The sequence below is a fragment of the Faecalicatena sp. genome, from assembly GCF_058819085.1.
Window position 1 is genome coordinate 173,015 of the sequence record NZ_JBZUUL010000013.1, and the last position, 57,671, is coordinate 230,685.

Annotated in this window: 53 protein-coding genes and 1 pseudogene (2 of these 54 running past the window's edge); 6 read left to right on the plus strand and 48 right to left on the minus strand. The window is 46.7% G+C overall.

Features of this window, described 5'->3' with window-relative positions:
* The 8 genes and pseudogenes from AC4OGX_RS07020 to mtaB all read right to left on the minus strand — a co-directional run.
* A protein-coding gene (locus AC4OGX_RS07020; protein WP_493329395.1) for a peptidase U32 family protein crosses the window boundary here: on the minus strand, positions 1-834 show its 5' portion. The gene continues 393 nt to the left of window position 1, outside the view; 834 of the gene's 1,227 nt are visible here — the first part of the coding sequence; its start codon is at positions 832-834; its stop codon lies off the left edge, out of view.
* Positions 835-880: 46 nt separating this feature from the next.
* Positions 881-1,525: an O-methyltransferase gene (locus AC4OGX_RS07025; protein WP_493329397.1), complete on the minus strand. Its 645-nt coding sequence runs from the start codon at positions 1,523-1,525 to the stop codon at positions 881-883.
* 3 nt (positions 1,526-1,528) lie between these two features.
* Positions 1,529-3,199 (minus strand): ribonuclease J, encoded by a 1,671-nt coding sequence (locus tag AC4OGX_RS07030; RefSeq protein ID WP_493329398.1) that lies wholly within the window; start codon positions 3,197-3,199, stop codon positions 1,529-1,531.
* A gap of 98 nt (positions 3,200-3,297) precedes the next feature.
* The gene (locus AC4OGX_RS07035) at positions 3,298-3,759 is read right to left on the minus strand and encodes a Fur family transcriptional regulator (protein WP_493329399.1); all 462 of its coding nucleotides are present in this window, start codon (positions 3,757-3,759) and stop codon (positions 3,298-3,300) included.
* Between the two features lie 55 nt (positions 3,760-3,814).
* On the minus strand, positions 3,815-4,075 hold the full coding sequence (locus AC4OGX_RS07040; protein WP_493329401.1) for a DUF1292 domain-containing protein: 261 nt from the start codon (positions 4,073-4,075) through the stop codon (positions 3,815-3,817).
* 51 nt (positions 4,076-4,126) lie between these two features.
* Positions 4,127-4,579, minus strand: a complete 453-nt coding sequence (ruvX, locus tag AC4OGX_RS07045) for a Holliday junction resolvase RuvX (RefSeq protein WP_493329485.1) — start codon at positions 4,577-4,579, stop codon at positions 4,127-4,129.
* A 5-nt stretch (positions 4,580-4,584) separates the two neighbouring features.
* A pseudogene (locus AC4OGX_RS07050) lies at positions 4,585-4,836 on the minus strand (IreB family regulatory phosphoprotein); the annotation flags it as partial.
* A 106-nt stretch (positions 4,837-4,942) separates the two neighbouring features.
* On the minus strand, positions 4,943-6,334 hold the full coding sequence (mtaB, locus tag AC4OGX_RS07055; protein ID WP_493329403.1) for a tRNA (N(6)-L-threonylcarbamoyladenosine(37)-C(2))-methylthiotransferase MtaB: 1,392 nt from the start codon (positions 6,332-6,334) through the stop codon (positions 4,943-4,945).
* 119 nt (positions 6,335-6,453) lie between these two features.
* Between mtaB and AC4OGX_RS07060 the strand changes: the two genes are divergently transcribed.
* The gene (locus AC4OGX_RS07060; protein WP_493329405.1) at positions 6,454-6,690 is read left to right on the plus strand and encodes an HPr family phosphocarrier protein; all 237 of its coding nucleotides are present in this window, start codon (positions 6,454-6,456) and stop codon (positions 6,688-6,690) included.
* Between the two features lie 104 nt (positions 6,691-6,794).
* Here AC4OGX_RS07060 and thiI read toward each other — a convergent pair whose 3' ends face one another.
* The 13 genes from thiI to AC4OGX_RS07125 all read right to left on the minus strand — a co-directional run bounded on the left by thiI (position 6,795) and on the right by AC4OGX_RS07125 (position 20,479).
* Positions 6,795-7,979, minus strand: a complete 1,185-nt coding sequence (thiI, locus tag AC4OGX_RS07065; RefSeq protein ID WP_493329406.1) for a tRNA uracil 4-sulfurtransferase ThiI — start codon at positions 7,977-7,979, stop codon at positions 6,795-6,797.
* A gap of 138 nt (positions 7,980-8,117) precedes the next feature.
* Entirely contained in the window at positions 8,118-9,275 is a 1,158-nt protein-coding gene (locus AC4OGX_RS07070) for a cysteine desulfurase family protein (protein WP_493329408.1), read from the minus strand.
* Positions 9,276-9,315: 40 nt separating this feature from the next.
* On the minus strand, positions 9,316-10,053 hold the full coding sequence (locus tag AC4OGX_RS07075; protein ID WP_493329409.1) for a 16S rRNA (uracil(1498)-N(3))-methyltransferase: 738 nt from the start codon (positions 10,051-10,053) through the stop codon (positions 9,316-9,318).
* A gap of 11 nt (positions 10,054-10,064) precedes the next feature.
* Complete coding sequence (gene prmA / locus AC4OGX_RS07080; protein ID WP_493329410.1) at positions 10,065-11,018, minus strand: 50S ribosomal protein L11 methyltransferase; 954 nt, start codon at positions 11,016-11,018, stop codon at positions 10,065-10,067.
* Entirely contained in the window at positions 11,015-12,394 is a 1,380-nt protein-coding gene (locus AC4OGX_RS07085; RefSeq protein WP_493329412.1) for an MATE family efflux transporter, read from the minus strand. The genes prmA and AC4OGX_RS07085 overlap by 4 nt, the downstream gene beginning before the upstream one ends.
* A gap of 148 nt (positions 12,395-12,542) precedes the next feature.
* Entirely contained in the window at positions 12,543-13,445 is a 903-nt protein-coding gene (locus AC4OGX_RS07090) for a DMT family transporter (protein WP_493329414.1), read from the minus strand.
* Between the two features lie 365 nt (positions 13,446-13,810).
* Positions 13,811-14,335, minus strand: a complete 525-nt coding sequence (locus AC4OGX_RS07095) for a MogA/MoaB family molybdenum cofactor biosynthesis protein (RefSeq protein WP_493329416.1) — start codon at positions 14,333-14,335, stop codon at positions 13,811-13,813.
* The gene (moaC, locus tag AC4OGX_RS07100) at positions 14,295-14,801 is read right to left on the minus strand and encodes a cyclic pyranopterin monophosphate synthase MoaC (RefSeq protein WP_493329418.1); all 507 of its coding nucleotides are present in this window, start codon (positions 14,799-14,801) and stop codon (positions 14,295-14,297) included. The genes AC4OGX_RS07095 and moaC overlap by 41 nt, the downstream gene beginning before the upstream one ends.
* 207 nt (positions 14,802-15,008) lie before the next feature.
* Positions 15,009-16,343, minus strand: coding sequence for an alanine/glycine:cation symporter family protein (locus AC4OGX_RS07105; RefSeq protein ID WP_493329419.1), 1,335 nt, complete (start codon positions 16,341-16,343; stop codon positions 15,009-15,011).
* 52 nt (positions 16,344-16,395) lie between these two features.
* The gene (locus AC4OGX_RS07110) at positions 16,396-17,172 is read right to left on the minus strand and encodes an ABC transporter permease (RefSeq protein ID WP_493329421.1); all 777 of its coding nucleotides are present in this window, start codon (positions 17,170-17,172) and stop codon (positions 16,396-16,398) included.
* Positions 17,165-18,058 carry an ATP-binding cassette domain-containing protein gene (locus AC4OGX_RS07115; RefSeq protein ID WP_493329422.1) on the minus strand — a complete coding sequence of 298 codons (894 nt, stop codon included), beginning with the start codon at positions 18,056-18,058 and terminating at the stop codon, positions 17,165-17,167. The genes AC4OGX_RS07110 and AC4OGX_RS07115 overlap by 8 nt, the downstream gene beginning before the upstream one ends.
* A gap of 102 nt (positions 18,059-18,160) precedes the next feature.
* On the minus strand, positions 18,161-19,789 hold the full coding sequence (locus tag AC4OGX_RS07120) for a sensor histidine kinase (RefSeq protein WP_493329423.1): 1,629 nt from the start codon (positions 19,787-19,789) through the stop codon (positions 18,161-18,163).
* Between the two features lie 3 nt (positions 19,790-19,792).
* Positions 19,793-20,479, minus strand: a complete 687-nt coding sequence (locus AC4OGX_RS07125) for a response regulator transcription factor (protein ID WP_493329424.1) — start codon at positions 20,477-20,479, stop codon at positions 19,793-19,795.
* Between the two features lie 596 nt (positions 20,480-21,075).
* On the opposite strand from AC4OGX_RS07125, the gene AC4OGX_RS07130 reads away from it, so the two are divergent.
* The gene (locus AC4OGX_RS07130) at positions 21,076-21,732 is read left to right on the plus strand and encodes a phage head-tail adapter protein (RefSeq protein ID WP_493329425.1); all 657 of its coding nucleotides are present in this window, start codon (positions 21,076-21,078) and stop codon (positions 21,730-21,732) included.
* 288 nt (positions 21,733-22,020) lie between these two features.
* On the opposite strand, the gene tnpA is transcribed toward AC4OGX_RS07130, so the two are convergent.
* Positions 22,021-22,476, minus strand: a complete 456-nt coding sequence (gene tnpA, locus AC4OGX_RS07135) for an IS200/IS605 family transposase (protein ID WP_493329427.1) — start codon at positions 22,474-22,476, stop codon at positions 22,021-22,023.
* A gap of 130 nt (positions 22,477-22,606) precedes the next feature.
* Between tnpA and AC4OGX_RS07140 the strand changes: the two genes are divergently transcribed.
* Positions 22,607-22,948: a helix-turn-helix domain-containing protein gene (locus AC4OGX_RS07140; protein ID WP_493329430.1), complete on the plus strand. Its 342-nt coding sequence runs from the start codon at positions 22,607-22,609 to the stop codon at positions 22,946-22,948.
* Between the two features lie 91 nt (positions 22,949-23,039).
* On the opposite strand, the gene AC4OGX_RS07145 is transcribed toward AC4OGX_RS07140, so the two are convergent.
* The 4 genes from AC4OGX_RS07145 to AC4OGX_RS07160 form a co-directional block, all read right to left on the minus strand.
* Positions 23,040-23,846 (minus strand): DUF5060 domain-containing protein, encoded by an 807-nt coding sequence (locus tag AC4OGX_RS07145; protein WP_493329431.1) that lies wholly within the window; start codon positions 23,844-23,846, stop codon positions 23,040-23,042.
* Positions 23,847-24,084: 238 nt separating this feature from the next.
* On the minus strand, positions 24,085-25,935 hold the full coding sequence (locus AC4OGX_RS07150; protein ID WP_493329432.1) for an ABC transporter ATP-binding protein: 1,851 nt from the start codon (positions 25,933-25,935) through the stop codon (positions 24,085-24,087).
* Complete coding sequence (locus AC4OGX_RS07155) at positions 25,928-28,372, minus strand: ABC transporter ATP-binding protein (protein WP_493329434.1); 2,445 nt, start codon at positions 28,370-28,372, stop codon at positions 25,928-25,930. Before AC4OGX_RS07155 ends, AC4OGX_RS07150 begins: the two co-directional genes overlap by 8 nt.
* Positions 28,373-28,405: 33 nt before the next feature.
* Entirely contained in the window at positions 28,406-28,849 is a 444-nt protein-coding gene (locus AC4OGX_RS07160) for a MarR family winged helix-turn-helix transcriptional regulator (protein WP_493329436.1), read from the minus strand.
* 467 nt (positions 28,850-29,316) lie between these two features.
* Between AC4OGX_RS07160 and AC4OGX_RS07165 the strand changes: the two genes are divergently transcribed.
* Positions 29,317-30,333: a PD-(D/E)XK nuclease family transposase gene (locus AC4OGX_RS07165; protein WP_493329438.1), complete on the plus strand. Its 1,017-nt coding sequence runs from the start codon at positions 29,317-29,319 to the stop codon at positions 30,331-30,333.
* A 127-nt stretch (positions 30,334-30,460) separates the two neighbouring features.
* Here AC4OGX_RS07165 and deoD read toward each other — a convergent pair whose 3' ends face one another.
* The 8 genes from deoD to AC4OGX_RS07205 all read right to left on the minus strand — a co-directional run bounded on the left by deoD (position 30,461) and on the right by AC4OGX_RS07205 (position 38,493).
* On the minus strand, positions 30,461-31,186 hold the full coding sequence (gene deoD, locus AC4OGX_RS07170; RefSeq protein ID WP_493329439.1) for a purine-nucleoside phosphorylase: 726 nt from the start codon (positions 31,184-31,186) through the stop codon (positions 30,461-30,463).
* Positions 31,187-31,201: 15 nt separating this feature from the next.
* A complete protein-coding gene (gene mtnA, locus AC4OGX_RS07175) occupies positions 31,202-32,269 on the minus strand; it encodes an S-methyl-5-thioribose-1-phosphate isomerase (protein WP_493329440.1) in 1,068 nt (355 codons plus the stop codon).
* A 15-nt stretch (positions 32,270-32,284) separates the two neighbouring features.
* Entirely contained in the window at positions 32,285-32,920 is a 636-nt protein-coding gene (locus AC4OGX_RS07180; RefSeq protein WP_493329442.1) for a class II aldolase/adducin family protein, read from the minus strand.
* Between the two features lie 27 nt (positions 32,921-32,947).
* Positions 32,948-33,871, minus strand: coding sequence for an ABC transporter permease (locus AC4OGX_RS07185; RefSeq protein WP_493329443.1), 924 nt, complete (start codon positions 33,869-33,871; stop codon positions 32,948-32,950).
* Positions 33,872-33,896: 25 nt separating this feature from the next.
* Entirely contained in the window at positions 33,897-34,988 is a 1,092-nt protein-coding gene (locus AC4OGX_RS07190; RefSeq protein ID WP_493329444.1) for an ABC transporter permease, read from the minus strand.
* Positions 34,985-36,514 carry an ABC transporter ATP-binding protein gene (locus tag AC4OGX_RS07195; RefSeq protein ID WP_493329445.1) on the minus strand — a complete coding sequence of 510 codons (1,530 nt, stop codon included), beginning with the start codon at positions 36,512-36,514 and terminating at the stop codon, positions 34,985-34,987. Before AC4OGX_RS07195 ends, AC4OGX_RS07190 begins: the two co-directional genes overlap by 4 nt.
* A gap of 18 nt (positions 36,515-36,532) precedes the next feature.
* Positions 36,533-37,585: a BMP family ABC transporter substrate-binding protein gene (locus AC4OGX_RS07200; RefSeq protein ID WP_493329446.1), complete on the minus strand. Its 1,053-nt coding sequence runs from the start codon at positions 37,583-37,585 to the stop codon at positions 36,533-36,535.
* Between the two features lie 224 nt (positions 37,586-37,809).
* Complete coding sequence (locus tag AC4OGX_RS07205) at positions 37,810-38,493, minus strand: Crp/Fnr family transcriptional regulator (RefSeq protein WP_493329447.1); 684 nt, start codon at positions 38,491-38,493, stop codon at positions 37,810-37,812.
* A gap of 100 nt (positions 38,494-38,593) precedes the next feature.
* Here AC4OGX_RS07205 and AC4OGX_RS07210 point away from each other — a divergent pair, with 100 nt between their 5' ends.
* Positions 38,594-39,778: an adenosylhomocysteinase gene (locus tag AC4OGX_RS07210; protein WP_493329448.1), complete on the plus strand. Its 1,185-nt coding sequence runs from the start codon at positions 38,594-38,596 to the stop codon at positions 39,776-39,778.
* A 140-nt stretch (positions 39,779-39,918) separates the two neighbouring features.
* On the opposite strand, the gene AC4OGX_RS07215 is transcribed toward AC4OGX_RS07210, so the two are convergent.
* The 4 genes from AC4OGX_RS07215 to AC4OGX_RS07230 all read right to left on the minus strand — a co-directional run bounded on the left by AC4OGX_RS07215 (position 39,919) and on the right by AC4OGX_RS07230 (position 46,039).
* Entirely contained in the window at positions 39,919-41,106 is a 1,188-nt protein-coding gene (locus AC4OGX_RS07215; RefSeq protein ID WP_493329449.1) for an MFS transporter, read from the minus strand.
* 87 nt (positions 41,107-41,193) lie between these two features.
* Positions 41,194-42,567 (minus strand): MATE family efflux transporter, encoded by a 1,374-nt coding sequence (locus AC4OGX_RS07220; RefSeq protein ID WP_493329450.1) that lies wholly within the window; start codon positions 42,565-42,567, stop codon positions 41,194-41,196.
* Positions 42,568-42,843: 276 nt separating this feature from the next.
* Complete coding sequence (locus AC4OGX_RS07225) at positions 42,844-43,473, minus strand: cytidylate kinase-like family protein (RefSeq protein WP_493329451.1); 630 nt, start codon at positions 43,471-43,473, stop codon at positions 42,844-42,846.
* Positions 43,474-43,750: 277 nt separating this feature from the next.
* Positions 43,751-46,039: a glycoside hydrolase family 3 C-terminal domain-containing protein gene (locus AC4OGX_RS07230; RefSeq protein ID WP_493329452.1), complete on the minus strand. Its 2,289-nt coding sequence runs from the start codon at positions 46,037-46,039 to the stop codon at positions 43,751-43,753.
* A 196-nt stretch (positions 46,040-46,235) separates the two neighbouring features.
* On the opposite strand from AC4OGX_RS07230, the gene AC4OGX_RS07235 reads away from it, so the two are divergent.
* On the plus strand, positions 46,236-47,429 hold the full coding sequence (locus tag AC4OGX_RS07235) for a helix-turn-helix domain-containing protein (protein WP_493329453.1): 1,194 nt from the start codon (positions 46,236-46,238) through the stop codon (positions 47,427-47,429).
* Positions 47,430-47,469: 40 nt separating this feature from the next.
* Here AC4OGX_RS07235 and AC4OGX_RS07240 read toward each other — a convergent pair whose 3' ends face one another.
* The 10 genes from AC4OGX_RS07240 to AC4OGX_RS07285 form a co-directional block, all read right to left on the minus strand.
* Entirely contained in the window at positions 47,470-48,360 is an 891-nt protein-coding gene (locus AC4OGX_RS07240) for a sensor histidine kinase (RefSeq protein ID WP_493329454.1), read from the minus strand.
* Between the two features lie 67 nt (positions 48,361-48,427).
* Positions 48,428-49,234 (minus strand): ABC transporter permease, encoded by an 807-nt coding sequence (locus tag AC4OGX_RS07245; RefSeq protein WP_493329455.1) that lies wholly within the window; start codon positions 49,232-49,234, stop codon positions 48,428-48,430.
* Positions 49,227-50,147, minus strand: coding sequence for an ABC transporter ATP-binding protein (locus tag AC4OGX_RS07250; protein WP_493329456.1), 921 nt, complete (start codon positions 50,145-50,147; stop codon positions 49,227-49,229). Before AC4OGX_RS07250 ends, AC4OGX_RS07245 begins: the two co-directional genes overlap by 8 nt.
* 86 nt (positions 50,148-50,233) lie before the next feature.
* Positions 50,234-50,896, minus strand: coding sequence for a response regulator transcription factor (locus tag AC4OGX_RS07255; protein WP_493329458.1), 663 nt, complete (start codon positions 50,894-50,896; stop codon positions 50,234-50,236).
* A 91-nt stretch (positions 50,897-50,987) separates the two neighbouring features.
* A complete protein-coding gene (locus AC4OGX_RS07260) occupies positions 50,988-51,785 on the minus strand; it encodes an ABC transporter permease subunit (RefSeq protein ID WP_493329459.1) in 798 nt (265 codons plus the stop codon).
* On the minus strand, positions 51,785-52,681 hold the full coding sequence (locus tag AC4OGX_RS07265) for an ABC transporter ATP-binding protein (RefSeq protein ID WP_493329460.1): 897 nt from the start codon (positions 52,679-52,681) through the stop codon (positions 51,785-51,787). The genes AC4OGX_RS07260 and AC4OGX_RS07265 overlap by 1 nt, the downstream gene beginning before the upstream one ends.
* Positions 52,668-53,300, minus strand: coding sequence for a TetR/AcrR family transcriptional regulator (locus AC4OGX_RS07270; RefSeq protein WP_493329461.1), 633 nt, complete (start codon positions 53,298-53,300; stop codon positions 52,668-52,670). The genes AC4OGX_RS07265 and AC4OGX_RS07270 overlap by 14 nt, the downstream gene beginning before the upstream one ends.
* Positions 53,301-53,546: 246 nt before the next feature.
* Entirely contained in the window at positions 53,547-54,740 is a 1,194-nt protein-coding gene (locus AC4OGX_RS07275) for a MalY/PatB family protein (RefSeq protein WP_493329463.1), read from the minus strand.
* A gap of 148 nt (positions 54,741-54,888) precedes the next feature.
* Complete coding sequence (locus AC4OGX_RS07280) at positions 54,889-56,682, minus strand: aminopeptidase P family protein (protein WP_493329487.1); 1,794 nt, start codon at positions 56,680-56,682, stop codon at positions 54,889-54,891.
* A gap of 25 nt (positions 56,683-56,707) precedes the next feature.
* Positions 56,708-57,671: the 3' portion of an amidohydrolase family protein gene (locus AC4OGX_RS07285; protein ID WP_493329465.1), read on the minus strand. 239 nt of this gene lie beyond the right edge of the window; only the last 964 of its 1,203 coding nucleotides appear in the window; the start codon falls outside the window, past its right edge; the stop codon is at positions 56,708-56,710.

Consider the following 57,671-nt stretch of genomic DNA (forward strand, 5'->3'; position numbering starts at 1 on the left):
GTCCTTCTGGTAATCGTCTATTGCTTTTCTGTAGGTCCGGGCTACAGTGGCTACATAGAGGGCTGTTTTCATTCGTCCCTCGATCTTGAGGCTGTCGATTCCGGCCTCCAAAAGCTCTGGGATATGCTCGATCATGCAGAGGTCCTTGGAATTGAAGATGTAAGTCCCTCTTTCGTTTTCATAAACAGGCATATATTCTCCCGGCCTTGTTTCCTCCACCACAGCATATTTCCAGCGGCACGGGTGTGTGCAGGCTCCCTGATTTGCATCACGGCCTGTAAAGTAATTACTGAGCAGACAGCGGCCGGAATAGGAGATACACATGGCACCGTGGACAAAGGTCTCTATCTCTAAATCCTCCGGGATATTTGCACGGAGTTCTTTGAGTTCTTCCAGGGACAGCTCTCTTGCAGAAACGACACGGCTCGCCCCCTGCTTATACCAGAAATTATAGGTGCCGTAATTGGTATTGTTAGCCTGGGTGCTGATATGGCGCTCAATCTCAGGGCATACTTCCTTCGCGATCTCGAATACGCCGGGATCTGCTATGATCAACGCATCCGGCCTGATCTCTTTTAATTCTTTAAAATACTCGCGCACTCCCTCTAAGTCGCTGTTGTGGGCCAGGATGTTGGCCGTTACATAAACCTTGACATCGTGCTCATGGGCAAACGCGATTCCCTCACGCATGTCCTCCATGGAAAAATTCTTTGCTTTTGCACGCAGTCCAAAGGCTTCACCGCCGATGTATACTGCATCCGCGCCGAAGATGACTGCTGTCTTTAAAACCTCCAGGCTGCTTGCCGGGATTAATAACTCTGGGTGTCTTGCCATATTTTATCCTTTCTTTCTCTGATGTTGATGCTCAAAAAACATCCTTCTATCTTTTCTTCGTGCTGACCGCAGCTCCATCCCCTAAGGGCAGGATTGCTGTGATCAGCTCCTCATGATGCTTTAACTCATACAGATACTCCCGCATCCGGCTGTGGATCGTACGGTTGCGGCGTTCCACCGCAAAGCGCGATTCGATGATATCTCCATCCTGGAGCACATTGTCGGACACCAGGGTCCCTCCGGGCTCCAGTAATCTCATCACCTCCGGGAAATAGTGAATATACTGTCCCTTGGCAGCATCCATGAAGATAAAATCATAGCTGCCTTTCAGTGTCTTCATCACTTCCAGGGCATCCCCCTCGATGAGGGTGATCTGCTCTTCCTTCCCCGCCCGCTTAAAATTCTCACGGGCGATCGGAATCCTCTTTTCATAGTTTTCTATTGTTGTTATCCTGCACCCTTCCGGGGCACTTTCACTCATCAATAACGCAGAGAAACCTACGGCAGTCCCCACTTCGAGTATGCGCATAGGTTTTTGTATAGTTAAAAGCACCTTTAGAAAGCTTTGCATTTCTTTTCGGATAATTGGCACATACGAATCTAATGCTTCTCTTTCTATTGCTTCCAATATTTCACTATTCTCTGTCTCTAAGGAATTGATGAATGTAACGATACGTTCATCTACTATCATATCTTACACATCCACATCCATAATTATCGGAATGATCATCGGGCGTCTCTTTGTCTTCTTCCAGATATAATCATTCATGGTATCTCTGATCACAAGCTTGATCTTATTCCAGTCTGCGTGTCTGTTCTGCAGGCAGCGGTCCAGGGCATCTGAGACGACCTGTCTTGCTTCTTCCATTAAACCTTCTGACTCACGGACATATACGAATCCTCTGGAAACAATATCCGGCCCTGCAAGCAGGCGGTTGGTCCCCTTCTCCAGTGTCAGTACCACGATCAGGATTCCATCCTCTGCCAGATGCTGTCTGTCCCGAAGAACGATATTGCCCACATCTCCGACTCCAAGCCCGTCTACAAGGATGGCTCCGGTATGGACCTTATCTACCACTTTCGCTTCCTGCTCACTTAATTCAAGCACATCACCTGACTGTATGATAAATACATTCTCCTTTGGGATCCCCAGTGACGTTGCGATCGCCGCGTTTGCCTTTAAGTGGCGGTATTCGCCATGCACAGGGATCGCATATTTCGGCTTCACGAGGGAGTAGATCAGCTTTAACTCTTCCTGACAGGCATGTCCTGATACGTGCGCATCCTGGAAGATAACATCTGCCCCTTTTGCCGACAGTTCATTAATCACCTTGGAAACAGACTTTTCGTTTCCAGGGATCGGGTTGGAACTGAATATGATCGTATCATTCGGCTGGATGGTCACCTTTCGGTGCACATCTGCAGCCATACGTGACAGGGCGGCCATAGATTCTCCCTGGCTTCCTGTTGTGATCAGCACCATCTTCTCCGGCGGATAATTACGCATCTGATCGATCTCGATCAGCGTATTCTCCGGTACATTCAGATACCCAAGCTCTGACGCCGTAGAAATGATATTGACCATGCTGCGTCCCTCTACCACAACCTTACGCCCGTATTTGTCCGCAGAGTTAATGATCTGCTGCACACGGTCTACATTGGACGCAAAAGTCGCGATGATGATACGGGTATTTTGATGCTCTGCAAAAATATGGTCAAAGGTGATCCCCACTGTCTTCTCTGACTGTGTAAATCCTCTTCTCTCTGCATTCGTACTGTCTGACATCAGTGCCAGCACGCCCTTCTTTCCGATCTCCGCAAAACGCTGAAGGTCGATGGCATCCCCGAATACCGGAGTATAATCTACCTTAAAGTCCCCTGTATGCACGACGATCCCTGCCGGTGAATAGATGGCAAGGGCAGATGCATCCTGGATACTGTGGTTCGTCTTGATGAACTCGATCCTGAACTTTCCAAGGTTGATGGACTGTCCATGACGCACGACCTTACGCTTTGTGCTGCGCAGAAGGTTATGCTCCTTAAGCTTGTTCTCGATAATGCCCATGGTCAGTTTTGTAGTGTAGAGCGGAAGGTTCAGCTCCTTTAACACATACGGAAGAGCACCAATATGGTCCTCATGTCCATGGGTAATGACAAATCCTTTGACCTTGTCGATATTGTCTTTTAAATAAGTGACATCCGGGATAACCAGGTCGATCCCCAGCATGTCATCTGCCGGGAACGCAAGCCCGCAGTCTACTACAATAATACTGTCCTCGAATTCAAAGGCAGTAATATTCATTCCAATCTGTTCCAGGCCTCCCAACGGGATGATCCTGAGTTTTCCGTTATTTTCTTTTTTCAATAATTTTACACCTCCATGTGTTTTATGTACCTACTTTACACGCATGAAAAAAAGAGCAATCCTCCGCTGCATCCGGATAAAAGGACGGAAATGGCGGATCATTTGCTTTTACTTAAGCATTCTTTACACTGTCCGTAAAATTTAAGTTCATGGTCCAGCACATGGAATCCGGTATCCTCTTCAATGTGACGTTCCAGTTCTTCCAGAAGATCATCCTCGAAGGGCAGTACCTTTCCACATGTCCTGCATATCAGATGATGGTGGTTATGCTTGGTATCACCCTCAAATAAATGTCCGATCTCATATCTGACACACCCATCATCCAGGTTAATGCGGTCCACTAACTGCATCTCAAGAAGCAGCTGCAAAGTCCGATAGACAGTGGCCAGGCCGATATCCGGGTAGTCTTCCCTGATCAGTTCATAGATATCCTCGGCTGCCATATGACGGCCGCCGTTCTCTGCCAGTGTCTGCAGAACAAGCAGTCTCTGCCGTGTGACTTTTAATCCTTTTTCTCTTAATCTTTCCTTAAGCAGTTCCTGCACCTTTTCCTGTTTCATCGCTAAACTCCAATTCATTTGCGGTAAGTAAATCTATTGTAATGTCCTTTAGACTTTACATTTCAATGTCAACATCCTCAAGCAGCTCCTCAAATACCTTAGAAACTGCCAGAAGCTCTGTGTCGTCTTCCACGACCTCATATACACTTTCTTTGTCCTCTGCAAGGCTTGTATCCTTCAATATCAGGCATTCTGCGTCGTCGTCTTCCGAGTCTGTCACTAATATGTATACAGCCCCGTTGATCTTTGTCTGCTCTAAAATAAAAAATTCTACTGTCTCACACGTATCCTCAAAGGTAAACTTAATTTTTTCCATATAAATATCCCCTTATTCCTGCAGTCTTTTTATCCGCCCGCAGATGAGTCATCAATCCTCCATAATCGCAGGATTCTCCCTCTTCATATAGACAGAGTCAAGATATCCCTGCAGAATAAACACCGCAGCGATCTTATCGATATACTTCTTTCGGTTCTCCCGTCTTACATTACTTTCAATCAGAGTCCTCTCTGCTTCCACGGTCGTCAGTCTTTCGTCCCACATAATGACTTCCAGTCCTGTACGGCGCGTGAGCATATCCCTGAACTCTAAAGATTTCTCCGCACGTTCCCCAATATCGTTATTCATATGTTTCGGAAAACCAAGCACGATCTTCTCTACCTTGTATTCAGAAACCAGCTCCTCAATACGCGCCAGAGTGCGTCTTAACTTGTTCTCCTCTTTTCTCTGAATCGTCTCGATCCCCTGGGCCGTAAGTCCAAGTGCGTCACTGATCGCCACACCGACCGTCTTCGTCCCATAGTCCAGTCCCATAACCCGCATATTCATTATTCCCATGAATTATGCGCGATATACGCTTTTAATAATTCTTCTACTAATTCGTCTCTCTCTACCTTCATCACAAGGCTTCTTGCCCCGTTGTAACTCGTAATATAGGTAGGATCCCCTGACATAATATAACCGACGATCTGGTTCACCGGATTATATCCTTTCTCCTTCAGTGCCTTAAAAACGATCTCTAAGATATCCTTAGCGGAAATCTGCGGACCCGGCTCTACCTGAAAGAATTGGGTATTGCTTTAATCACTCATTTCTTTTCCTCCATTTTGTGTTTTTCATAATCTTGCGTTATTAGTATCATGCCAAATATCCTAGTTACAATTCTAATATAAACGTTGTCAAAATTCAATGTATAATTTGTAAATCATTTTCAATTTCAACTTTTACGATACAATTTTGTAGATTTTCCCTGCCCTCTAGTGCAATTTTCATATATTCCTTTGTATGTCCGACCTGCACTCTTCTTCCGTCCAATTCTGCCTCTTCTTCCACAAGTACTTCCACTTCTTTTCCCAAAAAGCTTTCCTCATACCTGCGGCGCTGTCTTTCATTCAGTGCAAGCAGCACATCACTTCTGGCTGCCTTCACCTGCTCCAAAACCTGGTCTTCCATCACTGCTGCTTTTGTCCCATGGCGTTTTGAATATTTGAAGATATGAGTCTCATAAAAGCCTACCTTTTCTACAAACGCGCGGGATTCCTCGAATTCCTCCTCTGTCTCTCCCGGGAAACCTGTGATCACATCCGTAGTCAGTGCAGGATTGTCAAAATATTTTCTGAGGAGCATGCATTTCTCATAGTATTCGGCGCTTGTATATCTGCGGTTCATTCTTTTTAAGGTCGCATCACATCCGCTCTGCAGGGACAGATGGAAATGAGGACACATCTTCGGCATGGAAGCAATTGCCTTTGCAAATTCCTCTGTGATGATCCTGGGCTCCAGAGAACCGAGACGGATCCTTTTGATCCCCTCCACCTCATGTACCGCTTTGATCAGAGACAAAAGAGTTTCCTCCTCTTCCTCAAAATCAATTCCATAAGAGCTTAAATGGATCCCGGTCAGGACCACCTCCTGATACCCGTTTTCTGCCAGGCGCCTCACCTCTGCCACAACATCATCCTTCCTGCGGCTTCTGACCCGCCCCCTTGCATAGGGAATGATGCAGTAGGAGCAGAACTGGTTGCATCCGTCCTGCACCTTGATGTACGCCCTTGTATGTTCTCCCGTCCTGGAGAGGTGGAGCTCTTCGTATTCCTTCGTATGGTTGATATCGATCAGCTCCATACAGGGCCCCTCATGGCTGTCCTTTTCTTCCCGGTCAGGTATTGTCAAAACAGAGCCGGTATTTGTTTCCGTCTTAGTACTCATCGTTTTCGAACCTGCTTCCTGGCGGGCATGCTCATACTCTTTCAGGATACTGACCAGATCCTGCTTCTTATTATTTCCTATAACGATGTCGATGCATGGATCCACCTCCTGCTTGTCCTCCTGGGCCTGCACATAGCAGCCCGCAGCAACGACAACGGCATCCGGATTCATCTTTCTTGCCCGGTGCAGCATCTGCCTGGATTTCCGGTCGGCGATATTGGTCACGGTACAGGTGTTGATAATGTAAATATCAGCCCCTTCCTTAAATGGTACGATCTCATACCCTGCTTTCTCCAGCATTTCCTGCATCGCTTCTGTTTCATATGCATTCACTTTACATCCTAAATTGTGCAGTGCAGCTTTCTTCATAAAATTTATTCTCCTATTTCCTTGTTTTTCCTCTTTGTTTCTTGACTTTTAAACTATCATCTCGTAGAATATACATGAGGCGAAAGCCTGACTAATGTATAAATAAGGAGGGATTACCGATGAAAACAGTACAGATTTCTTTAAACTCAATCGACAAAGTAAAATCATTTGTAAATGAAATTACAAAATTTGATAATGACTTTGATTTAGTATCCGGAAGATATGTGATAGATGCCAAATCAATCATGGGAATTTTCAGCCTTGACTTATCTAAGCCAATCGAGCTGAACATTCACGCAGAAGGGAACGTTACAGATGATATCCTGGGCGCTCTTGATCCATACATCATCAAATAATATTACATTTACGTGAAAGAGCTGTCTCAAAGGAGGCAGCCCTTTTTTTGACCTTTTTTGACTGGAATCAGCCACTTTCCCTGCGAGCAAAAGCAGGCTTTATGTTAAGGTTTTACCATGATCACTTCTGTCGTGTCGATCGCAGTCTTCACCAGTTCATCGATCTTGTCCTTGAGCTTCTCCTCTGACTTCTCGATCCGCTCCAGATTTGGCTTCGTCACAGGATGCTTGGCAACAAATATGGTACAGCAGTCTTCAAACGGCTGGATAGAGGTCTCATAAGTATCTATCTTCTCTGAGATCTCCACGATCTCGCGCTTATCAAATCCGATCAGCGGACGGTATACCGGCAGCGTACATACTGCATTCGTTGCTGCAAGACTCTGCATCGTCTGGCTTGCAACCTGTCCGATGCTTTCTCCTGTAATGAGTCCAAGACAGCCCTTCTCCTTTGCAAAATGCTCGGCGATCTTCATCATATACCGCCGCATGATGATCGTTAACTCTTCATGAGGACACTTCTCATAGATGTAGAGCTGTATATCTGTAAAATTGACCACATGCAGTTCTATTGGTCCTGCATATCTGGATACCAGCTTCGCCAGATCTACGACCTTTTCCTTCGCGCGCTCGCTTGTGTACGGAGGCGCATGGAAATAGGTGGCCTTAAGCCCTACTCCGCGCTTAGAGATCATATATCCTGCAACCGGGCTGTCGATTCCCCCTGATAACAGAAGCATGGCGTTCCCGTTGGTGCCTACCGGCATTCCTCCCGGTCCCGGGATGATCTCAGAATACAGATATATCTCTTCCCGAACCTCGACATTTAAGCGGATGTCCGGGTCGTGCACGTCCACCTTCATCTCAGGAAATGCGTCCAGGATCACACCGCCCAACTCACAGTTGATCTCCATGGAGGTCATAGGATACTGCTTTCTGCTTCTGCGGGCTTCCACCTTGAAGGTCTGGTTTCCTTCCGGGTACATCTCTTTCATATATGCAAGGACATCCTTGGCAAGCTGTTCAAAGCCCTGATCCATAACACGCACGACCGGACAGATCCCCACGATGCCGAATACTCTCTTTAACGCCTCGATCGTCTCTTCATAATCATAGTCGCCCTCGCAGTCTACATACACCCTGCCCTGCGCCTTGTGTACATAGAATTCACCGTCTGCCTCCCTTAACGCAAAGCGGATCTGGCGCACCAGTGCATCCTCAAACAGATATCTGTTCTTTCCTTTTATGCCGATTTCCCCGTATTTGATCAAAAATGAATGAAATCTCATATTTCTCTCCTTTGTCTGTATGTTCCGGGCATGAATGCCCGGAACTCTTTTAATATGCCATCTGCTGTCTTCGGCCTGCCGCCGCACACAGCTTTTTTCCATATCCAGTCAAGGCCCTGTGCCTCAACCGGCTGTTCACTAACGTCTTGTATATCTTCTAAGCATTGGAACACAATTATATAACGTATCAAGTGTATAGTCAATTTCTTCCTTCGTGGTAAACTCTGACATACTGAATCTGATCGTTGCATTGAGATACTCTGTCGGCACGCCGATGCCTTTGAGTACACCGCTGACCGCCGGATGGTTGGAGGAACATGCCGATCCCGAGGAAACATAGATCCCCTTGTCCTCCAGCGTATGAAGGAGCACTTCACTGCGGATTCCGGCAAATCCCACACTGATGATGTGTGGTGCACTGTTTTCATCCGTCAGCCCATGGACCGTGGTGTTCTCAATCCCCCAAAGTCCTTCCAAAAAGTATGCTTTCAATTCTCTCATTAAAGCTATTTTTACATTCAGATCCTGATAGATCATCTGTGCAGCCAGACCCAGCCCTGCGATACCGGGAACATTTTCCGTACCGGAGCGGACATTTTTCTGCTGCTCACCGCCGAACACGATCGGTTTCACCTTGGCTCTTTCATTGATATAAATAAATCCGATCCCCTTTGGCCCATGGATCTTATGCCCGCTGGCAGTCAATAGATCGATTCCCTGGCGCTTCGGAAAAATGTAGTATTTTCCAAATCCCTGCACCGCATCAGAATGGAACAGGATGGAGGGATTATACCTTTTTACGATCTGCACCGCTTCATTGATCGGCTGCACAGAGCCCACTTCGTTATTCACATACATGATAGATACCAAGATCGTCTCCGGACACAACGCCTCTTTCAGCGCTTCCAATTTTACTCTTCCGTTCACATCCACGGGAAGGTATGTGACCCGGAAGCCTTCTTCCTCTTCCAGATATCTCATCGTATTCAGAATAGCAGGGTGCTCGATCGCCGTTGTGATCAAATGGTTTCCCGCTCTTCTGTTCGCCCTTGCACATCCGATCAGTGCAAGATTATCGCTCTCTGTTCCGCCTGAGGTAAAAAAGATCTCTTTTTGGTTTACCTTTAAGATCCTTGCCAGCCTTTCCTTTGCCTCTTTGACATAATGTTCCGCATCCACACCCTTCCGGTGCATGGAGGACGGATTGCCGTAATCCTGACACATCACTCTATAAACCAAATCCCCGACTTCCGGATAACATCTGGTCGTTGCCGAATTGTCCAAATAAACTTCCATAATATTCTTCCTTTACTAATTCTTATTAATACAATATGCTTTATTGCTCAAGTTGGAACATTAATATGGAAAGTACGGCTAGTCCTGCCGTCTCTGTGCGCAGGATCCTTTTTCCCAGCGTGATCACCAGCGCACCCAGATCCGCCGCCTTTTCCACCTCTTCCTCATCAAAGCCGCCCTCCGGCCCGATAAAAACACCGATACTCGCTCCCGGTCTGATCCCGGAAATGATCTCTTTTGTCTTCTCCATCCCCTCTGCCATCTCATAAGGGATCAGAGAAATATCAAGTTCTTTCGCGTACTCCAGGGCTTCCCGGAAAGTCATGACAGGCTTTACCTCAGGAACAAGACTGCGTCCCGACTGCTTTGCCGCTCCCAATGCAATTAAATTCCACCTCTGAACCTTCTTTACAGCCTTCTTTTCATCTAACTTTACAACAGCACGCCTCGTTGCAACAGGCACGATCTCTCCCACACCCAGTTCTACCGCCTTCTGGATGATCAGTTCCATTTTATCCCCTTTGGGCAGTCCCTGGAACAGGATGATCCTGGAAGCCAGCTCCGAATAGCTCTTTTGTGAGGAAAGAATCTTAAGCACCGCAGTTCCCTCTTCAAAACGCTCCACTTCACATGTATAATCCGTTCCCTGTCCGTCACTGATTCCGACCTGTTCGCCCGGTTTCATGCGGAGAACATTCTTCATATGGTTGAAATCAGAACCTTCTATGAATATCTCATTCTCCCGGATCCGGGATGGCTCTGTAAAAAAATGATGCATAGCCGTCCTCCCTAATTCTTCCGTGCAGTCACAGAAACCCATTCACCCTGGCAGGTCACTTCCAGGACTTCAAGCCCGGCCTTCTCAACTGCTTTAACAACGGTCTGCTCTTTCTCATCGATGATCCCGCTTGTGATATAGATCCCGCCTTTTTTCAACTGGTTCACAATGACCGGAGTCAGGCCGACCAGAACATCTGCAAGAATGTTTGCCGCAACGATATCGTATTTCTCATATCCGACCTTGTCCTGGATCTCTTTCTCATCAATAATGTTTCCGATCATTACTTCATATTGGTCAGGACGGATGCCATTCACTTCCATGTTCTCATGAGTTGCCTCAATCGCACATGGATCAAGATCTGTCCCCACAGAATATTCCGCTCCGAATTTCAAGGCGAGCATTCCCAGTATCCCGCTTCCGCAGCCCACATCCAGGATCTTTGCCCCGGGAGATACATGCTTTCTAAGCTGTCGGATACAAAGCTGTGTCGTCTCATGCATCCCTGTCCCAAATGCCGTGCCCGGATCAATATGGATCACCATCTTGTCTTCATCCTCCGGCTTTACATCCTCCCAGGACGGGATGATCAGGATATCGTCCACATAAAATTGATGAAAATACTGCTTCCAGTTATTCACCCAGTCCACATCTTCTGTCTGGGACTCCTCGATCGTACATTCCCCCACATTCACATAAGAGGCCATGTCCTTTAACTCGGCCCTGACATTCTCAAGGAGCTGCTTCGTCTCATCCCCCTCATCCAAATAGAAGCTCAAATACGCCACTCCATCGTCCGGCTCTGCCGCCGGAAGGATATCCACGAACATCTGCTCCTTATCCGCCTGTGTCAAAGGAACCTTGTCCTCAATCTCTACCCCCTCGATTCCAAGATCCATCAGCATACTGCTGACAATGTCTTCCGCTTCTGTCGTCGTTTTTAATCTGAATTTATTCCATTTCATTCTTTTACACCCTCCTGAAATAATTTTTTTAACTTCTTCATTACATGAAAATATGCCGGTATCAAAAATAAATCTGCTGCGATCCATGCCAGGCCATTCCCCAGGCAGACCGCCTTGAATCCAAAAACAGGAACCAGCACGAATCCGACAAAGCTTCTTGCCGCCATCTCACATACCCCTGCCAGAATCGCAAAACCACTGAATCCCATCCCCTGGATCAAAAAGCGCACGATATTGACCAGTGCGAGCAGCATATAGCATACCACGGAACCAAGCAGGTACATATTAATCTGTCCAAGGAGCTCTGTCTCACCTTTACTGATAAAGAGAAATGCGATGTTTCTCCCCCATAAAAGCGTGATCCCCAAAGAAATTACAGAATATACGGCCCCGATCATCACACAGCTTTTCAGGCCTTTTCTGATACGTTCCAGCTTCTTCGCCCCCACATTCTGTCCGCCATAGGTCGCCATAGTTGATCCCATCGCATCAAACGGACATGCCAAAAGCATCTGGATCTTAGAGCCTGCCGTAACAGCCGCCACAGCCATAGAACCCAGTGAATTCACCGCAACCTGCAGTATAACACTTCCGATCGCAGTGATCGAATACTGCAGCCCCATCGGAATTCCAATCTTACAGAGAATGCTGACATAATTCTTCCTTAATACCCAGTCTTCCTTCTTCAGCCGAAGAATCGGGAAGTGCTTAAGCATATAGAAAAAGCACAAAATACCGGATACGCCCTGAGATACAACAGTTGCCCACGCAGCCCCGGCTACTCCCATATTAAAGACCACGATAAACAGGACATCCAGAACGATATTCAATAGGGAAGAGATCGTCAGGAAGATGACCGGAGTTCTGGCATCCCCCAGGGAGCGGATATACCCGGATAACAGGTTGTAAAGATATGTTGCAGGAATTCCTGCAAAAATAACTACTATATAATTGTACGCGCCGTCAATAATGTCCGCCGGTGTATTCATAAATTCCAGGATCGGCCTGCACAATATGACAGTAACGGCAGTCATGACTGCCGCAAACAGCACTGCCAAAAGCGCACTGTTCCCTACAAAGCCTCTCAGTCTGACCTCATCTCTGGCCCCGAACTTCTGTGCTACCGGAATTGCAAATCCATTGCAGACTCCCATACAGAAGCCGATGACACAAAAATTCACCGATCCTGTGGCCCCCACAGACGCAAGCGCATGCACCCCAAGAAACCTGCCAACGATCACCGTATCAGCCATATTATAAAACTGCTGGAACAAAAAACCAAAGATCATAGGCAGGGTAAACTCTAAAATCAATTTCATAGGACTGCCCTGCGTCATATCCTTCATCAACGACTTTTTCTCTGCTGTACGTTTCATCTTCATGCTCCTTATAACCTAAAAATCAAAATCTGGCTTTCCGTTCAGAAAAGCCACTCAAAAAAGCAATCCAATGTCAACTATATAACGTTTCTATACTACATGCAAGATTTTTTTCTTTCCTCTATCCTTACTCTATCCTTAGATTTTACCGCACTTTCTCCGGGATTGCCAGTATAAACAAAGTGGAAAGCACCAAGGCAAAGCCTAAGATATCCATCTTCATAAACTCTGTTCCCAGCGCTGCGGCTGCCACAGCAGTTGCAGCAACCGGTTCTACACTGGAAAACAGGCCTGCATACACCGATCCTGTGTATTTGACCGAGGTCAGATAAAAACAAAACGGAAGGATGGTTCCCACTGTAATAATCATCAAAAACGCCGCTGCCACCTGCCAGTCGATCACTGCCGGTATCCTCCACGGCCGGACTGCAGCCATTAATACAACACCGCCTGCGATCATCCCCCAGGCACTCACCGCCTCGGCAGAAAAACGCTTTAAAAGCGGTGCCGGCAGCACCCCGTAAAAGCAGGTTGTCACTGCCACCAGCATTCCTAAAAACAGACCTTTCGACGAGATCGTCAGCGTGGAGAAATCCCCATGTGTCGCAACGATCGCGATTCCCGCTGCCGCCGCGCAGACAGATAATACTTCCTTTTTACTGGGCAGGATCCTATGTACGATCGCGAAAAATACGATCAGGATCGCTGGGTTTAAATACTGGAATATGGTAGCCGTACCCGCATTCATTTCCTGAACCGCTGAAAAAAAGGTAAACTGCATCCCCATCATTCCGAGGATTCCAAACAAGACCAACCGTATCCCGTCATTTCGATCCTTCCACATACTGGTAATGTCATGCCCTTTCACCTTTGCATAAGCCAGCAGCAGTATGCCTGCTGAAATCAGCCTGTACGGCACCAGCCACTCGGACACGATTCCCTTCTCTTCAAATAAAAATTGAGCTGCCGGGCTGGTGACACCCCAAAGCACGCCCGCTAAAAAGGCATACATGCAGCCTTTCATCCTTAACTTCTTATCCTGTGTCATTTTAAAAAACCTCATATTTCTAAGGAGGCTGTTTCTGTCCTGATACAGTCAGGATACAGCCTCCCCAAGTTGTTATACTCATCTTCTTTTAAGATATTACTTATATAAACGTGATCGCTTAGTCACTATTTCGTTTCGTCAGATGTCATTTTATTTCTTTTAGATCTTATATGTTTTTTTAGAAACATTATTACATCTCCATTCTTTAATCGATCTTTTGTCATTTTTTTATTTCTTTATATTCATTTTTACGTCTGATAGCAACTATAATATTGCTTTTAAGTTTCATCCTTTATTTTAACTCTATGTTTATTTTTACAGAGCGCAGTCTGTTTTTTGAGAATTTTTCCTCTATCCTCTTCCTTTTACTTCTCTTCTGTATGACTTTTTCCTGCACTCCCGCATTCTCCGGTCAATCCTTTCATGATTTCCAGACCATGCGGAAGTGATGTAAGGATACATTCCAGATTCTCCTTCACGGCTTTGGGACTTCCCGGAAGATTTATGATTAAAGTCTCACCTCGTATCACTGAAGCTCCCCTGCTAAGCATCGCACGCGGTGTAATCTTAAGAGACTCATATCGCATGGCTTCGGCTATGCCGGGCGCATTCTTCTGTGCTACCGCCATAGTAGCCTCCGGGGTACAATCTCTTGGTGAAAATCCTGTCCCTCCTGTCGTCAGGATCAGATCCATCTTCTCCTCATCACACAGCTGGATCAGCTTCTCCTCGATCAGCTTCTGCTCATCAGGCAGTAAGACCATCTCTGCCACTTCATATCCCTGTTCTTCTACAATCTCCCGGATCAACGGTCCGCTTTTGTCCTCACGTTCCCCTGCATATCCTTTATCACTTAATGTTATAACTGCTGTTCTCCACTTTCTTTTCATGATGATATTCCCCACTCTTTCCGCCTGTTTTCCGGCATAAATAGATTTCTTTTATTTCCATGGACTTATCCAATGCTTTACACATATCATAAACCGTGAGAAGTGCCGTGCTGACTCCTGTCAGTGCCTCCATCTCCACTCCTGTCTTTCCCGTAACCTTCACAGTACAGTAACACCGTACTGCATATTCCTCCGGCAGCATCTCGAATGTCACTTTACAGTTGGTAATCGGCAGGATGTGGCACATCGGGATCAGCTCCGAAGTTCTCTTAGCACCCATGATCCCTGCGGTTGTGGCAACTCCAAGTACATCTCCTTTTCCCACAGTTCCTGCACAGATCGCTTCATATACCTCCCGGTTCACAACGATTTTTCCCGAGGCGGTAGCCTCACGGATAGTCTCACCTTTTTCCGTCACATCTACCATAAACGCTTTTCCATTTTCATCGAAATGTGTCAATCCCATTTTCCATGTTCCTCCCTGTCCTAATCCTTATCTTTTTATTCTAGCACACTAAAAATTACCTGTAAATCGAATTTAAGCGGAGCTTGGAGACGAACTTTTGGGAATGAGAGGGACGCCGGAAGGGAGGGGGATGTGAAATCGGTTGGTAAAACAAAATGCTGTGTAACTTTACATGCCGTGTATGTACCTGTAAGTTTTAATCAGAATTCACACCGTTCTATCTCCTTTTCGTGTCTCTCGTATGATCACTTTCCTCAGCATCCAGATACATAGGATGTTTGGGATCGCCATGAAGGAGTTGAACAGGTCGGAGACTGTCCATACGAAATCCAGGGACATGACTGCTCCGAGATATACGGCGGCGATATAGATGATCCGGTAAGACCGGATCTTTTGCGGGCCCCAGAGGTACTGTACCGCGCATTCGCCGTAGTAGCTCCAGCCGATGATCGTGGCAAACGCAAACAGGACCAGGGAGACGGATAACATAAAGCTGCCGTCTACGGGCAGGCCTGCAAAAGCAAGGAAGCAGAGCTGGTCATCTGCCGCTCCCTGATAGATGGAGGGATTTTTCAGCATGCTGCTGACGATGGCAATCCCGGTGACCGCACACATTACCACCGTATCCCAGAAGGGGCCTGTCATGGAGATGATCCCCTGCTTTACCGGTGAACTGGTCCGGGCCGATGCTGCGGCCATAGGAATGGAGCCCAGCCCGGCTTCGTTTGTAAAGAGTCCTTTGGAGATCCCGGTCCGCATTCCGATCATGACTGCTGTTCCGGCGATCCCTCCTGCCACCGGGCGGGAAGAAAAGGCAGATCTGATGATTACTGCCAGAGTTTCGCCCAGATATGCCCTGTTGATCCACAGAAGAAGCAGGCAGCCGCCCATATAGAATACGCTCATAAAGGGAACCAGATATGTACACACTTTGGAAATCTGCTTTGCCCCACCCAGCATCACGATTCCTGCCAGCACCGCCGCAGCCGCACCCACAACCTGCGGAGACACGCTGCAATTTGCTGTAACTGCCGCACAGATCGAATGGGACTGGACGCTGCTGCCCATTCCAAGAGAGGCGAGTATCGTACTGGCCGCAAAGATCACAGCCGCGCTTTTCTGGTGCAGTACCTTTTCCATCACGTACATAGGACCGCCTGTTAAGGAGCCGTCCTGCTTTAGCACCCGGTATTTTACCGAAAGGAAGCACTCTGCATAGCAGGTCGCGATTCCAAACACTCCTGTCACCCAGCACCAGAATACTGCTCCCGGCCCGCCGATCGCTATGGCTGCGGAAATCCCGATGATATTTCCCGTGCCAATGGTCGCAGCCAGAGCGGTCGCCAGCGCAGAAAATGGGGAGATCCCCTCGTTACTTTCCTCGGATTTTGAAAAGCTTAAACGGATCCCCATCGGTATCTTTTTCTGGATAAATCCAAGACGGAATGTAAAATACAAATGGGTACCCAGAAGAACCACCAGCATCGGCATCCCCCATAAGTACCCATAAATAGACTTCATAATGTGTGCAATTGTTTCCATGTCATACTCCGGATTTTGCTTTCCTTCTATATATATGACCGGACTCTCTGTTTTAGACAGATGTAATTTTCCTGTGTTCTCTTCTTACTGCGATCAGAAGGATGATTCCCGAAACCGCTCCCAAAAACAGGAAGGACTGTATCAGCGGTGCAAAATTATAACTTCCTTCTGTCCAGAAATCAATAAAATCCCTGCTGATATAGCTCATCGGCAGGAGGGCCGCGGCTTTTTGTAAAAAGTCGGGCAGCTCATCCACCTGGACGCCCATCATCCCGCACAATACCATGACTCCAAAGTAAACTGCCATCATAATTGCATAAGTAGGACCAAACTTTTTTAAAAGAGAAGCCACACCATGGGCCAGTGCAAAAAAGATTCCGCCCTGTAAAAACAGGCAGATGATCAGTGAAAATGCTGAACCGGGCCTCGGTATTTCCATATCTAAAGATACATAAGCCACGATCGTATACAAGATAAGCCCTGCTGCCATAACCGTAAACTGTGCAATGATTTTAGCAGTCAGCACCGATCTTTCCGGAATTCCAAACAGCTTCATCCTAAGTGGAATTTCCTTTTCCAGCTCCTGCGAATAATTCGAAGAATACCCCAGCAGCACAACTGCCATGGGTATAATCAGGCTCATCGTGATAAATACAGCGGTATTAGCCTGTGAAATTGCAGATTCAGGTACATCTGCCTGTACTGCCTTTGTAATGATAAACAACATCAGAATCGGAAAAAAGATTCCAAACATATATACAAACGGATTCCCCAGCACATTTCGTATTTCATACAGGACCAGCCTCCTGCTACATCTTTTCTTATTCATCTAAGCCGCCTCCGTTTCCATGTTCTCTTGCATACGCCGCCTTTGCATTGATAGACATGATCTCAATATCACTGCTGCTTCGTTTAAAATTCACATTATTTCTGATTAATAGTCCTGCAAGCTCTTCTTCCCCGGCCGTTTCCCGGCAGGCTAATGCGATCAGGTGGGACGGTGCCATAAGTTTGGGATATGGTGCCGTCAGCCTTTCATTTTCTGCATTCGCATCCAGCGTAATGATCGATTTTCCGCAGTACTTCCGAAACAATTCTTCCTTATCACCATAATCTATCACCTTCCCCTGATCCAGAATCAAAAGGCGGTTCGCTAAAAGTTCCAGCTCCTCGTAATAGTGTGACACGATACACAGTGTGTTGTTTTTCCCCTTGTACCAGGCAAGCAGCTTTTCCATCAGACGCTGCCTTGTCTCAAAGTCCAGCCCGGACGTCACCTCATCATAAAAGGTCAGCGGGGCGTCCTGCATCATGACCATAATGATCGTAAGCCTCTGCTTCTGGCCGCCGGAAAGCGACTTGTACTTCTTTTTCAGACATTCTTCAAATTCAAAGTATTCGATCAGCTCCCGCAGTCTCTGGTTCGTCTTAATGCTGGTATCCAGGATCATCTCCAGAATATAACGTACCGGCATGGTGGAGACATAATTATTAAACTGCAGATGCACCGCCATCTCCTGAGGCGTCAGACTGGTCTCGATCCGTCCTTTATAGGAAGTAAGCCCCAGGATCGTCTTCACCAGCGTCGTCTTTCCGGCTCCGTTAGAACCGATGATGCCGATCCTCTCCCCTTCCCTGATCTGCAGAGGGCGGTCGATCTCAAGCGCTTTGAACTTCCCGTAAAAGACCTGCAGATTCTTAATCTCTACTAACATTTTGTATTCTCCTCTCATCCTTGATGATCTTATTCTAACGCTCTCATATGAATTTCATATGAAGATACTGTGCGCCTTGATTGAATGTTTGATCTCCGGTGCCTATAAATGAAGCACCGCAAGGACTCCGCCGGATTTCCTGCCCGGATCTCTTTGCAAACCATGCGGTTCCTCACCCGGCATACTGCCCTGCACATCCCCCTGCACATTTTCTATGGTAAGCTGATGCCCCAGCACCTCGCAGTAATAGGCCGCCACATAGAGACCCAGCCCCTTCCCTTTTTCCCTGCTGCTGCCGCTGACAAAAGGCTCATAGACATGCGGGAGAAGGCTTTCCTCAATGTATGCCCCTTCATTAAAGATACGCACATCTTTCTCACCCACTTCCATGAAGATCCTGCTGCCTGCCGGTGTATAGGACACTGCATTGGAAAACAGGTTATCCAGAATCTTTTTTAACAATTCCCTGTCGCTTACCACACGACATGGCCTCTCTGTTTTTTCCAGCTTAAGCTGCTTTGCATCCATCTGAACTGCATAAGCAGAAGCAATTTCTTCCACCAGGGCATTCATTTCCACAGGCTCCAGCTCAAGATGCTCTGTACAATGGTTCAGATATAGAATATCCTCCACGATTTTCCGCATGGCCTGCAGCTGTTCCTTCACCTGCGGCAGATAGGTCTTTGTATCTTTATATTTCCCGACCTCCTGTATCATCCCGTCAATCAGAAGAAGGGCAGCCGTAACGGGTGTCTTGAGCTGATGGGAAGAAGCCCTGAGGAATACCTCCTGGCGCTTATTCTCCTGTTTCAGCCGTTCGTTCTTTTCTTCCAGCTTCTCATAGTTTTCCTTTAATCTGGCATAAAGCTCATTTAACGAACGGCCCAGCTCTCCGATCTCATCCTTTTCCCTGATCTCAAAAGGAGCAACATCCAGATTCCCGGCTGACCGGATCTCCTGCGCATAACGGGAGAGACGGATGACCGGATTCACAATTTTCCTGGAAAAATACTGGGAGCAGATCATTACGATCAAAAATAATACCGCTGCGATCATCGGCACACTCCCCAGGACGATTGGTTTGATCTCCTTCATCTGCGGAGTCATGACCGGAAGGAAAGAAAGGACAAGCGAGCCCTCACTTTTTCCCATGGCAATATACGTCGTATACTGGTTGGTTTCATCTGCGACTCCTCCCTCGAACACGTAAATGTCATCCTTCATTACATGAACTTTTCCATCCCCGTCTTCCTGAAACTGTCCGGCATCACTATCGACCTCCACGTCCACATCCACAGGCGCCTTTTCATTCAGCACTGAAGTTTGTCCAAACCCCTCTTTTATAAGATCCCAGTCGATCTTCTCAAACTTCTCTTTATCTAAATGTTCCATATCCTGAAAACAGTCCCGTATCTGAGTAAGAAATTTCTTAAGTTTTTCATCCCGGACCGTAATCACAGCCCGAAATCCTTTTCCCGCCACATACACTTCCTCACCCGACACAGGGATCTCCAGAGTAGCCGAGCCGGTTGGGTTCTGAATGGTAAGCCCGTCGTAGCTGCGGTTCTTCATATATCCCTTCTCCACCTCCACAACGGATTTTAAATTCTCTTTCTTCCGATAGTCCACATACAAAGATGGCAGCATCGTCACAAAGTATATCACGATCAGGCCAATCAGCAGCGTTGATATCCCGATACTATAAAGAAATGTCTTCCTGGACAGCTTCATCTCTTATCCCTCCTGTCTGAACTGATAACCAACACCGATCACCGTCTTGATAAAATTCCCCGGCAGCTTTTTCCTTAAGTTCTTTACGTGTGCATCGATAATCCGGTCGTTTCCAATATAATCCTCATTAAAAATGCGCAGAATCAGCTGTTCCCGTGTGAACACCCGCCGCGGCTCTTCATATAATGTCTGCAGAAGTAAAAACTCACTTAACGTCAGCTCCAGAGCCTCCCCGTCAAAATGAGCCTGATAGCCTTCCCGGTCGATCCAGAGACCCTTATGCACCGCCTGTACTGCTTTCGTCTCAAGGGGTCTGACCCTTCTGAAAATCGTCTCCATCCGTTTCAGGAGGATGATAGGGGACACCGGTTTTACTACATAATCATCCGCATATTCATTAAATGCCTGCACCTGTGTCTGTTCATCTCCCAGAGCTGTCAGCATGATCACCGCCATCTCCGGAAAACGCTCACGAATCACTCTTAAGACCTCAAGCCCGCTGATCTTCGGAACCATAATATCAAGCACCGCCATGTCAAATGGCATATCTATTTCTTCCCCATCAAGCGCCGTAATCGCTTCCTCCCCGTCAGAGACAAGTGTCACGTCATAATCCTGCATCTTCATATATTCGGCAAGGACCTCCTGGATCACAGGCTCATCCTCTAAAAATAGAATTCGTTTTCTCACGATAAAAACCTCCCACTGTTATTTTTCTATTATAACAAATCTGTATGAATTTCAGATGAATTTGCGGTATAAAATCACATTCGGATTAACATGGTGCATTATGCATCAGCTTTTCCATTTGTCATTACGAATCTATCTAACAACGTTCTTATATGCTATACTTACTTTAGGAACCGAAGGGGCGATATTTAGCCACCTACTCAAACGAGAAAGTGGCTGATGCTTATGTATGTTACATGGAGTGATTTATTCACTTTTGTGATAATGCTAATCGCTATAATAACCCTTGTCAGAAATGATAAGCATAAAAAATAGTAAATATTTGGCGGTTATAAAATCCTTTTTTCAGCCGGAAAGGCCTATTAAATCAGCATTTCTGCTATGTGAGAAGCTGTCCTGCAACGGGTAAAATGGTGCCCTAATGGTGCCCAAGAGAACAAACAAGGTTATGAACAGTAGCATGAAGTAATGAAACGAAATAAGAGGTTTGACATTTCCATACGCTCATATTAAAATAAAAAAACTAGTTATGGATTTGTACGCCTTAGGCTTATAAGACGCACTCGACAAATTGGAAGTTGTAAAGGGAATAGAATATGAATAAAGAATGGTCTGAACTTAATAAAACAATGCAGGCACAAATAAAAAAGAAAGATACTTATAAGACGGGCATTGATACTTTAATTAGTTTACGAAGTCAGTTAATGCAAACTTTAGTATCTTTCAAAGAGGAATTATGCAGAGAAGATTTTAACGCAATCCCTTTCATAAACGCTGATGGCTATCATAGTAAGACGATTGCTTATTCTATTTGGCATATTTTCCGCATTGAGGATATAGTTGTGCATACAGTGATAAATGAAGATGACCAAGTATTTTTTGCAGGCAATTATCAAGAGCGTATCAATTCACCTATCATTACAACGGGAAATGAACTCATTAAACAGCAGATTGCAGACTTTTCAAAACAGCTTAATCTGGAAGAATTATATTCATATATTTTTGAAGTACGTGAAAACACTGAGAAAATGCTTGAACGGTTATCTTATGACGAATCGAAAAGAAAAATACCAGAAGAAAGAAAAGGATATTTGAAATCGTTGAATGTAGTAAACGACAATGAAAAAGCAATTTGGCTGATTGATTATTGGTGTAATAAAGATATTCGTGGACTAATTCAAATGCCGTTTTCAAGACATTGGATTATGCACACAGAAGCCTGTCTTCGTATAAAGAACAAGATACATTCATAAGCAAAAATTTCAGTTTGTAGGGTTGATTTAACTACGCCTTATTGGAATAAGGCGTACTCCCTTTTAATAGTGGCAAGCAGGGCACAACGGTACACACCGTTGTGCATTTGCCCATTTTCCGCTATGCGAAAACTGTTCAAACCGCTTGTTGGGGCCGCGCCTCAAGGCGCTGACTTTCTCTTTATTGCCATGGGAAGCCTGCCCTTTGCAGCCTTCTCATGGCTCCGTTCAAGCCACATTGCTATTGACTCGTCACTGCCCCTAAAGGGGCGTTCGTACTACTTAGCCTTAACCCTTAAAAGGGTCTTCATATTCCTTTACACTAAGTTTATCCTGCATGATATCCGCTTTTTCCTGATCTTGTATATACTTCTTTATCGTGGCTTCATTTAAGCCAACTGTACTAACATAATATCCTTCTGACCCAAAATGACGATTTCCAAACTTGCACTTCAAATTTGCGTGTCTATTAAACATCATTAGTGCACTCTTTCCCTTTAAATATCCCATGAATGAAGATATACTAATCTTCGGCGGTATGCTGACTAACATATGCACATGATCAGGCATAAGATGTCCTTCTAATATCTCCACACCTTTATAGCTACACAACTGCTTTAAAATATCCCGCAAATCGGTTTTATATTGATTATAAATCATTTTTCGTCTATACTTTGGGGTGAAGATGATGTGATATTTACACATCCACTTCGTATGTGCAAGTGAATTCGTTTGCTTTGCCATAAAATCACCTTTCCTTTCTCTAATAGTGGCCTGAACACCTCTATTATAATGGAAAGGTGATTTTTTGTATAACAAACGCCGCGCACCCGCATAGCGGGTGGTTTATATTTCGCACGTTTCCGTTTCTCTGATGAGAAACTCCAACGTACTCAACAGGGCCTATCCGGCCCACAATTACATTGAGCTGAACTTAAGCCGCCAACTCAATCTAAAAATACTGGCAGAGTATAGTCATGTCACCCCGCCTTACCTGTCCAAGACTTTTAAAAAAGAGGTAGGGATCACCGTCACTGATTACATTACCAGCACCCGGATCCACAGCTCCTTAAGGCTTCTGACCACCACGAATCTATCCATTCAGGAAGTGGCTTTTTACGTCGGAATGGAAGATTATAACTATTACACAAAGATCTTCAAAAAAATGATGGGATGTCCGCCCAGCGAATATCGAAGGAACCTTCAAAAAGAGTAGAGGAAGGGAAAGAAGATTCGAAAAACGGTTATGAAAACAATGAGTACGAAAAATTTAAAGAACATTTTATGTGAAACCATTGAAGAAAAAATCAGTTCCAACCCCATTTCGGAAAGTTATGATACACATCTGACATATATGCTTGAAAACTACTATTTTCATGGGGATAAATATATGCGTACGCTGCATGATTCTTTGTATCTGACCGGCTGGCATACCAGGTCCGACTGCATACAGGAGGTCTTTCATGCGTATTGCTCGGCTTGTCAAACTGCCGGAACATTTCCACATTAAACTGATAACAGTCAAAATCCGTAATATCAGCAACGTCCGTCTCTGTATGAAACGGAAGCATCATGGATTTTTTCCTCCGCTTTGGGTCAATTCCTCTCTCCTGCCCCCGTACATAGGGGTATTGCTCCGGCTCCGTTTCATTAAAAAGATAGAACTTTGGAAAAATACAAAACCGGATCTTATTAAATCCGCTTGCAGACAAGGTTTTTAATGTCTGTTCCCGGAGTTCTTCCGTCTGATGTACCCAGGCATAGCAGGTGGTGCCAAATGAATAATGCGGTGTTCCGTCTGCATATGCCAGATAGGTTTGATCAAATACCTGAACCATCCCGTGGTTCTTTTCATTTACCGGTTTCGTTACTTCGATCTCTCCCTCGTAGGAAATATCGGAAAAACTTCCAAATACCCGATAGGAATATGTACCGGTCTCTTCCGGCATGAAACGCACCTTATAGATTCCATCCCCATCATAGAATCCCCGTATCTCTTTCCTCTTGTCTTTCTTTACAAATTCCGCACAGATCTCATAATCCGTAAATGGATTTCCTTCGCTCTTTCCCGCAAAACTCAACTCCAGCATTTCCCATTGTTCAAGTTTCTCCATACTGCTTTCCTCCCGTTTAATTTCTTCTGTATCGTATCATAACACAACTTTTTACCGGTCTTCTCTGCTCTATCCCGTCAGAATATAAAAATATACTTACCAAACCCGACTAATGTGCTGACTTATAAAATTGTATCTGGATTCCATACTGCAAAAAACACCATGGCAGAAAGGAGAATTTTGCTTTCCCTTCCGACATGGTGTTTTTCGTCAGCAAATCTTAGTAAACGGTCAGCCCTTACGCTGAAACCGCTGATGTTTTCTCAAACTGTGAGTTATACAGATCCGCATAGAACCCGTTCTTTTCGATCAGTTCATCATGGTTACCCATCTCGACGATATCTCCGTCCTTCATAACCAGGATCAGATCTGCATCCCTGATAGTAGAAAGTCTGTGTGCAATGACGAAGCTGGTCCGTCCCTTCATCAGGGTGTCCATTGCCTTCTGGATCTGGATCTCGGTTCTTGTATCGACAGAGCTTGTGGCCTCATCCAGGATCAGGATCTTCGGATCTGCCAGGATCGCCCTTGCAATGGTGAGCAGCTGTTTCTGGCCCTGGGAGACATTGCTTGCCTCTTCATTCAGTTCCATATCATAGCCGCCCGGAAGGGTCTGCACAAACCTGTGCACACGTGCCGCCTTTGCTGCCTCGATGACTTCCTCGTCCGTAGCATCCAGTTTTCCGTACCGGATGTTATCCCGGATGCTTCCGTGGAACAGCCAGGTATCCTGGAGTACCATACCGAACATCTGTCTTAGCTCACTTCGGTTGAAGTCTTTGACATCGTGTCCGTCGATCAGGATCGCCCCTGAATTCACATCATAGAAGCGCATGAGCAGCTTGATCATCGTCGTCTTTCCTGCTCCCGTCGGACCGACGATCGCAATCTTCTGTCCTTCCTTTACTTTAGCAGAGAAATCATTGATGATGATCTTATCCGGATGATATCCAAAGTGTACATGGTCGAATTCCACATTTCCCTGCAGTCCATCTACAGATACCGGATTCTCGACCGTCTGATCCTCTTCCTCTTCTTCCAGGAATTCGAATACACGCTCGGATGCCGCTGCCGTAGACTGGAGCATATTTGCCACCTGTGCGATCTGCTGGATCGGCTGGGTAAAGTTACGCACATACTGGATAAAGGACTGAATATCTCCGACCTCAATGGCATCTTTGATCACCAGGTATCCTCCCAGGATCGCCACTGCAACATATCCTAAGTTCCCGACAAACTGCATGATCGGCATCATCATACCGGAAATAAACTGAGACTTCCATGCAGATTCATATAGCTTATTATTCATATCGTTGAATTCGGTGATCACATCTTTTTCTTTATTAAATGCTTTCACGATATTGTGTCCGCCGTAGACCTCTTCCACCTGTCCGTTTACATGCCCCAGGTATTCCTGCTGTCCCCGGAAATACTTCTGGGAACGCTTCATAATGACAGAGATCAGGCCCACCGAAACCGGCAGGATCAAAAGTGCTACCACAGTCATCAACGGGCTGATGGAAAGCATCATCACCAGGACACCGATCAGCGTAGTGACGGAAGTGATCATCTGTGTCGCACTCTGGTTCAGGCTCTGGCCTAGAGTATCGATATCATTGGTCACACGGGAAAGCACTTCACCATGCGTCTTTGTATCGAAATAGTTCATTGGCATACGGTTGATCTTCTGAGAAATCTCTTTTCTCAGCCGGTACGTCATTTTCTGGGAGATACCGGTCATGATGAATCCCTGTACAAATGAGAACAATGCACTCACCACATACAGTCCCAGTGTAAACAGAAGGATCTTTCCGATCTTTTCAAAGTCCATTCCGTCTCCGCCTGAAACCTTGCTCACCAGGCCGTTAAAGATCTCCGTAGTCGCTTTACCAAGGATCTTCGGACCTACGATATTGAAGATCGTACCGCCCACAGCAAAAATAAGGACGAAAAACAGCTGAAACTTATATGCACTCATGTAACCGACCAGTTTTTTCATTGTCCCCTTTAAATCCTTCGGTTTCTCACCGGGTGCCATTCCCTTCATCGGGCCGTGGCCGCCCATACCTCTTCTTGGACCTTTACTCATGGCTGTTCTCCTCCTTTCCTTCCATATCTGCTTTTAACTCTTCTTCTGACAGCTGGGATGCCGCGATCTGCTGATAAACTTCGCAGTTCTTAAGCAGCTCCTTGTGTGTTCCGATTCCTGCCACCTCACCGTCATCCAGAACGATGATCTGTTCTGCATGTAAAATCGTACTGATACGCTGTGCAACGATCAGAACCGTACTGTCTGCTGTATTTTCCTTGAGTGCACGCCGCAGTGTGACATCCGTCTTATAATCCAGCGCGGAAAAGCTGTCATCAAAGATGAAGATATCCGGATGCTTTGCGATCGCCCTCGCGATAGATAATCTCTGTTTCTGTCCGCCGGATACGTTGGAACCGCCCTGTGAAATGCTGCTCTCGTATCTGTCCGGCTTCGCATCAATAAACTCTGTCGCCTGTGCGATTCTGGCAGCCTCGATCATCTCTTCATCAGATCCTTCCGGGTTTCCAAACATGATATTTGAAGCAATGTCTCCTGAGAAGAGAACTCCCTTCTGCGGAACATAGCCAAGCTTCTCCCTTAGTTCATGCTGGGTAAGGTTACGGATATCTATGCCGTCCAGAGTAATCTCACCTTCTGTCACGTCATAAAATCTCGGGATCAGGTTCACCAGCGTGGACTTACCGCTTCCGGTACTTCCGATGATCGCCGTTGTCTCACCCGGACGGGCCTCAAATGTAATATCGTGAAGGACATCCTCGCTTGCTCCCGGATAGCGGAAGGAAACATGATCAAACTTCAAGACTCCGTCCACTTTTTCTGCCAGGCGTTTTGGCTCCTTCGGATCGTGGATCATGGTCTCACTCTTTAAGACTTCATCCACACGGTCTGCAGAAACAGCAGCTCTCGGTAACATGATCGAGATCATGCACAGCATCAGGAAGCTAAAGATGATCTGCATCGTATACTGGATAAATGCCATCATATCTCCGACCTGCATCTGTCCGTCGCTGATACCATGTGCCCCGGTCCAGACGATCAATACAGAGATTCCATTCATAATGACCATCATAACAGGCATCATGAAGGTCATGGCACGGTTTACAAATAAGTTGGTACGAGTCAGATCTCTGTTTGCCTGATCAAACCGTTCCTCCTCATGCTTCTCTGTACTAAAAGCACGGATAACAGATAAACCGGTCAGGATCTCTCTTGTAACCAGGTTCAATTTATCAACCAACTTCTGCAGGATCTTAAACTTCGGCATTGCTACGGTAAACAGTACCAGAATAACAAGACCGATCAGAAGTACTGCCAGACCGATGATCCAGGACATAGATACGTTGGTCTGGAATACCTTGTAGATTCCGCCCGCAGCCATGATCGGCGCATATAATACCATACGCAGCAGCATGACGATCAGCATCTGAATCTGCTGGATATCGTTTGTACTCCTTGTGATCAGAGAAGCCGTTGAGAAATGGTCAAACTCATTATTGGAGAATCCCACAACCTTTCTAAAAACCTGCCCTCTTAAGTCGCGTCCTGCCGATGCACCAACACGGGATGCCATGAATCCGACCAGAACACTTGCTGCCATTCCCAAAAATGCCAGTGCCAGCATCTTCCCTCCGGTCGCCAGAATGTAAGAATTCTGGATATGGTCAGTATCTACCTTGAGATTACTGTAAGCCCCCTTGATATAGATCGTAGCTGCCTGCTCAACCATCGTCTCAGGCATATCCCCCATCTGTTCGCTCATCTTATCAATGACCTCAGAGCGTTGTTCCTCCGGGATCATCCCAAACAATTCGAAGATATCGGCATCGTCAATCTTCTTTAACTGTTCATCGATCTTCATCTGAGCTTCTTCCTGCATCTTCTGGGCTGCCTCTTCCTGCTGTGCCTGCAGCTGCGCAGCCATGGCCGGATTGGCAGCTATTACAGCCTTCTGCTCATCTGTCATCTCTCCTGCGGCATCTGCCATCTGCTGTTTCGCCGCCTCCATCTGCTCATCTGCCGATTTCTGGATTGCAGACTTCATATTTTCCTTCATGGAATCTTCCATCTGCTTTGTAGTATCGTCTCCAGACTCTATGCCGGATACAAAGAGCATTGGTTTTCCGAGGATCTCAGCGACTTTTTCTGTCTTTTTCTCATCCTCTTTTACCTTCTCCCTCAGTACATATACAGCCCCGTCGTAATCGTAGCCTGTATCCTTTTTCTTTAATTCATAAGCATCCTTCACTATCTTCGTATCGTTTCCGCTTACGAATAAAAGCAGCTTATCCATGTCCTTCTGCGTGACCGCATCCGGTATGGACTCACTGATACCGCCCTGCTGGATCCCGACATTGACAATGTCAGAAGTATACGAAGGCAGCGACAAGTCGCAGTACGCCTGAACGATGAGAACTGCCAGGATCGCAATCATTGCTTTCCAGTACATTCCCATATACTTGAATAATTTTTTCATAAATCCCTATCCTTTCCTTATAATCTTCAAAGGTTACTCTACTGTCATCTCTGTGAGATTATCCCTCATCTGAAGCAGAAGACGTCTCAATAACATCTTTTCCTCCTGGCTCATCCCCTTAAACATTCCTGCATCCATTTCTATTGCTACAGTTTTAATATTCTCAAGACAGGCATTCCCCTTCTCTGTGATGCTCAGTCTCATAATCCTCTGATCCTTCTCATCGGATCTGCGCCTGATGTACCCCTGCTTCTCCATCTTCTGGATGGCAGCAGTAATTGACGGCGGCGTCACGTTCATATGCTTTGCCATCTCCCTCTGGGAAAGCTCACCGGCATGATTGAGCATAAATAGGATTCCGGCCTGCCCCGGCTTTAGATCAAACTTTTCAAATAACTGTGTTGCCTTCTTCATGCTCAGATGCATGATCTGCCCCATAATACCGACGGTAGGAATCTGTCCCATGTCACAATTCATCCTTAACACTCCTTTCCTTCGTAGTCCGCGGAGCACCTCTCTTCCATTGTGATCGGAGTCCGCTCCCATTGAAAGGGATATCCACGCGTATCACAATTAGTTAGATGCCTAACGGTTATTTTAGTAGTATTATATAAAAAAGTCAACATAAAGTGTTTAATTTCACAGTTTTTTAATAATTTCTTCCAAAAAACAATTAAATATCTAATAAATTATATTCTTCACATGTGCAGGCATAGTTTATGCATAAATAAACTGATCACGTATGAGCAAGAATTAAATTTTGATAAACAATCCCATGGCAGTCTTGACTGCCCAATTGCTGGTATGTTATCCTGAATCTATCTTAAATGGAGAGCGTTCAAGCTATTTTCAATCCATGAGAGTTCTATTTTATTTCGGTACTTCACTTTCGAAGAGAAATCCGTATTTAAAACAGTCAAAATTTACAAAGGAGGAGCATGCCTATGGCAAAAGAACTAAGTAATTATTTTCCAATGATTCAAAGCAGAAAGGAGGTATTGGAGGAGATCCGGTCGAAAGAGGAACTGCAGAATATATTTGAATTATGGGAGAAAGAACAACAGGAAGAATTCCTGGATTTCTGTACAGGTGCAAAAGGTGTGAAAATACTGTACGATTCATTTTTCAAGGAGGTCTTCAGCCCGGAATATCATCCACAGAGACTGGAAAGACTGCTTTCCCTGCTGCTTGGGAAAGCGGTGAAAATCCAGCAGATCCTGCCCAACGATTCTGTACGGATCGCAGATGAACAAAGCCTTTTAGTCACGGATATGCTGGTGGAATTGGAGGACGGCAGTCTGGCAAATGTGGAGGTGCAGAAGATCGGATACGCATTTCCGGGGCAGCGGGTTGCCTGCTACTCGGCAGATACCCTTTTGAGACAATACAAGCGGGTGAAAAGCAGGCGGCGAAAAAAGTTTACATACCGAGATATCAAAACAGTATATACCATTGTCTTCTTTGAAAAAAGCACTCAGGAGTTTCATAAGATAAAGGATCACTACATTCATAAGTCGAAACAGATGTTTGATACAGGGCTCGAGCTGGAAACATTACAGGAGTATGTTTTAATAACGCTTGACATCTTTCAGGAAAACATGCACAATAAAAATATAGAAGATGAGTTGGATGCATGGCTGTCTTTTATGGCGTTTGATGAGCCCAAGCGGATTATCTCACTGATCGAATCATATCCGCAGTTTAAAGCCATGTATGAAGATATCTACAGCCTATGTCGAAATATTGAAGGGGTGATGGAGATGTATTCCAAAGAACTGGCAGAACTCGATAGAAATACCGTGCAGTATATGATAGAAGAACAGGAAAAGCGGATTAAAGAACAGGCGGAGGAACTGAAGAAACAGGCGGTGGAGCTTGATCAGAAGAATGAAATTCTAACTACACAGGCGGAGGAAATTGCTGAACTAAAGAAGCGGCTGGCGGAGCTGACCAGTAAATAGCTCCCGATACAAAACGAAGCATATCCCAAAGGAAATCGTAATATGAAAAACACGAGCTTCCATGGGATATGCTTATTTTGTGGCAGAATCCAAGTGCAGTAACTCTGCTGTAAATATCGATCTGAGTCTATATCACTGACTGTGCTGTCTCTAACGCTACAGACATCATATCTCTAAAGGACTCCTGGCGCTCCAATGCGGTCAGAGCCTCATGGGTGACTAATTGATCGGAAATCGTCACCATACCCAGTGCCTTTTTTCCATAAACAGCGGCGGTAAGGTACAGGGCGGCAATTTCCATGTCCACAGCCAATACACCCAGCTTCGCCAGCTTTTGGTTGAAATCAGCCTGAGGATGGTAAAAATAATCACTGGTGCAGACAGTTCCCACACGGCAGGCGATTTTCTTTTCCCCGGCTGCCTGCACGGCGGCGGCAAGCAGCGGATAGTCAGCCGCAGGTGCCAGCGTGCAGGGGATATCCAGGGCCTTTGGCATACCGGAGTCCGTGGCGCAGGACATGGCAATGACAAGATCACCCAGTTCAATATCCGGTTGGATCGCTCCTGCAGAACCAATACGGATAATACACTCCACATCAAACTGTGAAAACAGCTCTGTTGCGTAAATGCTCATGGACGGGCATCCCATGCCGTGTCCCATAACGGACAGCATCTTGCCCTTGTAGGTGCCGGTATAACCCAGCATGTTGCGCACCGTGTTAAAGCATACGGGGTTTTCCAGGTAATTTTCCGCGATAAACTTAGCACGTAAAGGATCTCCTGGCATAATCACGGTTTTGGCGATCTCAGCGTCTTGTACATGGATCGAAGCGGATATCGATTGTTTATTCATAAATCTCTTCCTTTCTTAGTCAAATAATGTGCGCAGGCTTTCGGAATAAGGCGGATAGCAGATGCCCTTTTCCGTGATGATGGCTGTGATCATGCTGTGATCTGTTACGTCAAAGGCCGGATTGTAACACTTGACCTCAGACGGAGCTTTTGGTTCCACATAGAATTTTTCTCTGATTTCCTCGGGGTCGCGCAATTCAATCTCAATATCGTCACCGGAAGCACAATTCATATCGATGGTGGATGTAGGACCAAGCACATAAAAAGGAATGCCATAGTGTTTGGCTAAAATTGCCACGCCGCTTGTACCGATTTTATTGGCGGTATCGCCGTTGGCAGCTACGCGGTCACAGCCCACGAAGCAGGCCTGTATCCAGCCGTTTTTCATGACGATGGATGCCATATTGTCGCAGATCAGCGTGACGTCCACCCCAGCCTTTTGCAGTTCAAACGCAGTCAGCCGTGCGCCTTGCAGAAGGGGACGGGTTTCATCGGCAAAGACCTTAAAATGAAGACCGCGTTCATGGCCCAGCAGCATAGGACCAATGGCCGTACCGTAGCGTGATGTAGCCAATGGACCAGCATTACAGTGTGTCAGAATACCATCGCCGTCTTTGAGCACTTTCAGACCATTTTCAGAGATGGCCGTACACATGGCGATGTCTTCCTCCTGAATCGCCAGACTTTCCCTCTCCAAAAGCGTAAGGATCTCGGGAATGGATTTTTGTGAGCCGGATCTGACAACACCGTTCATTCGGCGAAGCGCCCAGTCCAGGTTGACAGCAGTAGGTCGTGCGGAATTCAGATATTCCGTGTTTTTGTAAAATATCTGTGAGAATACTTCATAATCTGTTGTTTCAATTTGTCTGGCCAGCACATAGCTTGCAAAACCCGCAAAAATACCGATGGCCGGCGCCCCACGCACCCGGAGCTTGACAATGGCTTCATACAAATCCTCAGCTTTTGATAAGGTAATGTACGAAAGTTTGTTTGGAAGCAGTGTCTGGTCAATGATGACAACGCTGTTTTTATCCGCGGACAAAGCAACATTGTCCAGTTTTTCGATGCAATTTGTTGTATTCATATGTATCATCCTTTCTTACTTATTATGAAAATAATTTTTTGCTAAATTCTTCATGACTGCAATCAGCTCCGGTTCTATGAGGTTCGGCTTGCCGATCTGCAGGCACAGCTGATAAATCTGAGCTGTCATTTCCAGTACCGTACAGCACCGAAACGCCATATCCATGGTCCCGCCCACACATACAGCGCCGTGGTTGGCCATAAGACACGCATTGTTTTCCACTCCCAGTGCCTGTATGACATGCTCCGCTAATTCCCTGGAACCGGGCAGGCCATATTTTGCAACGGGTACTTCTCCCCCGAACACCTGGGCGCTCTCGTCTATAATAGCCGGTATCGGCATGCCCAATACCGCGAACACTTGGGAATAGACCGGATGGGTATGAATGACCGCATTGACATCCGGCCTTTTTGCCAAAATACCAAGGTGCATCTCTTTTTCAATGGAAGGCTTTCTCACGCCCTCGATCTGATATCCGTCAGCGTCAAACACCACCACATCTTCCTCTATTAGTTTACTGTAGTCCATTCCGGAAGGAGTCAGATAAACCTTACCTGTCTGTGGATCACGGAGACTAATATTGCCCCACGTCTCCACCGTAAGCCCTTTGCCCAGCATTTTTCTGCCTGATTCAATCAAAATCTGTTTCATAGGATCCATAATCACACCTCACCTGTCTTATTTTATTTCTTCAAAATGTTTTCCTTCAAAGGCTGCTATGCCCCGGTTTCCTTTGACAAACATGAGCGCAATCACGGTCACGCAGTAGGGAAGCATACGCAGCAGCTGGGAAGGAATGTTCAAGTCCTGCAAAGACAGCTGTGCCGCATCCGCCAGTCCAAATAGAAAGCTTGCACCCAGAATGCCGACGGGGTTGCTGGAGCCAAGAGCGCAGATCACATTGGAAATATAACCTCTCTCGGAAGACATTCCCTCTACAAACATGTTCATCTGGCAGATCGAGAGAAACGCGCCCGCCAGACCGGCCAAAATGCCGCAGAGCAGCATACACATATACTTGTAACGGTTCACCTGAACGCCGGACGTGCTTGCAACGTAAGGGTTATTCCCAATGATACGGACACGCATGCCGAATTTCGTACGGAACAGCAAAAACCATGTAAGAGGCACAAGTAAAATTGCGACGTAGGTCACCAGAAACTGCCCGCTAAAGAGTGCTCCCACAATCGGGATGTCTGTCAGGAAGGGCAGATCCAGCCCTTTGACGGACTCCACCGACGGCGAGTTTGTTGATGATCCCCATAATGTCTGGAGGAAAATCCCAACCACTGCGGCAACCAGCATGTTAAGCCCCAGGCCTCCGATGATATGATTGACATGGAACCGGATGCAGAGCCAGGCGTTGAGCAGTGCCAGTGCAGAAGAAACTGCCACTCCCAGCAATAAACCAATCCATGGGCTCGCAGTGAAATAAGAACCGCAGACAGCCGAAAAAGCACCGATTGTAATCATGCCCTCAACCCCCAGCGGCATAATACCGCACCGGCTGGCAAACATACCGCCCACAGATGCCAACAATAATGGAGTACCCATGCGCATCGTTGCGCTTAAGGTCATCTCGATCAGTTTTAGAATATCCATAATAATCCACCTTTCTGCTGTACAGTCACTGCTGCGACCCGGATAATTGTTTGACTGCCTGTTTTGCATTGTTTCCCTTTTTATATTTCCATGATCCAAAGGATGAAGTAAGCTTCGGCGCGGCAATTAGGATAATGGACACCGCCTGAATGAGGTCCACAAACTCTTTTGGCGCCTTTGTCATAATATTCAGCCGGATGGAACCGGCCTTAAGACCGCCAAACAGAAGCGAGGACGCGATACATGCCAGTGGGCTGCCTCCCGCCAATGCGGAAACGGCAACACCGTCAAACCCAAATCCTGGCGAAAAGTTATTAATATAACGCCCCAGATATCCCAGCACATGGATCGCTCCACACAGTCCCGCAATTCCTCCGCTCAAAAACATGGTGCGATAAATAGTTTTATTAATATGAATGCCGGAAAAACGGGCAACCAGCGGGCTGCTGCCCACAATGTTCATTTCAAAGCCTGTGGCAGTACGCTGAAAGTAGAAATAGAGAACGACAGCCAGAGCCACTGCGATGAGGATGCCAATGGAAAGGTTGCTGCGCGCACTGAGCATAGGCAGCATAAGCTCTTCACTGACAGTGGCTGTCTGCGCCACATCCCCGGGGGTGCGTAAGGGACCGGATACAAAATAGCTGGTAATGTACGCAACAATAGAGTTCATCATGATAGAAGTAATAAACTCATGGGCATGAAACCGGATCTTCATAAATGCTATAAATGCGCCGCATAGGCCGCCTCCCAGAACCGCAGCCCCTATGGTCAGCAGTATATGGAGCAGCGGGGGCAGCCCCTGTACATATAAGCCTGTCAGTGTGGCGATAAATGCGCCGGTACAGAGCTGTCCTTCGATTCCGATGTTAATGAGTCCTGCTCTGATCGCCACGGTAAAGGCCAGACCTGTCATCAGAATAGGCGTCATACGGAATAACGTGCTAAGGAGCGCATTTGTATTGCCTAAAGATCCCTTTAAGATATATCCGAAGATATCCAGGGGAGAATAGCCGATGACCAGGATTATCACTGAAGTCACAGCGAAGGCTGCCAAAAGGGCAATACAAGGCTGAAGCATTTTCTTCCCGGCAGATACGATTCTTTGTTTACTCATAGTGATTTCCCTCCCTTTTCCAGCCTGCCGGTCAGCATCAGCATCCCCAGCTCCAGCTCTGTAAAATCATCACTTTTACCGTCGGCCACTATTTTTCCCTCATACATGACAATCAGTCTGTCCGACAGCGCCCGTACCTCGTCCAGATCCGCTGAAATGACCAGCGCGGCATTTCCCATATCGCGGTACTCAAATATCCGGCTGTGTATATTGTGAACGGCGCCAATGTCCACGCCACGGGTTGGCTGTGCAAAGATGGCAAAACGCGGCTTTCTGCTTAACACACGGGCCATGATCACCTTCTGCTGGTTGCCTCCGGACAGGCTGCTAATCGGTACATTGATAGAGGGTGCTTTGACCGCATATTTTTCTATGGCTTCTTTCGCAAACTGTTTCCACTGCTTTAATCGCAGAAAACCGTGCTTTGTCGCAAATGCTTCCGTCCTGTGATACCCCAGCACTACATTTTCACAGATACTTAAGGAAGGAACCATCCCTGTGGACAGGCGGTCCTCGGGAACCAAAGCAATCCCGCTGTCTATAATGGTTCTGGTATCTCCGCTCACTTTTTTGCCATAGAGATACAGATCCATTGTGTCCGGCTTAAGGTTTCCGCTGAGTGCCTCCTGTAATTGACGCTGTCCGTTGCCTTCAATGCCCGCCACGCCCACAATCTCGCCTTTAGCAATGTGAAAATTGATCTGATCCAATACCTTTTTCCCATTGACCGTATAATTCAGATTCTCCACCTTAACCGCAATCTCTTCGGAGACAATCTCACTGCGCTGTGTATAGTTCAGCGGAACATTACGTCCTACCATGAGATCGGCCAACATCTGCGGTGTCAGATTTTTGTTTTCCATATTTGTGGAAATCATTCGTCCATCGCGCATGACAGAAATCCGGTCTGCAATCTTTAAGCACTCCTTGAGTTTATGGGTAATCATCACAATACTTGTGCCCTGCGCTTTTAGGATGTCTATAATTTCAAAGAGAATCTCCACCTCCTGAGGTGTCAGCACCGCAGTGGGCTCGTCCAGAATGATGATTTTGGACTGCCGGTAAATGGTCTTTAGAATCTCAATGCGCTGTTTTTCTCCTACCGTCAGGTCACTGACCATGGCCAGCGGATCTATATCGAACCGCAATTTCTGAGCAAGCTCGTTTATTTTGCAGATAATTTTGCGCTTATCAAGCGTCAGACCGTTCACATCCTCAAAGCCCACCGCAATATTCTCATATACTGTCATGTTCTCCACCAGCATAAAGTGCTGGTGAACCATACCGATGCCGCAGGCAATAGCATCCCTGTTATGTTTGAAATGAACTTCCTTGTTATTAATCAGAATTTTACCACTGTCCGGCCGCATCATGCCGTACAAAATACGCATCAGCGTTGTCTTTCCAGCGCCATTTTCACCCAGCAGAACATGGGTCTGACCGCCTGTCAGCACAATGCCTGCATCGGTCAGGGCCTGCACGTCGCCAAAGCTCTTGCTGATGTGTTGAAGCTCTACCTTATTCATAATTACGTCCTCCGCTGCTTACTTGCAGTTTTCAGCGACCCACTGATCTATCTCCCCATATGTGGAAGGTAATTTCAGTTCACCGCTTGATATCTTATCAGCTGCTGCATATGCATCATCGATGATCTCCTGGGGTACATGCAAATTAGAATCTTCAAAATGCATTACAAACAAACCGCTCTTAATGCCGCCATATTTCGTCTGGGAATTCCACGTACCATCCTTCACAGCCTTGATGTCATCAAAAATCTGATTCTCAATGGGGTTCAGCGTGGAATGCGGCACAAGATCAGGAACCTCAGCATTGAGGTTTGTCGCCGCTCCGGTAACATAGCCGTCGTGCAGTTTAGCGGCGTTCAAAATACCAAATTTCGCCTTGCCGCAGAAATCCTGGATGATATCTGCCCCTTTGCTGTACTGGGCAATCGCCAGTTCCTGCGCCCTGTTGGTATCAACAAAATCCCCGACGACGCTGGTTAGCACCTCAACCTGACTGTCTGCGTACTTGGCACCGCAGATGTAGCCGACTACCGGTCTGGTTTGAGGTGGGATTTCCATGGCACTTATAATACCAATCACAGCCTGGTCATTGGCATTTGGCAGCGCATCCATGGTAGTGAGCCTGCTGTTCAGATAACCGGACATGAACAGGAACTCTTCCCAGATCGCGGATTGGCATGAGATATTATCCATGCTGACCTCAAAACTGTTGGCTGAAAACTTTTGCTCCGGAAAATATTTGGCAGCCTTCATAAGTGCTTCTTTTTGTTCCGCACCCAAAGCAATGATCAGATCGAACTCCTCAGAGCTTGCCAGCTCCATGAAGTAAGCATCGTAGTCACTGTACTCCTTTGGTTCAACATTCGTGTAGCTGACGCCCAGTTCTTTCTTTGCCCGTTTCAACGCAGCCAGACCGCTGTCGTTAATAGATTTGTCACCAAGCCCTGATATGGTGTGCACCAGCGCCACTTTTATCTGATCGTCTCCAGACTGATTCCCGTGTGCGCTGCATCCGCCTGTGTTCACCAGGACGATTGCCGTAAGCAGTACCATTATCAGTTTCTTCTTCATGGTTTTCACAAGTTTATTCCCCCTTGTCTTGTTATAGTATTTGTTTTAGAAACGCTGCACTCCCGTTTCCCGCCGACTTATATTTCGTTATTGAGTATATCATCACGCGCAAAATCATAATTATGACATTTGTCCTTCTTTTTTTCTTTTTTTAATAGATTCATATAAAAAATGCACAATGCCGTTCTATGAAAGTTCGGCATTGTGCACGATGAAACGATGTATTAAAGTTTGAAATTAATGAAGCCATCCGTCTGTTTTAATACTTTCAGTCCTCCCGGCACTTTTTGTACCATTCCTTCTGAAACCAGTTCGTCTAAGATCCTGCACATATGCCTGTAGCTTATTCCCAATTTCAGTGCTATCTCCGTGGGCTTAAAGGTGATCACATCGCCCTTTGCCGCCCGGCGGCATTCATCGATATACCCCAGGGTGCGTGACTTTGCATCATAAACCAGACTTTTGGACAGCCCCCGTGAACTCACATCCAGCTTCTCCATGGTCTTTGTGCAGATATACAATAGAAACTGTGCCCTGGAGGTTAAAACCTGCTGCACATAGCTGCTTGGGATCGCTATGACCTTGCCTGGCTTAAACATCTTCACATCATAATAGGACTTTTTTATCTCTGCAAGGTTCAGCAGCAATTCCAGGTCGCCGCAGACTTCCCCTGCATTCAAATAGTCTAATAAGGCCTGTTTACCGTCCTTTGAAAGTGGCAGAACCTGGGCGCATCCCGACAGAAATATATATAAGTATGCAGGCTTAACACCCGCGCGGGTCACATATTCACCGCGTTCAAATTCTGCTATAAAAATATGTTCCAAATCACAGGGATCAAAAATATGTTCCATATTGTACTTTTTCAAGCATTCCAAAATATATTTTTCAGATTCGTTTTTCTTCATTTTTTTCTCCAAAATGTAGACAGATGTCATGTCGGCTGATTACAAAATACATCTATACTGACTTCATCAAATATACAATATTGAAAGGAGACAACATCTTATGAAGTCTATAGTCAAAAACCCTGATCTAGCTGCAAGCGGTGCAGAGCGTATGAAATGGTTCCGGGAGAGAATGCCCATCGTGACCGCCTACAACGAACGTTTCAAGAAAGAGCAGACCTTCAAGGGAAAGGTGATCGCCACAACGATGCATATTGAACCCAAATCCGCCTATTGGATTGAAGGTTTACTGGCCGGAGGAGCAGAGCACATCTACTTTGTAGGCTATCTTGGTACAACCAAAGATGACACGGCCGCTTATCTGGCTTCCCTTCCCCGCATGACTGTCCTGGGTAAATCCGATGACACATACGAAGAACATCTGGCCAACTTGGACGCGGTTATCAATAACGGTAAGAAGATCGATCTTTTCTTGGACAACGGCGCTGCGTTCATCCTTGCCCACAAACGCAATAACCCGGGCTGGCTGCCGGATGGTGCCAACGAAGAGACCCGGTCCGGACGTCTTTATGTAGAACAGGAAAATTATGAGGCCCCCTACCCCATCGCCGTCATTGACGATTCCGCCCTGAAACGTCTGCTGGAAAATTACACAGGTGTCGGCCAGTCCATCGTAGACGGGTTTATGCGTGCCACAAGTCTGCTTGTGGGAGGGAAAAATGTCCTGGTATTCGGCTACGGATACTGCGGCTCCGGTGTCGCAGCCAAATTCAAAGGCTTAGGTGCCAATACCATGGTTTATGACAGTAACCCTCTCTACCAGCTCAAGGCAAAGGTGGATGGACATATTGTGGGCGAAAAGGAGGAGCTCATCGCCCGTGCAGATGTCATTATAACGGTTACAGGCAGCTTCGGTGTCATCACAGCGGACCATATCCCGATATTCAAAAATAAAGTGATTTTAGCAAATGCAGGCTGCCTTGGCTTTGAAATTGACTTAAAGGGGCTTGTCGAAAAAGCCGACAGCAAAACCAGCCTGCGGTCCAACATCGATAAATACACATACGGCGAGAAAGATATCTATGTTCTGTCCAACACCCACGCCCTGAATCTGGCATCGGCGGACGGCAATCCTATTGAGATTATGGACCTTGGACTTGCGCTGCAGGCCGGATGCGCCGAGCGTATTGTCAAAGCACCAGAGACCCTTGTCAACGGGCTGCAGAACGTCCCGGACGATATCAGCCTGGAGGTTTGCAAAATGTCCCTGGAGGCACAGAAGTAACGCTCCACTTTCTGAGGTCCTTACATGGTATCTTCTTTGATTCCCATTATAATTGGACGCTAAATCAATGTCAATTGAATATGAAAAGGCATTATGCCCCCTCTGGTCTGGTGAGTCAGGCCAGAGGGGGCATCTCTGATTTATACCGCTTTTTTCTGATGCTTCTCTGCCTTAAAAAGAAAGACCGCGCCGATGCAGACCGGAAAGATAATCGCCGCAAGCAGGCCGCCCTTTAATCCCCATTTCCCGGCATGGTCTGCCACGATCCCGACGATTCCCGGGCCGGACATACATCCGGCATCCCCTGCAAGAGCCAAAAATGCAAAGAGCGCTGTTCCTCCCTGAGTGCATTCCCGCGCAGCTATGCTGAATGTCCCTGGCCACATGATTCCAACAGAAAGACCGCAGAGTGCACATCCTAACAGGCTGATGACCGGAACCGGCGCAAAAACTGCCAGCAGGTAGCTTATGATACATAGCATGCTGCTTAGATACATAAATTTTTCCAACCGGATCTTCTCACCGCACTTTCCATAGAAAACACGGGAGATCCCCATCAATATAGCAAAAGAGCATGGCCCCAAAAGGTCGCCCATGGTCTTTGACACATGCAGGCTGCTCTCGGCAAAAAAGGATGCCCACTGGGACATTGCCTGTTCTGAGGCCCCTGCGCATAACATCAGGACCACGAAGAGCCAGAACACCCGCATAGACAAGAGCTTTCTAACCGGGATACGGTCCTCTTCCTCTACCAGTACACGGATCGGTACCTTCATAAAGGCAAATGCATTCAAAAACGGCACAACTGCCCATAACATAGGAAGAACTCTCCAGTTCTCCATACCGATCAAATGAAATCCAACCGTGGACAGGATCACAACTCCCACATGGCCGAAGCAGTAAAAAGAATGCAGAAGGCTCATAGCCTTTTCCTTTTCTTTGCTCGGGGCTGCCTCCACGATCGGACTCGCCAGAACCTCAAGAAGTCCTCCTCCGACCGCGTTGAAAAAGATTGCGGCCATCAAGCCCACATAAGGCGAAGGGAAGAGAAACGGAAAGATCCCCATTCCCACCAGGCCTGCCGCCGCCATAAAATGTGCGAGTACCATACTGAAACGGTATCCGATCTTATCCACATATTTCGCCGCCAGCAGATCCACGATCAGCTGGATCCCGAAATTTAAAGTAATCAGGAATCCAATTCTTTCAACAGAAATAGAAAACTGTTTTTGAAATGTTAAAAATAAAAGCGGGCCTAAGTTGTTCACGATCGCCTGCGTGATAAAGCCCACATAGCAGGCATAGATCGTATGTTTATATGATTTCATCGTGTCATAAAATGACGGCCGGAATCCTTTTATCCCCGGCCGTTTTCCTTTCTTTAAATCTGATATGTAATATCTGTACTCTCCTGCCTAATCCCCCAGTGCCTTTTTCTTCCAGCGCCCTGCACGGTAGCAGAGAAATGTGATACATGCCCCCAGGATCCAGGATATCAAAAGTGAAACAAAGATACAGACACTGTTCCCGTTCGGATGCTGAGGTGATCTTGTCAGATACGCCAGGCCGTATGCCAGCGGCACACGGATCACGACTGTCGTCACCATCGAGATCCACATTGGAGTCACCGTATCCCCGGCGCCCCTCATCACACCTGACAGGCACTGCGTCACTTCCATTGCAATATAACCGACAGCCAGGATCTTCATCATCGTGAAGCTCAAATCCACCAGTTCCGGGGTCGATGTAAAAATCGCCATCAGATACTTGCCAAAAAGCAGAATCAGCATTGTAATCACCGTGGAAGTCGCTACAGCGATCCCGGTTCCCTGCCTTGCCCCCTGTACCACCCGGTCCATTCTTTTCGCTCCCACATTCTGCCCGGCATAGGTCGTCATTGCAGTTCCAAAGGAAAAGGCGGGCATCATGGCAAATCCATCCACACGCATGACAATGACATTCGCCGCGATAAACATTTCCCCAAAACTATTCGTCAAAGACTGGACCACGATCATGGACAAGGAAAAGATCGCCTGTGTGACACCTGACGGCAGTCCCAGCCGGATCAAATCCCACATATACTTCTTTTCCGGCGCCAGATAATCCTTCTTCATGTCAAAGACCTCTTTCATCCTGCATAGCTTTAAGAAAGATAACACTGCCGATACCATCTGTGCGATCACCGTTGCAAGCGCCACACCGGCAACACCCATCCCGAACTTCGCTACAAAAACATAATCCAGCACAATGTTGATGACGGTCGCTACCAACAGATATAAAAGGGCGGACACCGAATCTCCCAGCCCCCTTAAAATTCCGCCCAGGATGTTATAAAAGGCACATCCTATAATCCCCATAAATAAGATCATCAGATAGGAATTGCACCATCCAATGATCGAATCAGGCGTATTTAAAAGCCGAAGGAGCGGCATCGTCACAAACGGTGTGACTGCCATGACAAGAATGGTCGTAATGATCGTCAGCGTGATACAGCAGCCGATGGTCTTCGACAGCTCCTCCCGCTGCTTTGCTCCAAAATACTGGGATACCATGATCCCGACTCCCACGGAGATTCCGACGAACAATACAAGCAGCAGATTCAGGATCGGACCTGCACTTCCGACTGCAGCCAGTGCATTATCTCCCACAAACCGCCCTACAATAATACTGTCCACTGTATTATATAACTGCTGCGCAATATTTCCGATCAGCATAGGGATCGTAAAAGCCACGATCCGCTTCCCCGGACTTCCTTGCGTCATATCCACCGGGGCAAATAATTTCTTCATACCAGTTAACATGAATAACCCTCTCTTTTTCCTTCTCTATCTGTACACACTGTTAATATTTTACCCCATAAACAGGGAGATTGTCCAGCATACAATTAACATACTTAAAACAAATCAGGGTACTGCTATCGTACATGCGGCTGTGATTTTCGATGCTGTTTCCCCTGCCCGTAAAAGAGGTGCGGCTGTGATCTTCCCATCACAGCTGCACCTCTTTTAAGCTTTCCTGTATCTTATCTGTATCCAAAACCAGCTTTGTCAGTCTTACGGCCAGGTCTAGTCTTGTGTCATCCCCCGATAAATCATCTCCAGATCTTTCACTACCCGGTCCATTCCCAGTCTGCTCACATTCAGGATGATGTCATGGGATGTGATGTCACCCCAGTCTTTTCCTGTATAGGTCTCATAGTAGTAACGCCGCTCCCTGTCGATCTTCCTGATCTTGTCTGCTGCCTTCTTATCCGTCAGATCATAAAGCTTTGCGATCCTTTTAATCCTGTCTTCCTTATCCGCACAGATGAAAACATTCAGACTTTCTGCGTGATCCTTCAATGCATGATCCGCACATCTTCCGACAAATACCGCAGGTCCTTTCTTTGCTAACTCACGTATGATCGCTGACTGCATATAAAACATCTTGTCATTGATCGGCTCTAAGTAATCTACATTGCCAATATAAGGCACTACCGTTGCCGGAGAAAAAGTATAGGAAGCCAGGAATTTGCTCAGAGTTGTCTCATCTACCGCTTCCGCCGTTTCTTCACTGATATCCAGTTTCTTTGCTGCCATTTCGACCAATTGTTTGTCATATAATGGCAAATTTAAGCTTTTCGCAAGTCTTGAACCCACTTCACGTCCGCCACTGCCGAATTGACGTCCAATCGTTATCATTACATTCTTTGACATAATCAACAACTCCTTCCTTCTATCCTTAGTGCCCACTCTTTTTTACACCTTTATTATACTTTTTCTGACAGACTTTAACAAGCCAATTCTTTGAATTCACAGATTTTTTAACAACTTTTTAGCAAATATTCAGCCATGCAGTCCTATTTACAGAATCTATGCACGAAAGCCTGCTTACTGAGCTTAGGTTCTTCAAATATAACGTTTAGCCGAAGCAAAAAGAAGCTGCTCTGCTGCAGATCCAAGCTTGCATGGCTGAATCATTATATCTTCTATGTTATGAGTTCAGCGCCTGGAGCAGCTGCTCTAACATCTCCTTCTTCACACCTGGCACAAAGCTGAGTATCTGACGCAGAGGCATTCCTTCCATCATCGCTGCCACCATCTCATTGCTGATCGCTCCGCTTTCATCCTGTGCCCCTTCTGCCATGGCCTGCGCAGGTCCCCCTGCTGTCAGGGCTTTCATGGACTGTTCCAGGATCATTTTGCCCTTCGGGTCTGCCATGATCTCACCCATGGTGGAATTGATGGTAAATACTTTCGGAATCACGGTTTCTGATTCTACCTGCACACTGTCTTTCAGGATGATCTCCTGTGCGGACTTTCCGATCTGGATCTCATAGTCGCCGCTCTCCACATGCCAGTCATGGATCTGCACACTCCAGTAAGCAAAGGCACGTTTGTCTAATGTAAAGCTGACGGTCTTTGTCTCTCCCGGTTCTAATGCAATCTTGTCAAATCCGCGCAGTTCTCTGACCGGACGTTTCATTTTGCTTTCTTTTGCAGACACATAGAGCTGTACCACTTCTTTTCCGGCACAGGAGCCTGCGTTAGTCACATCTACGGAAACGGTGAGTTTTCCACTCTCTTTGATCTCCTTCTGGTCAAGCACCAGATTGCTGTACTCAAAGGTTGTATAGGACAGGCCGTATCCGAACGGGAATAAGACCTTCATATCCTTTGACGCATAGTAACGGTATCCTGTGAACACACCTTCTGAATATACGGACTTATCATACTCTCCGCCATAGGTCAGATAGCATGGCGTATCTTCCAGACGCAGCGGGAATGTCTCCGCAAGCCTTCCGCTTGGGTTGACCTTTCCATACAGGACATTTACAACTGCACCGCCTACAGCCTGGCCTCCAAGGTAAGCCTCTACCACCCCTTTCACACGGTCGATCCACGGCATCTCAACCGGGGAACCATTATGTAACACGACCACGGTATTCGGCTGCACCTCTGATACAGCCTCGATCAGACGGTTCTGGCAGTCCGGCATTCTCATGTGCTTCCGGTCATATCCTTCTGATTCAAAGCTGTCCGGCAGTCCGGCAAAAATAACGGCTGTATCTGCATTCTTTGCTGCCTCTACCGCCTCTTTCAAAAGAGCCTCATCTGTCTCATCCTCTGCGTCATCAAACCCTTTTACATAGACTGGCTTTACACCCTCTTCCCATGCATTGACAGCCTCCACTGCAGATTCTACCTTGAACGTGTTGATATGGGAGCTTCCGCCGCCCTGAAATCTTGGCGCCTCCGCATATTTTCCAATAAATACAGCTTTTGTTTCTTTCTTTAACGGCAGGATATCCTCTTCATTTTTCAGAAGAACAATACATTCCTCCTCAATTTTTCTTGCACTCTCATGATCCTTCTCGTAATCAAAGACCGCTTCTTTGTCACGGTTCTCTTCAAAACGATAAACAATATTCAGGATTCTCTCACATGCCTGATCCAGCACTTCCTCTGCAAGTGTTCCGTCTTTCACTGCTGCCACGATCTCTGCATCCGTAATACCAGAGGATGCCGGCATTTCCAGCTCACAGCCTGCCTTTAAAGCAGATACACGGTCATTCATTGCACCCCAGTCAGTCATCACATATCCGTCAAAGCCCCACTCGTCTCTGAGGATGTCTGTAAGGATCTCCTTATTTTCACAGAGGTAGGTTCCATTTAATCTATTGTAAGAATTCATGATGGTCCATGGCTTTTCCTTTTTCACCATGCCCTCAAAGGATGCCAGGTAAATCTCCCGCATAGTCCTTTCATCCATCTCCGAAGAGCTGGTCATCCGGTGGTATTCCTGGTTGTTTGCCATAAAGTGCTTCGGACTTGTGCCGACATTCCTGCTCTGCACGCCATGTACAAACGCACCTGCGATTTCTGTGGATAAAAACGGATCCTCTGAATAGTACTCAAAATTCCTTCCGCACAGCGGGGAACGCTTGATGTTCATCGCAGGCCCAAGAACAGTGCTGACTCCTTCTGCCTGGCATTCTTCTCCGATGGACTCTCCCAAAAACTCTACCGTTTCACGGCTAAAGCTGGATGCGGTAGCGCACCCTGCCGGGAAACATACTGCCTTAATACTATCATTTACTCCCAGGTGATCTGCTTTATCATCCTGCTTGCGGAGTCCGTGAGGTCCGTCACTCACCATAACAGCAGGAATCCCCAGGCGCTCTACCCCTTTTGTATGCCAAAAATCAGCGCCGGAACATAAGCCCGCTTTTTCTTCTAAGGTCATCTGTCCAATTAACTCTTTTAATTTCTGCTTTTCCATGTTAATAACTCCCTTTCTACTGGTTTACTGGTTATTTCGGTTCGCAACAGCAAAATGCATCGAAGGAACGTTTTTCGAATGGTGCGCATGAACTGTTACTACTGCTTTTTATAAGATATCATACGCCGCGTCAATAGTATTGTAATTTCAATCATAATATTGTAAAATTAAGCAACACCCAAAAGGAGGTCCTCATATGATTGAAAACCTGAAAGAATTCTGCCGTCTGTTTTATGCATCTACATTTATCCCCATAAGTGTGTGCCAAACCCCCGATCTGGTGGAGTTCTCTTATCCCACGGATCACGACCATATCCGCGAGATCAGTTCCACACTGCCGGGTATGCTTACCTTCCGCAGGAATCCGGATTACTTTTTGCTGCAGTCCTTCTGCTATTTTGGATATGTCAAAATCGAAAACAGTACAAGATACCTGATCATCGGACCTGTTTTCAGCGTGCCGGTCACAGACAATACGATCCGCATGTTCATGAAGGAGTGTACGATTTCTGCGAAATACAAAGATCAGATCACCAACTTTCTGACCAATACCCCGCAGATCTCCTTCAACCAGTTCACCCAGACGCTGGCATTTTTCCATCTTTCACTGAACAATCAGACCGTGGATCTGTCACGTCATTTTCACCTGGATGATACACCAACACCAGAAGAGATCTCAGTACTTCATTCCAACCGGATCCATGAGGCAAAGGAAGACCAGATCTTCCATAATACCTATGCCTTTGAACGGCAGTATCTGGAATGTGTGAAGAATGGAGAGACCATGCGTATCAAACGCCTCCTGGACTCTGCAGGGAAACGGCTGATCACCGGGAAGATCGCTGATACGCGTCTACAAAATGAAAAGAATCTGATGATCGCCTGTGTCACGCTCACAACAAGGGCCGCGATCGCCGGAGGTATGGACATCGAGCAGGCCTACCAGCTCAGTGACGTGTATATCAATGAGGGGGAAAAGATGCAGAGTGTGGAGGCTTTGTCCACCCTGCAGCGCACCATGATCTTTGACTTTTCCGAGAGGGTGGCCAAAAGCAGGCTTCCGAATGGTCTTTCAAAAGAGATCTCCGATTGTGTCCAGTTCATCTCCCGGCATACAAATGAACTGATCCGGGTGGATGATGTGGCCGCATTTGCCGGAAAAAGCCGTTCCTACATCAGCCAGAGATTCAAAAAAGAGCTGGGCTTTGATATCAGCAGCTTTATCATGAGATGTAAGCTGGAGGAGGCGAAGAGCCTGCTCACATTTTCCGATATGACGTTAAGTGAGATCAGCAATTACCTCTGCTTTTCCAGCCAGGCCTATTTCCAGAATGTATTTAAGAAAAAATACGGCCTGACTCCGATGCAGTACCGGAATCAGACCATATAGTCTCTATATTCGTATTTATTTTGCCATCTATACTCAGAGTTTACTTGGCTGCAGGAAGAAAGGTGACAGAAACCGCCAGTTCTTTTTCTAACGTAAGCCCGGCCTCGGCCGTGCCGCCCATGCGTTCACAAAGCTCCTTTACGATCGCAAGGCCCAGCCCGGAAGATCCTCTTTTGCGGGTCTTATCCGCCTTATAAAACCGGTCAAACAAGCGTTCCACATCCATGGATGCCGTCTCTTCTACCGGGTTGATAAAGGAAATCGTGGTGCCGCTCTGTACAATGCGAAGTCCTCCTGCACCATGCAGGAGGGCGTTGTTGATCAGATTGCGAAAGATGCGCGCCAGCACTTCCGGGGCTGCAAATACACAGACTGCCTCATTTTCAAACCGGATCTTTGGTTCGATCTGTTTTTCCTCAAATACATGATACATGCTGACCATGCAGTCACTCAAGACCGGGAATACGGCCGTGTCCTTACAATCCAGCGAAAACTCCTCACTGGTCAGCTTTGTATAGAGAAACAGCTCTTCCAGCATCTCTTTTAATTCCCCGATCCGCTTTTCGATGATCGTCTCATACCGAAGCTGCTTTTCAGACTTGGTATCCTCTTTCAGCATCTGCAGATAGCCGGATGCACTCGTAAGGGGGGTGCGGATATCATGGGCGATGTCTGAGACGGACTGTTTTAGCTGATTCTGTGCGCGGATGTACTTCCGCTCTCTTGTGCGGGACTTGGAAAATATATGGTTTAACTTCTGATATAGCTGCACAAATGCCCGGTTTCTCGTGTTCGTCGTCAGCTCCACCTGACTCCCTGCCTCCAGCTGGTCAAGCTGGTCCTTAAGGTGATGCACCTCTCTGATATAGAGAATGAGCAATGCCGCCAATATGATGATCGTAATGATAAGCACCGCGATGAAAGCAGTCATTCTCATTCCCCCCTTTCAATTTCCCGCTGAATCAGCGTCACTGTTCATAACCATGATCAGTGACGAATCAGATATCCCTGCGGGACAGCACGATCTTACTGATTACAGTGTAGATCACAAGAAATACAACTCCTGTCACCCACGCTCTGTGAGGATATGTTCCCTGAAAAGCGGTCTTGAGTGAAGCAAGATTTATATACAGGCTGAACTCCATGATCTTCTGCAGACCGAACAGATTGAGTACTGCATTTAGAATCATCACGATCAGCCCGCCGTTCAGGCAGATCGCCGCAGCAGCACCTGCCGCCTTACTGCGTGTCACGATACAGATCAGCAGTGTAAGTGCTGAGAATCCATTGGTCACCATCCAGGTGGAAAATAAATAGAACAGGATATCTTCCGTCCTGGACCAGGCAAAAATCCCACCACTTAAGCCGTTTAATAAAAGTGTCACCAAAAACGTTCCCGCCAGATACAGGAAATTAACCAGAACCAGGCAGCTTATTTTGCTCAGAATATAATCCCATTTATTTTCATGTGAAGACAAGATGTTTTTTATAAACCCGCTGTCAAAATCTGTACATACAAGCAGTGCCGCGAATACTCCGATAGCCACAGAAAAGAATCCTCCCTGAATAGCTCCCTGGCAGAAGACATCCAGGATCGTAGTAAGTGATAACGCCTCCTCCATCTTTGAGATATCGGTCGAAAGCTGAGCGCCGTAATGCAGAAGAAAACTTCTTAAGTCCGGATTCATAAGGACGATCAGTATCCCAAAGGTCAGGATGTTGCACAGAATTAAAGCCCCCAGGCAGATATAAAAGCTTTTACTGTGGAAAATACGGTATAAATCCATTCGAATAAGATTAAGCATTCTGTGCACCCCCTTCCATCAGATCCAGGAAATACTCTTCCAGATCCATCCGGTGCAGGCTGCTGGACTGAACTGCAATACCATTCTGTACAAGCAGAGTAGTCAAAGGTGCTGACTCCTGAAAATCGAACACATGGAGCTGGTTCCTGCCAAATACCTCGTAACCGGCATCCGGATAATATTCTGATAAAAGGGCAGCCGTCCTGTCGGCATCGTCTACTTTAAGATCCAGATAATCCCTGCACTGCTCTTCCAGCTTCTTCCGGGAGATCTGACGGATCAATTCCCCGTCCTTGATGATCCCGTACCGGGTGGCAAGCTTGCTCAGCTCGCCTAAGATATGGGAACTGATAACGATCGTCTTCCCTGCCTCCTCATTCAGCCGGATCAGGCATTCCCTGACTTCCCTGATCCCTTCCGGATCGAGACCGTTGATCGGCTCATCGAGTATAAGAAGATCCGGATTTCCAAGGAGTGCCATGGCGATTCCCAGCCTCTGCCTCATTCCCATGGAAAACTGTCTGACCTTTTTCTTTCCTGCATGGGAGAGGCTTAACAGCTCCAGGATCGCATCCACACTGCTTAAATCGGCAAGCCCCAGGCACTTTGCATTTAAAATCATGTTCTCCCTGGCGGTCATATGGGGGTAAAGCCCCGGCTCCTCGATCAGCATCCCCACTCTGCGGCGGGCATTTTGATTCTTCACAGGCGCCCCATAGAGAGAGATTTCCCCCTCTGTAGGGTGTACAAGTCCGCAGCACATCTTTAAGGTGGTAGACTTGCCGGAACCATTCCGGCCGATAAATCCATAGATGTCCCCTGTCCTTACTTCCATATTGAGATGGCTTACTGCGGCTTTTGCGCCGTATATCTTACTTAAATTATTCGTTTTGACTGCATATTCTGTATTCATGGCAGCTCCTTTCTTTGCTTTGAAGTTCATCCTTTGCTGTTATCTACAGTGTAACGGTGCAGGATTCAAAAATCGCAAAGAAAAGGTTAAGAAAGTTTAAAGCCCATCCCCCATACAGTCTGGATATAGGAATCTGTCCCCGTAGGTTTTAACTTGGATCGGATGTTGCTGATGTGTACGTTGATCGTCTTATCTTCTATATAATACTCGTCTCCCCAGGCGTATTCATAGATAATCTGCTTGGTAAATACCTTCTTCGGATGCTTACAGAGCAGTTCCAGGATCTTGAATTCATGCTTTGTAAAATCGATGTTCTTCCCCGCCACATTCATCTCCTGTGTCTCCGGGTCCAGTGTCCATTCCTTATAACGGAGAACACTTTTGGATTCGAATGTCTGCGTATTACGGAGCTGGACCTGGATGCGTACAAGCAGCTCGCGCAGGTCAAAGGGTTTGCAGATATAGTCACTGGCGCCTGAGGAAAGCAGTTCCACCTTACTGTCCAGTTCATTCTTCGCCGAGAGGACGATCACCGGGACTTTCCCCGCAAAGGTATGGATCAGTTCCTCTCCCGTCTGCCCCGGAAGCATCAGGTCTAAAAGGATCAGGTCATAGTGCTCCATCTGAAAGCGCAGCGCCCCCTCTGTCCCGGAAAATGCCTGGGTGCAGGCGTAGCCGCTGTCGTTAAGATACTCGCAGATCATGTTGTTGATATTGGGGTCGTCCTCTATGATTAAAATCGACTGCATTGGTGTACTCCTATTCATTTCTCATTTTTAAGTGTGTAACTTTCATATGATCATGATACCATGAACAGGAGCCGTGCGGCAATGAAGAATTTTACAGCGGCAGGTCCCGCTTACTAAACCTGGCGATCCCGACTCCCATCAGTACCAGCCCCACCGCATACAGGATCACACAGGTCAGCCATGCGTCCTTGTCTCCTGCTGCCAGGCCATCCACATTGAACAGTGTCAGCGGCGTCGCATACTTGAGATTCTCGAACTTATCCCCCACCTGAGAGATCATCTGCACAAGCACAGAGTATACTACAACTGCCGTACTGATTCCCGAGGATGTCTTAGTTTCGTTGCAGAAACAGGAGGCACAGAAGCAGGCACCTCCGAAGAAGATAAGAAGTCCCAAGAGTCCCACATTCACTCTGAGGAACGCCGCCGTCTCCATCTCTCCCGGAAACAGGATCTCACTGACAGCCAGTACAAGTGCTGTGATATATGCCACCATGACCACCAGGGATGTCAGCATAAAGACGCCTTGTGTCAGCATGATCTTCCATCTCTTCTGAGGCACTGCAAGCAGATACGCCATGGACCCGTTATCCACATATTTTGCCGCCAGCCTGTTGGACAGGATGATGATAAATACTCCCGGGAAGGCCACATAGAGCATCCCATACAAATAACCTGACACGAACTCTAACAGAGTCGTCCCCACATCTAGCATTCCAAACGCAGCGAACAGATCGGGCATACTCTCTGCCATCATCTTCAAACTGTCCCCCAGCTTCGGATCAAACATCATTGTGATCATCGCGCCATACATACTGAGCACTGCAAGGAAGATCACAAGCAGCAGCCAGTTGGATTTGATTTCTTTCTTAAATAACGTTGCATTCATTACTTCTTTCCCCCTTCTCCGTAGAAATGCATGAAGAACTCTTCCAGGCTCTGCGTGCGTACATCCAGATCTGTAATCGTATATTCCCCGGCCTTCTTCATGAAGGAATCCAGATTCTTCCCGACTCCTGCAGTTACCATCCTGCTGCCTGCCTTATGGGATGCTTTCGGAAATTCAGCCGCAAATGCCTCTGCCATAGCTGCATCCCTGAACGTGATCTCGATGTTCTTCTGCCGTCCTTCTTTCAGCTTCTCCATCTCCTCCACTGCCACCAGCCTTCCGTCACGGATGATAGCCGCCCGGTCACAGGTACGTTCTACCTCTTCAAACATATGGGAGGACATCAGGATCGTCTTTCCTGCCCTTTTCTCCTCCAGTACCAGCTCCACAAACCTGTTCTGCATTAAGGGATCGAGCCCTGAGGTCGGCTCATCCAGGATCAGGATCTCGGCGGCCGGATCCATGAATGCGCAGACGATCCCGATCTTCTGCTTCATGCCCTTGGACATCTTCTTTAACTTGCCCATAGCATCCAGCTCGAAGCGCTCCATCAGCTCCTGTGAGCGTCCCAGTCCTTTCATACCCTTCATCTTTGCCACAAAACGGATGAACTCCATCCCGTTCATGGAATCGATAAATGCGATCTCCCCCGGCAGATACCCCAGTGACTTCTGGATCTGATCCGCTTCCTGAAAACAATCCTTCCCTAAAATCGAAAGCTTCCCGCTGTCCGGCCTGATAAATCCCATCAGCTGCCGTATGGTGGTCGTCTTACCTGCCCCGTTAGGTCCCAGAAATCCTAAGACCTCTCCTTTATGTACAGAAAAACTGACATCAAAGACGCCCCGTCCCTTTCCATAATCCTTTGTAATATGACTGATCTCAATCACACTCATCCTGATACTCCTCCTTATATGTCAATTTCCTCATCATCTCGATCCACACTCCAAACTCAGCCATCATTTCCTCCAGAATAACCGGCTTTCCCGACATCTGCACATCATGCAGATACCCATCCGCCATCCACCGAAGCATTTTGAAAACATGGTACGGCTCTGCCCCGTCTTTAAACTTATGCATATCAACGGAACCGAAATACATCTTATAAAGTGCATCTTCCTGCGTTGTGTTCACAGCCTTTAGATCATCTGACACATCTTCCTTTTCCGAATAGAACGCCCGCATCGCAAAATCCATGATATAAGGATTCTTCTGCAGGATTCCCACTTTCATAGAGACGCCATATCTCAGAAGCTCAAAAAAATCTGTAATCTCACTAAACCTGGAAGCATCAACCTGTTCCTTCATCACTTCGATCAGATAATCATATAAAAACAGATACAGCTCCTTCTTATTATGAAAATAATAGAATAAAAGCCCTTTGGATATCCCTGCCTTTGCCGCTATCAGATCGGTTGACGCACGCTTATACTCATTCTTGGCAAACACCTCCATCGCTGCATTGACGATATTTTGCTGCTTCTCCTCCGGAAGTGTATAAAACTTTTCGTTCATGGCATCCTCCCCTCGCCCGCTGCCGGAATCATACTACTGACTGGTTTGACTCAATCGGTCTGACCTGTTCGGTCAACCCTTAGTACCAGAATACACGATTGACTGTAATTTTCAACCCCCGGTGTGACGGTATTTTAATAAAATAAAAAGCAGGAAAATGTCTGCCCCATAGAACTCACATTTTCCTGCCCTGTTACCTGTTTCAAATGGATCTTCTAAATATGCTTTGTTGTATCCTTGATCAGATTAAAATACATACTTTTTCAATCTTTCCATCGCTTCCTTTACTAATTCATGAGGCAGTGCCAGATTCACCCGGATGGCATATTCCCCATGGAACGGTCTGCCGTCCTGCCAGATCACTCCCACCCCGATTCCTGCTTTCAACAGCTCGTCTAAAGTCTTCCCATGCGCTTTACACCACTCTTTACAATCCAAAAACAGCATATAAGTTCCCTGGGGTTTTGCCAGCTTCACCCCCTGGAAATGGCGGTTGATATAGTCATAGGCATAATCTACATTACTGCTTAATACTTCCCGCAGTTCATCTACCCATTCCATTCCCTCCTCGCAGTAAGCCCCTGTAAGAGCATGCATGGACAGAACGTTACAGGAATTATAATGGGAGGCCGCAGATACCTTTCCCACGCGGTCACGCAGATATGGATTGTAGATCACATGATAGGAACCTATCAAGCCGGCCAGGTTAAAGGTCTTAGATGGTGCATATATACTCACCGTCCGGTTTTTTGCATCTTCCGAGACCATCTGAGTTGGAATATGTGTATAGCCGGGCATAGTAAGGTCAGCCCATATCTCATCAGAGATCACAACACAGTCATATTTCCGATACAGCTCCATCGCCTGCTCCAGTTCCCTGCGCTCCCAGACTCTGCCGGATGGGTTATGTGGGGAGCATATGACAGCACAATGGATGCTGTTCTCCTTTAATTTCTTTTCCATATCTTCGTAATCCATACGCCAGATACCATCCTCATCCAGCTTCAGATCACTCAGGATGATATTCCTGCCAATATTTTCGATCGTCTTTGTAAATCCGATATAGGTTGGAGAATGCAGCAATACCGCTTCTCCCGGTGCGGTAAATGCCTGGATCGTGGAGGAGACGCACCCCAGTACACCATTTTCATATCCGATATCAGCACGTGTAAGCCCTGTCACATTGAACCGTTCCTTATGCCAGTTAATGATGCTGTCAAAATAGGCCTCTGACATATTAAAATATCCGAAATGATGGTGTTTTAACCTCTCCTGTATTGATTCAAGAATGGTCGGCAGTGTCGGAAAATTCATGTCTGCAACCCACATGGGAAGCCTTGTAAAACCTTCTTTTACCTCTGCGTCAGGTACCGGGATCATTTCTACCGCAATGGCATCATGCCCTGCCCGCTCCATGATTGTTGTAAAATCGTATTTCATGCTATCTATCCTTTCCTTGGTGTCCATATGATTTTCTAAAAAGCATAAGGGGTGCCCAAGTATTTCTTATGCACCCCTTCTCATTAACGCTCTGCTGCTTCCTGTCTATTTTATGTGTGGTATCTTCTAAGCCGTTTTTTCTATGGGCTTAGACCTCTCTTGTATACTCCTTGAGCCACTCACGTTCTTCTTCTGTCAGGTGAGGCCCGATCACATCATACACCTGTTTGTGATAAGCATTCAGGTAGTCTCTCTCCCTCTTTGTCAGAAGCTCAGGATTGATTCCGTCCAGATCGATCGGAGACATGGTGATATTCTCAAAGACCATGAACTGTCCGTTTTCATTCTTCTCTGCCTTTCTGACAATGAGCTGATTCTCTGTACGGATTCCATGGGAGCCTTCAATATAGATTCCAGGCTCATCTGTGATGATCATGCCTTCCTCAAACGGATGTGTCTCATGTTTTTCCGGCACGATATACCAGCGGAATCCTGTCGGTCCTTCATGAACGCTCAGGATGTAACCAACTCCGTGTCCTGTTCCGCATTTGAAATCCAGCCCTAAATCCCAAACCGGCTGTCTCGCCAGGATATCCAGGTTATATCCGCGGCATCCATAGAGGAATTTTGCCATGGACAAGTCGATCATGGAACGTAAAACTGTTGTGTACTGTGTCTTTAACTCCTCACTGAGTTCACCTAACACATAGGTTCTTGTGATATCGGTAGTTCCTTCATAGTAGTGTCCGCCGGAATCCACAAGCAGCATTCCTTCTGGTTTTAATTCGTAATCAGACTCCGGTGTTGCTGCATAATGCATCATTGCCGCATGTTCTTTATAACCTGCGATCGTCTCAAAGCTCAGATCAATAAAACCGTCCTGCTCCTTTCTCAGACGTTCCAGTTCATCCGCAGCCGAGATCTCTGTGATCTTCATCCTGCCCACGTTGGTCTTCAGCCAGTACATAAACTTGGTACAAGCGATACCGTCCTTGATGTAAGCATTCTTTGTATTCGCGATCTCTACATCATTCTTCATCGCCTTCATCAGAACAGCCGGGTTCTCTGTCTCCACCTTGGCAACCCCTGCCGGAATGCTCTTGTAAAGCATATAGTTCATTCTCTCAGGGTCGATCATAATAACCTGGTCCTCAGACAGGCTCTTTACATAATCGTAAACATCATTGTATGGCCGGATCTCTACCCTTGCGCTTCCAAAGGACTTTATGATCTCATCATTGAGTTTTCTCTCATCCATAAACAAGTATACATCATCCAATGTAACTGCCGCATACCCTAAAATGACCGGAGTATATACAACGTCATTTCCGCGGATATTAAACAGCCATGCCACCTCGTCCAGAGTTGCGATCACGTGGACATCCGCCCCGTTCTCCCGCATGATCTTACGGATTCTTTCCAGTTTCTCCTCAAAGGATTCCCCTGCATACTTTACATCCAGAAGAAATGCCTTTTCTTCTGACATCGGCGGGCGGTCTTCCCAGATCAGGTCGATCAGGTCTTCTGTGTCATGCATCTTGATCTGCTTCTGTGCAAATGCTTCCTCAAGGGCTTTTCCTTCCACAACCGGGATCACACGTCCGTCAAAGCCAACTGTGCCGCCCTCTGGAACCACATCTGCGAGATATTCTTCTACTGTAGGATAGCCTTCTTCATTCATCTTAAACAGGCGGATCGGACTTCCTTTTAACTGGGCCTCTGCCTGGATGAAATATCTTCCGTCTGTCCACAGTCCGCCGTCATCCTGTGTAATAACTACGGTACCCGCTGAACCTGTAAATCCTGAGATATATCTTCTTGCCTTAAAATATTCTCCAACATATTCGCTCTGATGGAAATCAGCCGATGGGATCATGTATGCATCGATTCCTTTTTCTGCCATCACCCTGCGCAATGCTGCAACACGCTCTGTAACATTCATCTTCATATGCCCCGCTTTCTATCTCTTATTTATTTTCGTAAACTAATTCACCGCTCATATATACATCTACTAAGTTATTCACAGCCTTGATATCTTCTGCCACATTGCCCTTCACAACGATCATATCTGCCTCAAGGCCTGGTTTTAACTGTCCCATTGTGTCTTCCATGCCAAGCACCTTCGCCGGGTTGGATGTAGCAGTTTCAATTGCCTGGATCGGTGTGATCCCATATTCAACCATTAATTCCATCTCACGGTTGATCGGAAGCGGAGGTGCCTCATACAGAACCATATCACTTCCTGTGCAGACTGTAACTCCTGTATCATAGAACTTCTTAAAGTTATCTTTATATGCATTGTAAGCCGGTTCAAAAAATGCCATATCCTTGATCGCCTTTGCTGCGATTCTGTCGCCTTTGTTGAATCCTGCTTCAATCTTCTCCTTGCAGAATTCATAGAGTACGGTGTAAGCAGTCATGGTCGGTACCCATGCCTGTCCGTTAGCTGCCATCTGTTTCACCTGCTCATATGTAAGGAAAGTACCGTGCTCGATCGTATCAAAGCCAGCGTCGATAGACATCTGAAGTGCCGGCTGCAGTCCTGCATGTACCGCACATTTTCTTCCCACACGGTGTGATTCATCCACAGCCGCATTCAATTCTTCCTGGGTAAACTCCGGAATACTTGTGCGGTTGCTGGTCAGGATCTTCACCCAGTCAGCACCGTCGCGGATCTGCTTTCTGATTTCCTTGCGGATCTCCCATTCGCCGTCTACCTGTTCGATCCCGTCATCATATCCGTGTCCGCCAGTCATGCACATACCTGCATCAGAATGGATGATCCTTGGGACCCTGCAGTAGCCCTTCTCACCAGCCAGACGAAGCTGCTTCAACAGATTATGTGGTGAAGAAAGGTCACGCACCGTCGTGATACCAAGGCTCAATGCGATCTTAGCCTGCTCCTGTGCATAGTAAGCGATCATAAAATCA

Excerpts from the sequence above, each read along its gene's own strand:
- AC4OGX_RS07150 (WP_493329432.1), bottom strand. The coding sequence starts at position 25,935 with ATGAGTAAAGGTCCAAGAAGAGGTATGGGCGGCCACGGCCCGATGAAG.
- AC4OGX_RS07035 (WP_493329399.1), bottom strand. The coding sequence starts at position 3,759 with ATGAAACAGGAAAAGGTGCAGGAACTGCTTAAGGAAAGATTAAGAGAA.
- AC4OGX_RS07040 (WP_493329401.1), bottom strand. The coding sequence starts at position 4,075 with ATGGAAAAAATTAAGTTTACCTTTGAGGATACGTGTGAGACAGTAGAA.
- tnpA (WP_493329427.1), bottom strand. The coding sequence starts at position 22,476 with ATGGCAAAGCAAACGAATTCACTTGCACATACGAAGTGGATGTGTAAA.
- AC4OGX_RS07250 (WP_493329456.1), bottom strand. The coding sequence starts at position 50,147 with ATGAATACAGAATATGCAGTCAAAACGAATAATTTAAGTAAGATATAC.
- moaC (WP_493329418.1), bottom strand. The coding sequence starts at position 14,801 with ATGGGATTGACACATTTCGATGAAAATGGAAAAGCGTTTATGGTAGAT.
- AC4OGX_RS07195 (WP_493329445.1), bottom strand. The coding sequence starts at position 36,514 with ATGAATAAGGTAGAGCTTCAACACATCAGCAAGAGCTTTGGCGACGTG.
- AC4OGX_RS07110 (WP_493329421.1), bottom strand. The coding sequence starts at position 17,172 with ATGAATAAGAAAAGATGTAGCAGGAGGCTGGTCCTGTATGAAATACGA.
- AC4OGX_RS07145 (WP_493329431.1), bottom strand. The coding sequence starts at position 23,846 with ATGGAGAAACTTGAACAATGGGAAATGCTGGAGTTGAGTTTTGCGGGA.
- AC4OGX_RS07095 (WP_493329416.1), bottom strand. The coding sequence starts at position 14,335 with ATGAAAAGAAAGTGGAGAACAGCAGTTATAACATTAAGTGATAAAGGA.
- AC4OGX_RS07240 (WP_493329454.1), bottom strand. The coding sequence starts at position 48,360 with ATGACTGCTTTCATCGCGGTGCTTATCATTACGATCATCATATTGGCG.
- AC4OGX_RS07185 (WP_493329443.1), bottom strand. The coding sequence starts at position 33,871 with ATGGATATTCTAAAACTGATCGAGATGACCTTAAGCGCAACGATGCGC.
- mtnA (WP_493329440.1), bottom strand. The coding sequence starts at position 32,269 with ATGAATACAACAAATTGCATCGAAAAACTGGACAATGTTGCTTTGTCC.
- AC4OGX_RS07210 (WP_493329448.1), top strand. The coding sequence starts at position 38,594 with ATGAAGTCTATAGTCAAAAACCCTGATCTAGCTGCAAGCGGTGCAGAG.
- AC4OGX_RS07105 (WP_493329419.1), bottom strand. The coding sequence starts at position 16,343 with ATGGAAACAATTGCACACATTATGAAGTCTATTTATGGGTACTTATGG.
- ruvX (WP_493329485.1), bottom strand. The coding sequence starts at position 4,579 with ATGCGGGTTATGGGACTGGACTATGGGACGAAGACGGTCGGTGTGGCG.
- AC4OGX_RS07130 (WP_493329425.1), top strand. The coding sequence starts at position 21,076 with ATGAATAAAGAATGGTCTGAACTTAATAAAACAATGCAGGCACAAATA.
- AC4OGX_RS07205 (WP_493329447.1), bottom strand. The coding sequence starts at position 38,493 with ATGAAGAAAAACGAATCTGAAAAATATATTTTGGAATGCTTGAAAAAG.
- AC4OGX_RS07190 (WP_493329444.1), bottom strand. The coding sequence starts at position 34,988 with ATGAGTAAACAAAGAATCGTATCTGCCGGGAAGAAAATGCTTCAGCCT.
- AC4OGX_RS07075 (WP_493329409.1), bottom strand. The coding sequence starts at position 10,053 with ATGCATCATTTTTTTACAGAGCCATCCCGGATCCGGGAGAATGAGATA.
- AC4OGX_RS07260 (WP_493329459.1), bottom strand. The coding sequence starts at position 51,785 with ATGAATGCAACGTTATTTAAGAAAGAAATCAAATCCAACTGGCTGCTG.
- AC4OGX_RS07140 (WP_493329430.1), top strand. The coding sequence starts at position 22,607 with ATGAGAAACTCCAACGTACTCAACAGGGCCTATCCGGCCCACAATTAC.
- AC4OGX_RS07160 (WP_493329436.1), bottom strand. The coding sequence starts at position 28,849 with ATGAATTGTGACATGGGACAGATTCCTACCGTCGGTATTATGGGGCAG.
- AC4OGX_RS07275 (WP_493329463.1), bottom strand. The coding sequence starts at position 54,740 with ATGAAATACGATTTTACAACAATCATGGAGCGGGCAGGGCATGATGCC.
- AC4OGX_RS07070 (WP_493329408.1), bottom strand. The coding sequence starts at position 9,275 with ATGGAAGTTTATTTGGACAATTCGGCAACGACCAGATGTTATCCGGAA.
- AC4OGX_RS07060 (WP_493329405.1), top strand. The coding sequence starts at position 6,454 with ATGAAAACAGTACAGATTTCTTTAAACTCAATCGACAAAGTAAAATCA.
- AC4OGX_RS07200 (WP_493329446.1), bottom strand. The coding sequence starts at position 37,585 with ATGAAGAAGAAACTGATAATGGTACTGCTTACGGCAATCGTCCTGGTG.
- AC4OGX_RS07180 (WP_493329442.1), bottom strand. The coding sequence starts at position 32,920 with ATGAAACAGATTTTGATTGAATCAGGCAGAAAAATGCTGGGCAAAGGG.
- thiI (WP_493329406.1), bottom strand. The coding sequence starts at position 7,979 with ATGAGATTTCATTCATTTTTGATCAAATACGGGGAAATCGGCATAAAA.
- AC4OGX_RS07255 (WP_493329458.1), bottom strand. The coding sequence starts at position 50,896 with ATGCAGTCGATTTTAATCATAGAGGACGACCCCAATATCAACAACATG.
- AC4OGX_RS07090 (WP_493329414.1), bottom strand. The coding sequence starts at position 13,445 with ATGACACAGGATAAGAAGTTAAGGATGAAAGGCTGCATGTATGCCTTT.
- AC4OGX_RS07280 (WP_493329487.1), bottom strand. The coding sequence starts at position 56,682 with ATGAATGTTACAGAGCGTGTTGCAGCATTGCGCAGGGTGATGGCAGAA.
- deoD (WP_493329439.1), bottom strand. The coding sequence starts at position 31,186 with ATGAATAAACAATCGATATCCGCTTCGATCCATGTACAAGACGCTGAG.
- AC4OGX_RS07265 (WP_493329460.1), bottom strand. The coding sequence starts at position 52,681 with ATGAGTGTGATTGAGATCAGTCATATTACAAAGGATTATGGAAAGGGA.
- AC4OGX_RS07230 (WP_493329452.1), bottom strand. The coding sequence starts at position 46,039 with ATGGAAAAGCAGAAATTAAAAGAGTTAATTGGACAGATGACCTTAGAA.
- AC4OGX_RS07220 (WP_493329450.1), bottom strand. The coding sequence starts at position 42,567 with ATGAAGAAATTATTTGCCCCGGTGGATATGACGCAAGGAAGTCCGGGG.
- AC4OGX_RS07085 (WP_493329412.1), bottom strand. The coding sequence starts at position 12,394 with ATGAAACGTACAGCAGAGAAAAAGTCGTTGATGAAGGATATGACGCAG.
- AC4OGX_RS07165 (WP_493329438.1), top strand. The coding sequence starts at position 29,317 with ATGGCAAAAGAACTAAGTAATTATTTTCCAATGATTCAAAGCAGAAAG.
- mtaB (WP_493329403.1), bottom strand. The coding sequence starts at position 6,334 with ATGAAGAAAGCTGCACTGCACAATTTAGGATGTAAAGTGAATGCATAT.
- AC4OGX_RS07235 (WP_493329453.1), top strand. The coding sequence starts at position 46,236 with ATGATTGAAAACCTGAAAGAATTCTGCCGTCTGTTTTATGCATCTACA.
- AC4OGX_RS07215 (WP_493329449.1), bottom strand. The coding sequence starts at position 41,106 with ATGAAATCATATAAACATACGATCTATGCCTGCTATGTGGGCTTTATC.
- AC4OGX_RS07245 (WP_493329455.1), bottom strand. The coding sequence starts at position 49,234 with ATGCTTAATCTTATTCGAATGGATTTATACCGTATTTTCCACAGTAAA.
- AC4OGX_RS07120 (WP_493329423.1), bottom strand. The coding sequence starts at position 19,789 with ATGAAGCTGTCCAGGAAGACATTTCTTTATAGTATCGGGATATCAACG.
- prmA (WP_493329410.1), bottom strand. The coding sequence starts at position 11,018 with ATGAAATGGAATAAATTCAGATTAAAAACGACGACAGAAGCGGAAGAC.
- AC4OGX_RS07025 (WP_493329397.1), bottom strand. The coding sequence starts at position 1,525 with ATGATAGTAGATGAACGTATCGTTACATTCATCAATTCCTTAGAGACA.
- AC4OGX_RS07115 (WP_493329422.1), bottom strand. The coding sequence starts at position 18,058 with ATGTTAGTAGAGATTAAGAATCTGCAGGTCTTTTACGGGAAGTTCAAA.
- AC4OGX_RS07270 (WP_493329461.1), bottom strand. The coding sequence starts at position 53,300 with ATGAACGAAAAGTTTTATACACTTCCGGAGGAGAAGCAGCAAAATATC.
- AC4OGX_RS07155 (WP_493329434.1), bottom strand. The coding sequence starts at position 28,372 with ATGAAAAAATTATTCAAGTATATGGGAATGTACTGGAAAGCAATGATT.
- AC4OGX_RS07225 (WP_493329451.1), bottom strand. The coding sequence starts at position 43,473 with ATGTCAAAGAATGTAATGATAACGATTGGACGTCAATTCGGCAGTGGC.